59 protein-coding genes (1 of these 59 cut by a window edge) are annotated in these 57013 nt (G+C 44.6%); 26 read left to right on the top strand and 33 right to left on the bottom strand.

Annotation, left to right across the window (positions count from 1 at the left end; translation table 11 throughout):
* The 5 genes from ACED45_RS11185 to rlmJ form a co-directional block, all read left to right on the top strand.
* Positions 1-543, top strand: the end of a protein-coding gene (locus tag ACED45_RS11185; protein WP_371714049.1) for a M16 family metallopeptidase. Its footprint begins 2238 nt before the window's first position; 543 of the gene's 2781 nt are visible here — the last part of the coding sequence; the start codon falls outside the window, past its left edge; it ends in the stop codon at positions 541-543.
* A gap of 306 nt (positions 544-849) precedes the next feature.
* Positions 850-1314: a hypothetical protein gene (locus tag ACED45_RS11180; RefSeq protein WP_123305805.1), complete on the top strand. Its 465-nt coding sequence runs from the start codon at positions 850-852 to the stop codon at positions 1312-1314.
* A 335-nt stretch (positions 1315-1649) separates the two neighbouring features.
* The gene (gene secD, locus ACED45_RS11175; RefSeq protein ID WP_371714048.1) at positions 1650-3449 is read left to right on the top strand and encodes a protein translocase subunit SecD; all 1800 of its coding nucleotides are present in this window, start codon (positions 1650-1652) and stop codon (positions 3447-3449) included.
* Between the two features lie 2 nt (positions 3450-3451).
* A complete protein-coding gene (gene secF, locus ACED45_RS11170; RefSeq protein WP_004732672.1) occupies positions 3452-4390 on the top strand; it encodes a protein translocase subunit SecF in 939 nt (312 codons plus the stop codon).
* 201 nt (positions 4391-4591) lie between these two features.
* Positions 4592-5458, top strand: a complete 867-nt coding sequence (gene rlmJ / locus ACED45_RS11165) for a 23S rRNA (adenine(2030)-N(6))-methyltransferase RlmJ (protein ID WP_239718589.1) — start codon at positions 4592-4594, stop codon at positions 5456-5458.
* Between the two features lie 258 nt (positions 5459-5716).
* On the opposite strand, the gene ACED45_RS11160 is transcribed toward rlmJ, so the two are convergent.
* The 4 genes from ACED45_RS11160 to ACED45_RS11145 all read right to left on the bottom strand — a co-directional run bounded on the left by ACED45_RS11160 (position 5717) and on the right by ACED45_RS11145 (position 9851).
* Entirely contained in the window at positions 5717-6538 is an 822-nt protein-coding gene (locus ACED45_RS11160; protein WP_371714047.1) for an HNH endonuclease, read from the bottom strand.
* 200 nt (positions 6539-6738) lie between these two features.
* Positions 6739-7827 (bottom strand): alkene reductase, encoded by a 1089-nt coding sequence (locus ACED45_RS11155; RefSeq protein ID WP_371714046.1) that lies wholly within the window; start codon positions 7825-7827, stop codon positions 6739-6741.
* 48 nt (positions 7828-7875) lie between these two features.
* Entirely contained in the window at positions 7876-9084 is a 1209-nt protein-coding gene (locus tag ACED45_RS11150; RefSeq protein ID WP_371714045.1) for an MFS transporter, read from the bottom strand.
* Positions 9085-9167: 83 nt separating this feature from the next.
* The gene (locus ACED45_RS11145) at positions 9168-9851 is read right to left on the bottom strand and encodes an SDR family oxidoreductase (RefSeq protein WP_371714044.1); all 684 of its coding nucleotides are present in this window, start codon (positions 9849-9851) and stop codon (positions 9168-9170) included.
* A gap of 125 nt (positions 9852-9976) precedes the next feature.
* Between ACED45_RS11145 and ACED45_RS11140 the strand changes: the two genes are divergently transcribed.
* Complete coding sequence (locus ACED45_RS11140; protein ID WP_371714043.1) at positions 9977-10918, top strand: LysR family transcriptional regulator; 942 nt, start codon at positions 9977-9979, stop codon at positions 10916-10918.
* Between the two features lie 120 nt (positions 10919-11038).
* Here the strand turns inward: ACED45_RS11140 and ACED45_RS11135 are convergent, their stop codons facing one another.
* Entirely contained in the window at positions 11039-13072 is a 2034-nt protein-coding gene (locus ACED45_RS11135; protein WP_371714042.1) for an alkyl sulfatase dimerization domain-containing protein, read from the bottom strand.
* A 244-nt stretch (positions 13073-13316) separates the two neighbouring features.
* Entirely contained in the window at positions 13317-14150 is an 834-nt protein-coding gene (locus tag ACED45_RS11130; RefSeq protein WP_371714041.1) for a LysR family transcriptional regulator, read from the bottom strand.
* 199 nt (positions 14151-14349) lie between these two features.
* On the opposite strand from ACED45_RS11130, the gene ACED45_RS11125 reads away from it, so the two are divergent.
* The 4 genes from ACED45_RS11125 (at position 14350) to ACED45_RS11110 (ending at position 17156) form a co-directional block, all read left to right on the top strand.
* Complete coding sequence (locus tag ACED45_RS11125) at positions 14350-14742, top strand: GFA family protein (RefSeq protein WP_371714040.1); 393 nt, start codon at positions 14350-14352, stop codon at positions 14740-14742.
* Positions 14743-14771: 29 nt separating this feature from the next.
* Positions 14772-15239 carry an OsmC family protein gene (locus ACED45_RS11120; RefSeq protein WP_371714039.1) on the top strand — a complete coding sequence of 156 codons (468 nt, stop codon included), beginning with the start codon at positions 14772-14774 and terminating at the stop codon, positions 15237-15239.
* A 121-nt stretch (positions 15240-15360) separates the two neighbouring features.
* Complete coding sequence (locus ACED45_RS11115) at positions 15361-16593, top strand: MalY/PatB family protein (RefSeq protein ID WP_371714038.1); 1233 nt, start codon at positions 15361-15363, stop codon at positions 16591-16593.
* A gap of 218 nt (positions 16594-16811) precedes the next feature.
* Entirely contained in the window at positions 16812-17156 is a 345-nt protein-coding gene (locus ACED45_RS11110) for a ribosome recycling factor family protein (protein WP_371714037.1), read from the top strand.
* Between the two features lie 142 nt (positions 17157-17298).
* On the opposite strand, the gene ACED45_RS11105 is transcribed toward ACED45_RS11110, so the two are convergent.
* The 15 genes from ACED45_RS11105 to ACED45_RS11035 all read right to left on the bottom strand — a co-directional run bounded on the left by ACED45_RS11105 (position 17299) and on the right by ACED45_RS11035 (position 29008).
* Positions 17299-17538, bottom strand: a complete 240-nt coding sequence (locus tag ACED45_RS11105; protein ID WP_017057644.1) for an RNA recognition motif domain-containing protein — start codon at positions 17536-17538, stop codon at positions 17299-17301.
* Positions 17539-17669: 131 nt separating this feature from the next.
* Positions 17670-17933, bottom strand: a complete 264-nt coding sequence (locus ACED45_RS11100) for a hypothetical protein (protein ID WP_017061275.1) — start codon at positions 17931-17933, stop codon at positions 17670-17672.
* 247 nt (positions 17934-18180) lie between these two features.
* Complete coding sequence (locus tag ACED45_RS11095) at positions 18181-18723, bottom strand: DUF3833 domain-containing protein (RefSeq protein WP_371714036.1); 543 nt, start codon at positions 18721-18723, stop codon at positions 18181-18183.
* On the bottom strand, positions 18720-19295 hold the full coding sequence (locus tag ACED45_RS11090) for a chalcone isomerase family protein (RefSeq protein WP_371714035.1): 576 nt from the start codon (positions 19293-19295) through the stop codon (positions 18720-18722). The genes ACED45_RS11095 and ACED45_RS11090 overlap by 4 nt, the downstream gene beginning before the upstream one ends.
* Before the next feature lie 3 nt (positions 19296-19298).
* Positions 19299-19820 carry a DUF2878 domain-containing protein gene (locus tag ACED45_RS11085; protein ID WP_371714034.1) on the bottom strand — a complete coding sequence of 174 codons (522 nt, stop codon included), beginning with the start codon at positions 19818-19820 and terminating at the stop codon, positions 19299-19301.
* A complete protein-coding gene (locus ACED45_RS11080) occupies positions 19798-21078 on the bottom strand; it encodes a class I SAM-dependent methyltransferase (RefSeq protein ID WP_371714033.1) in 1281 nt (426 codons plus the stop codon). Before ACED45_RS11080 ends, ACED45_RS11085 begins: the two co-directional genes overlap by 23 nt.
* Positions 21079-21183: 105 nt before the next feature.
* Entirely contained in the window at positions 21184-21990 is an 807-nt protein-coding gene (locus tag ACED45_RS11075) for a DUF1365 domain-containing protein (protein WP_371714032.1), read from the bottom strand.
* Positions 21987-23258 (bottom strand): NAD(P)/FAD-dependent oxidoreductase, encoded by a 1272-nt coding sequence (locus ACED45_RS11070; protein ID WP_371714031.1) that lies wholly within the window; start codon positions 23256-23258, stop codon positions 21987-21989. The genes ACED45_RS11075 and ACED45_RS11070 overlap by 4 nt, the downstream gene beginning before the upstream one ends.
* A 2-nt stretch (positions 23259-23260) precedes the next feature.
* Positions 23261-23992: an SDR family NAD(P)-dependent oxidoreductase gene (locus tag ACED45_RS11065; protein WP_371714030.1), complete on the bottom strand. Its 732-nt coding sequence runs from the start codon at positions 23990-23992 to the stop codon at positions 23261-23263.
* Positions 23992-24423 (bottom strand): nuclear transport factor 2 family protein, encoded by a 432-nt coding sequence (locus ACED45_RS11060; RefSeq protein WP_048660595.1) that lies wholly within the window; start codon positions 24421-24423, stop codon positions 23992-23994. The genes ACED45_RS11065 and ACED45_RS11060 overlap by 1 nt, the downstream gene beginning before the upstream one ends.
* Positions 24424-24437: 14 nt before the next feature.
* Complete coding sequence (gene phrB, locus ACED45_RS11055; protein WP_371714029.1) at positions 24438-25868, bottom strand: deoxyribodipyrimidine photo-lyase; 1431 nt, start codon at positions 25866-25868, stop codon at positions 24438-24440.
* The gene (locus ACED45_RS11050) at positions 25865-26812 is read right to left on the bottom strand and encodes a YbgA family protein (protein WP_048663947.1); all 948 of its coding nucleotides are present in this window, start codon (positions 26810-26812) and stop codon (positions 25865-25867) included. Before ACED45_RS11050 ends, phrB begins: the two co-directional genes overlap by 4 nt.
* Before the next feature lie 144 nt (positions 26813-26956).
* Positions 26957-27637, bottom strand: coding sequence for a ChrR family anti-sigma-E factor (locus ACED45_RS11045; protein WP_371714028.1), 681 nt, complete (start codon positions 27635-27637; stop codon positions 26957-26959).
* Positions 27630-28277: a sigma-70 family RNA polymerase sigma factor gene (locus ACED45_RS11040; RefSeq protein ID WP_371714027.1), complete on the bottom strand. Its 648-nt coding sequence runs from the start codon at positions 28275-28277 to the stop codon at positions 27630-27632. Before ACED45_RS11040 ends, ACED45_RS11045 begins: the two co-directional genes overlap by 8 nt.
* Positions 28278-28387: 110 nt before the next feature.
* Positions 28388-29008, bottom strand: coding sequence for an LON peptidase substrate-binding domain-containing protein (locus tag ACED45_RS11035; protein ID WP_371714026.1), 621 nt, complete (start codon positions 29006-29008; stop codon positions 28388-28390).
* 252 nt (positions 29009-29260) lie between these two features.
* Between ACED45_RS11035 and ACED45_RS11030 the strand changes: the two genes are divergently transcribed.
* A complete protein-coding gene (locus tag ACED45_RS11030) occupies positions 29261-29647 on the top strand; it encodes a tautomerase family protein (protein WP_017070218.1) in 387 nt (128 codons plus the stop codon).
* 125 nt (positions 29648-29772) lie between these two features.
* Here ACED45_RS11030 and ACED45_RS11025 read toward each other — a convergent pair whose 3' ends face one another.
* Entirely contained in the window at positions 29773-30570 is a 798-nt protein-coding gene (locus ACED45_RS11025; protein ID WP_371714025.1) for a DUF4344 domain-containing metallopeptidase, read from the bottom strand.
* 326 nt (positions 30571-30896) lie between these two features.
* Between ACED45_RS11025 and ACED45_RS11020 the strand changes: the two genes are divergently transcribed.
* Complete coding sequence (locus ACED45_RS11020; protein WP_060980886.1) at positions 30897-31253, top strand: YibL family ribosome-associated protein; 357 nt, start codon at positions 30897-30899, stop codon at positions 31251-31253.
* A 316-nt stretch (positions 31254-31569) separates the two neighbouring features.
* Positions 31570-32796, top strand: a complete 1227-nt coding sequence (gene gltS / locus ACED45_RS11015) for a sodium/glutamate symporter (protein WP_146492613.1) — start codon at positions 31570-31572, stop codon at positions 32794-32796.
* Between the two features lie 201 nt (positions 32797-32997).
* Here gltS and norW read toward each other — a convergent pair whose 3' ends face one another.
* From norW to ACED45_RS10995, 4 genes are all read right to left on the bottom strand, one after another.
* On the bottom strand, positions 32998-34167 hold the full coding sequence (norW, locus tag ACED45_RS11010) for an NADH:flavorubredoxin reductase NorW (protein WP_371714024.1): 1170 nt from the start codon (positions 34165-34167) through the stop codon (positions 32998-33000).
* Between the two features lies 1 nt (position 34168).
* A complete protein-coding gene (gene norV / locus ACED45_RS11005; protein WP_371714023.1) occupies positions 34169-35674 on the bottom strand; it encodes an anaerobic nitric oxide reductase flavorubredoxin in 1506 nt (501 codons plus the stop codon).
* A gap of 264 nt (positions 35675-35938) precedes the next feature.
* Positions 35939-36595: an NAD(P)H-dependent oxidoreductase gene (locus tag ACED45_RS11000; protein WP_123285028.1), complete on the bottom strand. Its 657-nt coding sequence runs from the start codon at positions 36593-36595 to the stop codon at positions 35939-35941.
* 323 nt (positions 36596-36918) lie between these two features.
* Positions 36919-37785, bottom strand: a complete 867-nt coding sequence (locus ACED45_RS10995; protein ID WP_371714022.1) for a glycerol kinase — start codon at positions 37783-37785, stop codon at positions 36919-36921.
* Between the two features lie 575 nt (positions 37786-38360).
* Between ACED45_RS10995 and ACED45_RS10990 the strand changes: the two genes are divergently transcribed.
* The 3 genes from ACED45_RS10990 to ACED45_RS10980 all read left to right on the top strand — a co-directional run bounded on the left by ACED45_RS10990 (position 38361) and on the right by ACED45_RS10980 (position 42172).
* The gene (locus ACED45_RS10990) at positions 38361-40253 is read left to right on the top strand and encodes a PTS mannitol transporter subunit IICBA (RefSeq protein WP_371714021.1); all 1893 of its coding nucleotides are present in this window, start codon (positions 38361-38363) and stop codon (positions 40251-40253) included.
* Between the two features lie 183 nt (positions 40254-40436).
* On the top strand, positions 40437-41585 hold the full coding sequence (locus tag ACED45_RS10985) for a mannitol-1-phosphate 5-dehydrogenase (protein WP_371714020.1): 1149 nt from the start codon (positions 40437-40439) through the stop codon (positions 41583-41585).
* 50 nt (positions 41586-41635) lie between these two features.
* Positions 41636-42172: an MltR family transcriptional regulator gene (locus ACED45_RS10980; RefSeq protein ID WP_222433371.1), complete on the top strand. Its 537-nt coding sequence runs from the start codon at positions 41636-41638 to the stop codon at positions 42170-42172.
* A 296-nt stretch (positions 42173-42468) separates the two neighbouring features.
* Here ACED45_RS10980 and nagB read toward each other — a convergent pair whose 3' ends face one another.
* Both nagB and ACED45_RS10970 read right to left on the bottom strand, forming a co-directional pair.
* Positions 42469-43269, bottom strand: coding sequence for a glucosamine-6-phosphate deaminase (gene nagB, locus ACED45_RS10975; RefSeq protein ID WP_008216780.1), 801 nt, complete (start codon positions 43267-43269; stop codon positions 42469-42471).
* A gap of 564 nt (positions 43270-43833) precedes the next feature.
* Positions 43834-44187 (bottom strand): DUF413 domain-containing protein, encoded by a 354-nt coding sequence (locus tag ACED45_RS10970; protein ID WP_019819999.1) that lies wholly within the window; start codon positions 44185-44187, stop codon positions 43834-43836.
* A gap of 154 nt (positions 44188-44341) precedes the next feature.
* On the opposite strand from ACED45_RS10970, the gene ACED45_RS10965 reads away from it, so the two are divergent.
* On the top strand, positions 44342-45232 hold the full coding sequence (locus ACED45_RS10965; RefSeq protein WP_285954845.1) for a LysR family transcriptional regulator: 891 nt from the start codon (positions 44342-44344) through the stop codon (positions 45230-45232).
* A 196-nt stretch (positions 45233-45428) separates the two neighbouring features.
* Here the strand turns inward: ACED45_RS10965 and ACED45_RS10960 are convergent, their stop codons facing one another.
* Entirely contained in the window at positions 45429-45632 is a 204-nt protein-coding gene (locus ACED45_RS10960; RefSeq protein WP_146492599.1) for a hypothetical protein, read from the bottom strand.
* Between the two features lie 236 nt (positions 45633-45868).
* Here ACED45_RS10960 and ACED45_RS10955 point away from each other — a divergent pair, with 236 nt between their 5' ends.
* From ACED45_RS10955 to ACED45_RS10945, 3 genes are all read left to right on the top strand, one after another.
* Positions 45869-47245, top strand: a complete 1377-nt coding sequence (locus ACED45_RS10955; protein WP_371714018.1) for an AlkA N-terminal domain-containing protein — start codon at positions 45869-45871, stop codon at positions 47243-47245.
* Between the two features lie 65 nt (positions 47246-47310).
* Positions 47311-47793: a methylated-DNA--[protein]-cysteine S-methyltransferase gene (locus ACED45_RS10950; RefSeq protein WP_146492596.1), complete on the top strand. Its 483-nt coding sequence runs from the start codon at positions 47311-47313 to the stop codon at positions 47791-47793.
* Positions 47794-47964: 171 nt separating this feature from the next.
* The gene (locus ACED45_RS10945; RefSeq protein ID WP_086714579.1) at positions 47965-48351 is read left to right on the top strand and encodes a hypothetical protein; all 387 of its coding nucleotides are present in this window, start codon (positions 47965-47967) and stop codon (positions 48349-48351) included.
* Here the strand turns inward: ACED45_RS10945 and nhaD are convergent.
* Positions 48348-49787, bottom strand: a complete 1440-nt coding sequence (gene nhaD, locus ACED45_RS10940) for a sodium:proton antiporter NhaD (RefSeq protein WP_146492594.1) — start codon at positions 49785-49787, stop codon at positions 48348-48350. The two genes, ACED45_RS10945 and nhaD, sit on opposite strands and share 4 nt — an antisense overlap.
* 235 nt (positions 49788-50022) lie before the next feature.
* Entirely contained in the window at positions 50023-50193 is a 171-nt protein-coding gene (locus ACED45_RS10935; RefSeq protein ID WP_167373185.1) for a hypothetical protein, read from the bottom strand.
* A gap of 531 nt (positions 50194-50724) precedes the next feature.
* Between ACED45_RS10935 and ACED45_RS10930 the strand changes: the two genes are divergently transcribed.
* The 4 genes from ACED45_RS10930 (at position 50725) to ACED45_RS10915 (ending at position 53468) form a co-directional block, all read left to right on the top strand.
* The gene (locus tag ACED45_RS10930; RefSeq protein WP_048610036.1) at positions 50725-51462 is read left to right on the top strand and encodes a nucleoside recognition domain-containing protein; all 738 of its coding nucleotides are present in this window, start codon (positions 50725-50727) and stop codon (positions 51460-51462) included.
* Complete coding sequence (locus tag ACED45_RS10925; protein WP_004737023.1) at positions 51462-51929, top strand: YjiG family protein; 468 nt, start codon at positions 51462-51464, stop codon at positions 51927-51929. The genes ACED45_RS10930 and ACED45_RS10925 overlap by 1 nt, the downstream gene beginning before the upstream one ends.
* Before the next feature lie 619 nt (positions 51930-52548).
* Positions 52549-52935, top strand: a complete 387-nt coding sequence (locus ACED45_RS10920) for an MAPEG family protein (RefSeq protein WP_048660615.1) — start codon at positions 52549-52551, stop codon at positions 52933-52935.
* Positions 52936-52943: 8 nt separating this feature from the next.
* On the top strand, positions 52944-53468 hold the full coding sequence (locus ACED45_RS10915) for a DNA mismatch repair protein (protein ID WP_171732636.1): 525 nt from the start codon (positions 52944-52946) through the stop codon (positions 53466-53468).
* Between the two features lie 42 nt (positions 53469-53510).
* Here the strand turns inward: ACED45_RS10915 and ACED45_RS10910 are convergent, their stop codons facing one another.
* On the bottom strand, positions 53511-54146 hold the full coding sequence (locus ACED45_RS10910) for an START domain-containing protein (RefSeq protein WP_048663921.1): 636 nt from the start codon (positions 54144-54146) through the stop codon (positions 53511-53513).
* A 174-nt stretch (positions 54147-54320) separates the two neighbouring features.
* Positions 54321-54797 (bottom strand): YHS domain-containing (seleno)protein, encoded by a 477-nt coding sequence (locus tag ACED45_RS10905; RefSeq protein ID WP_048610296.1) that lies wholly within the window; start codon positions 54795-54797, stop codon positions 54321-54323.
* 110 nt (positions 54798-54907) lie between these two features.
* Here ACED45_RS10905 and ACED45_RS10900 point away from each other — a divergent pair, with 110 nt between their 5' ends.
* Both ACED45_RS10900 and ACED45_RS10895 read left to right on the top strand, forming a co-directional pair.
* Positions 54908-55732, top strand: a complete 825-nt coding sequence (locus ACED45_RS10900) for an AraC family transcriptional regulator (RefSeq protein ID WP_371714017.1) — start codon at positions 54908-54910, stop codon at positions 55730-55732.
* A gap of 230 nt (positions 55733-55962) precedes the next feature.
* On the top strand, positions 55963-56841 hold the full coding sequence (locus ACED45_RS10895; RefSeq protein WP_371714016.1) for a 6-pyruvoyl trahydropterin synthase family protein: 879 nt from the start codon (positions 55963-55965) through the stop codon (positions 56839-56841).
* Positions 56842-57013: the final 172 nt, after the last annotated feature.

Raw genomic sequence — 57013 nt, 5'->3', positions numbered from 1 at the left:
AGCACTGAGTACATGTTAAGAGTCATTGCGGAGCCTTCCGAGTACACTGGAATAGTAAGAGGGCAAACGGCGAAAGATATCTTTATGGAAGACATGCTACAACGCGTTCTCGCTACTCGTTTAGATGCGTACATACGTGAAGATTTAAGTCTAGATTATTCACCGTATGCTTACTATGCATCGCAAGATGGTGATACAAGCCATGACTGGTTTATTGGTGCGATGATCGACCCTAAAAATGCCGATAAGATAGAAATCGCGATTGATAACGTGATCGAAGACCTTCTGAAGGGCGTCTCAAATGATGAGATTAGAGCGGCAGGCAAGCAATTAGAAGCGGACTTTACGCCTTTAGATACTAGCGTTGTGGACCAAGCATGGTTCGTGTCTCGTTATCTTTTACACGACTATGGTGTAGAAGCCTTGTTTAACGTGAGAGCGACGGTTAACTCGATTTCTCGTGAAGACATGAATCAACTTGTCCAACGCATCTTTGGTGAAAATAGTCGTAAGGTTAAGAACATCATGCGTCCTAAAGCCTAAAGCCTAAAGCCTAAAGCCTAAAGCCTAAAGCTTGAAACCAACAGAAAGAGACAACTCAAAGCCAAGCGAGTATCGCTTGGCTTTCTTGTTTTTTCACCATTCATAACGTCTATGTATCATCTGTTGTTAAGCCGTTTTAGATCTATGTAAATCTAAATTTCGAGAACGCTTAATCGGTTGCATCGTATCATTTTCTAAAAAAATGTTTTAAATCAAGACAGCGTTTCATTTGTATTGTAGATTGACGATCTACGAGAATGTTGTTTGGATATTAGATTGCTTAAACTGGGTACCCGATTAGTCTTAATGTTGTTTTTACTGAGCTTTGGCTTAGTGAATTCTAACGGCTATTCGTTTCCTTCTAAGCCGTTTCAAATATACTCGACGCAAGAGCAATCTTCACAGAATGATCTTTGTAAACAAGCCGCTACGGATAATCCGTCGAGCTACTTAGAGTGCGATAAGGCTCAGTTTGGCAGCGTGCCTTCTGGTGATAGTTCCAACTATCACGACACCGAGTCGAGCCTCCAAGCAGCAAACTTCAGACGTATGCTCAGTAACGAGCAAGAAAGCGTGGCCGATCTTGAGCCTGCTTATCATCTACTGATCGACTTTTCTCCCCCTTCAATACTGGCTTCTCTGCTTTTCAACACACCGTTGTTGGATTCTAAGCAGCATTGGACCAGTATTGTGAGTTCTCCGTCTTCCCGGCTTTCTGGGTGGAAAGAGGGCAACATTCAATACTCGCATTTCCGAGAACTTCTTAGCTAATCGTTTGACCCTAAATTGGTCGTATCGATGGTCGCCTCGTGCCCGTTGAACTCGCCAATTAACCAACACAAACATAGCGACATCAGCTTTAGCATCACTACCTTTCAATCAGCTTGTTCTGGTTGTGATTAGCCATCGCTCGAGTTCGCAAAACATTAGACATACCAATCGTAGTAAATAACTGAACACCCTAGCTGGTTAAAATGCTCGATAACTGCGTTAGAATTTTTGATTGTAGAATAGCTACTTATCGAAAAATCCTGCCTTGTTCTCAAGCCTTTTTCCTTCGCTAGTGTCGATCATTTATTCACCGTGATTGGTAAAAAGAAGAGATCTTGACTGTGAAAAAACGCATTCCAAGAAAACAAATAAACCACTACTCAAAGTGGAAATACGTGGTGCTTATTGCCACCATCATCATCATGATTCTAAGCGCTCTACCTTCTTGGTTTGGCGAAGATGCCTCGGTTCAAATCAGTAACCGTTCTGAGCAGTCGATCGACGCTACTCAAGTGACGCAATATCTTGCTAGCGAAGGCATTCAAGCCAAATCTGCATTTCAAAAAGACAACCGTTTGGTCGTGATCTTGGAAGATGCAGAACAACAGGCGAAAGCCAAAGAGGTGCTGAATGAGCGCCTATTGGATAACGCGACTGTTGCGCTAGCGATGGAGCCAGCAGCACCAAAATGGCTGACTGACATGGGCTTCGCGCCGATTCAGTTAGGCCTTGATTTACGTGGTGGTGTGCAGTTCCTGTTAGAAGTGGACATGGAACCGGTTTACCACGCACAAGCGCAATCTGTGGTCGACGAGATCACCAGCCAAGTGCGTTATGCACGCGGTAAAGTGGTGAACAATCAAGTTGAATTTAACTTCCGTACTGATGCAGATTTCGAGAAAGCACAAAAACTGATTCGTGAAGAGTTCCCACAATGGCAGCGTGACCGTTCAGATAAATCGCTAACGTTAACTCAGTCTGAAGAAGAACAAAGAACGCTACGCAACCTAACGGTTCAACAAAACCTGCAGATCATGCGCAGCCGTATTGAAGAGCTAGGCATCACTGAGGCATCGATTCAACGCCAAGGTGAAAGCCGTATTCGTATCGAATTACCTGGTGTACAAGACCCTGCAGCTGCGAAAGACGTGATTGGTGCTACGGCTTCGCTTGCGTTCTACTCTGTGTACGACAACGCAACGCGCAATACTCAAACTCTGAAAGATTCAGATGGTAATCGTGTAGTGGTTGCTCGCAAAGCGGTATTAAGCGGCGAACATATTATCGATGCGCGCAGTGGCATTGGTGAGATGGGCAGTGCAGAAGTAAACATCACGTTGGATTCTTCTGGTGGTAAGAAAATGTCTGAGTTTTCTCGCCATAATATCGGTAAGCCAATGGCGACCGTTTACAGCGAATACAGCCGTGACAGAGCGGGTAACAGCGAAAAAACCAGTGAAGTGATCAGTGTGGCGAACATCCAGTCTCAACTGGGCAGCCGTTTCAGAATTACGGGTGCTGGCAGCTTGGCTGAAGCACAAGAGCTTGCGTTACTACTGCGTGCGGGTTCATTGACTGCGCCAGTGACCATCATTGAAGAACGTACTATTGGTCCGTCTTTGGGGGCTGAAAACGTAACTAACGGCTTTGCTGCTTTGGCGCTTGGCCTCGGTCTGACTCTAACGTTTATGGCGCTATGGTATCGCCGCCTTGGTTGGGTCGCGAACGGCGCGTTAATCGTCAACATGACCACATTGTTTGGTTTGATTGCCTTGCTACCGGGTGCCGTTTTAACTCTGCCAGGTATTGCAGGCTTGGTACTGACCGTCGGTATGGCGGTGGATACTAACGTGCTTATCTTCGAACGTATTCGAGACAAGATGAAAGAAGGTCGCAGCTTTGCTAGCTCCATCGACCGTGGTTTTGACAGTGCGTTCTCTTCTATTTTCGATGCTAACGTCACCACCATGATCGTTGCTGTGGCTCTATATACCATTGGTAATGGACCGATTCAGGGCTTCGCTCTGACACTGGGCTTAGGTCTTCTAACCAGTATGTTCACTGGCATCTTTGCTTCACGAGCGATCATCAACTTGGTTTGGGGGCGTGACCAGCGCCACGATGTAAGGATTTAAGCATGAGTACTTCAAAAATGACTATTTCAGACCGCTATTTTTCAAATAGTAATATGACTCGCCTTCGTAAGGTGATGTCTGTGATTTCTATTGTGCTGTTCATGAGCTCTGTGATGCTGGTGGCAGTGAAAGGTTTTAACTGGGGCTTGGACTTTACTGGCGGTGTGGTTGCCGAGGTTCAACTCTCTGATCAAGTAACCAAAGATGCGTTAAAAACCAAACTTGATACGGCTTTCCAACAAGACGTTCAAGTGGTTGGTATGGCAGAACAGGATCGCTGGACAATTCGTTACAGCCAACTGACAGACGCGCCACAGCCAAACTTAGTGGATGCTTTGTCTTCTGTAAGTGATCAAGTAAAAGTGCTCAACAGCAGCGTGGTTGGCCCTCAGGTAGGTCAAGACATGGTTGACCAAGGTGGCTTGGCGGTATTGGTGTGCTTCCTAATGATCATGCTGTACCTAAGTGTACGTTTTGAATGGCGCTTGGCACTCGGCGCACTTGCCGCGATCATCTATGACGTGACGCTTATCTTGGGCCTGTTCGCTTTTACTCAGTTTGAGTTCAACCTGACTGTATTGGCTGCCGTGTTGGCGATTTTGGGTTATTCATTGAATGACTCGATCATCATTGCCGACCGTGTACGTGAAATGCTGCGTGGTAATCCAAACGGTGATACAGATAACCTGCTTAACGAATCAGTTAAAGCGACGTTCTCACGCACCATGGTGACTTCAGGTACAACGCTAATCACTGTATCAGCGCTTTGGCTACTTGGTGGCGCGGCACTGCAAGGGTTCGCTATTGCATTGGTGGTTGGTATTGTCAGCGGTACGTGGTCTTCAGTTTCTGTCGGCATCACACTGCCTAAGTTACTTGGCCTACAGCCTTGTCACTACCAAGTGAAAGCACCAGTAGAAGTTGAGGGTGAGTACCCTTAAGGTGTTTCTTAGCTAACAGCACGAGTTCGTGAGTAACGTCAGTAAAGCCCTTCGTTTTTAATAAGACGAAGGGCTTTATTTTTTATAAGAGTCAGACAGTTAGTCAAAAGAGAGGCTATTTCAAAAAACGATGGATTGAATAGGCAGCAGCGTGTGATATGAAGTATGTTTATATGACGTTAGTAGAAATGAGGCAAGGGAATGGAATATCGACATCAATGTCATGTAGGCGATCATGGGGATGCACTTAAGCATCCAGTATTGAGTGCACTTGTTAAATCATTAATGCAGCAACACTCACGCCTCAATGTTATCGACACACACTCAGGCACAGGGTGTTACGACCTAACCACTGCACCAAGTAATCACGCGGGCGAGTTTGCAGAAGGGGTTGGGTACTTATGGCGAAATAAGGCTTACTTGCCAGAGTCATTTTCTTCTTTTATGTCGGTGCTGGAATACTACAACCCTAATCAACTTATCACGCTGTATCCCGGCTCGGCAGCCATTACCTATCAACAAGGCCGCAGCCAAGATAGCTTCTATTTTTCAGATATTCAGCAAGATGAAGCCGATTTATTGCAAGCCAATATCGAGAAGTTGCAACGCGATCTTGATGTCTCAAGTAAGCTCACCATTACTGCGGGCGACGGGCTTAAAGCGCTACCTGATGACGTGGCAAAGCACGATAATCATCACTTGATCGTTATCGACCCACCCTATGAAACTGATGCTGAATATCTCGCAGTGATTGATGCCTTGGTGAAGGCTTATCAGCAATCTGAGAAAGTGTCTGCGCTGATTTGGTATCCACTTTATACGGATGACAAGAGCTCACTGATTCTGAACCACTGTGTGACAGCGGTAAAAGATGGCTTGCTACCAAGTCCGATCAAATCGGAATTACGACTGCGCGATCCTAAGGGCGATGATCGACTCATCGGCAGTGGGTTGTTGCTGTTTAATCCGCCTCAAGGCATTACTGGAAAGGTGGCTGACACGCTCGATTATTTACACAATCAGCTCGCAACCAATGGTGAGGGTTATTGGCAAATGAGAAGTCTATAAATCTGATTTATATGAGATTTAAGATTAATTTCTAGACGCTGTTCACTAAATCACTGTTATTTATGTGGTTTAAATTGACCAAACGCTAACTTTTATCGATTGATTAATTGCAGTGAATCATTTAAAAATAGAATATCAATGCGCACAAGTGCATAATGGCTCATAAGTTAAATAATTAAACTAGATTGTGGTTTACCCCCTAAACTGCATTAGGCTCGCACTAGTCATGCGAGCCTTTCTTTTGCCTGAAGGAAATGTTTACAACAGTTGCTCTTCAATCTTTAGTGCTTTCTCGATGAGTTTCGCATTGAAATCTGCAGCTTCCACTGAGTAGTGCGCTTTACGATGGCAAGTCGGACAGAGTGCAATTACATTTTCAGGGCAATCAGCGCCACCATCAGCTAACCGTGTCAGGTGATGTACTTCTAGGTAAGGACCTGACTTGGTCTCAAAAGGTGAGGGCACGGCACAACCTTCACAAATACCATTTGCCCTCTTTTTTGCGTAAAGCTTAATGGCTTCACTGCGATATTTCACATGTGTGAGTTGTTCTTTGGGGTCAGCTTTAAGTGGCGTTGAAGCTAACGCAATGTCTCGTAATTGCCTCAATGATTTACTTTTAGTTGGCTTCGTTAGGTATGAAGCTTTTGGTGTTTGAATGGTATTTCCGACACTTTGTGGGACAATATCTAGATGGAAAACTATTGCATCACGAAGTTGGTCGTTCTTGTCGGGGCGTTGCTCGATGTGATGACAGATGTAGTTGCAAACACCGACGAATCTTACGAAACCAGTTGAGACAGATTCAAATAAGAGAATCTCTTTGAGGTTATTTTGGTGTTCAAAGATGGCCAAGTTTCCTTTAACCATTTTCATATCACCTTCTTGCCCTTCTCCTGTATATCGGAAAGTGCCATCTGCACTAAAACCATCAGAGTAGCCAAACTCTTCGCCTGCATCGCTAGTGAAGATAAACACATATGGGTGAGCAGCCGGCGTAGCGATACCGCCATATTGCTGACCTTTGTAATGACCGTGTATATCTGCACGTCGATTGTAAACCTGTCCTACATTGAACAATGGAGAGTCCTCGTTTCAATTCTAATTAGTATTGATATTTTTATAATTTAAATTTGATGTAAAGTTCAAATATAACAGTGGTTTAGGTCAAAATATGCAAGTGAATTTTTGAGTGTGAAAAGGTATCGAATCGGTCACGTTTCTAAAGAGGCAAGCCTGCAGGACTCATGCAGGCTTGGTGTTTATTTAATGTTTTACCACTACAACGTTGGGTAATCGATATAGCCTTTTTCGTTGCCGCCAAACAGAGTAGCACCGTCGAGATCGGATAGTTCGCTGCCGTTTTGTAGGCGTGATACGAGGTCTGGGTTCGCTACGAATGGGCGACCAAATGCGACAAGGTCGGCGTAGCCTTTGCTTAACACTTCTTCGGCGCGTTCTGGTGTGTAGCTGCCAGCAACGATGATGGTGTTAGAGAATAACTCTCTTAGCTCAATTCGGAAGCTTTCAGGAATAACTGGAGCATCATCCCAGTCGGCTTCTGATAGGTGCAGATAAGCAACGTCTCTATCTTGAAGTGCCTTTGAAGCTTCTAAAATCGTTGGCACTATATCTGGGCAGTTCATGTCTTTGAAGGTGATGAATGGAGCCAAACGCACACCCACCTTATCCGCACCAATTGCATCAATGACTGCATCTACCACTTCAATCAGAAAGCGAAGCCGGTTCTCGCGGCTGCCTCCATAGTTGTCGGTGCGCTTATTTGAATTGGTTCTTAGAAATTGATCGATAAGGTAGCCATTACCACCGTGGATTTCCACTCCGTTGAACCCTGCCTCGACGGCTTTCTTCGCTGAGTTAGCAAAATCTTGAACCACACGATCGATATCGGTTTGGGTCATTTCTCTTGGTTGAATGCAATCCACCATGTTGCCATTACCATTCTCATCAGAGATCCAAACCTGAGTTTCTATTGGCGCCAAAGCTGACGGTGCAATTGGCAACTCGCCTTTTTGAAAGGTAGGGTGAGACACACGGCCGACATGCCATAACTGGCAGAATATCGCTGCGCCTTGTTCTTTTGCGGCTGTGGTTACTGATTTCCAACCTTCGATTTGTGCATCGGTATAAATGCCGGGTGTGAATGAGTACCCTTGAGAGTCATCTGAGATTTGTGTCGCTTCGGTGATGATTAGCCCTGCACTTGCACGTTGTTGGTAGTAAGTCGCCATCATTTCATTTGGCACGTTTCCGGGTTGGCTTGTACGAGCGCGTGTCATAGGAGCCATCACGACACGGTTTTGCAGTTCTAGGCCTTTTAGTTCTGATGTTTCGAATAATTTGTTCATGGTATCTACCTTTATGAATTGGCACTTTGAAGTTACGGAATTCTTAAATTATTTAGCTTCTGTTGGTGCAAATATTGAGTTGCTTTGTGGTTTCTCGTTTCGGTTAGCTTTAGCAATTAAGAACAAGCCGACGATAGGAACCACAACGGCTGCGAATGGAATCATTCCTGCGCCCAGTTGGCTGTCGAGCACCATGCCACCAAGGAATCCACCAAAGGTATTGGCCAAGTTAAACGCTGAAATATTGGCTGTTGCTGCTAGCTCTTGGCCTTCGCCACCGTGGTTCATCACTCGAAGCTGCATGGCAGGAACGTTCGCAAATGATGCAATACCAAAGATAAATGCAGCGGTAACGAATAGGATTTTGTTGTCTACCACAAGGCCAACCACCACCAATGACACGATCATCGCGACAGCCCAAAACATTGAAGCTTTACCGAGGTTTTTATCTGAAGAGCGCCCGCCCAAGGTGTTACCGATGATTAAGCCGATACCGACTATCACTAAGATCCAAGTTACCGATTCTTGGCCGTAACCCGTGATGTGCATAGCGATTGGCGCAAGGTAGCCGTAAAGCGTCATGAAGCCAGACCAAGCAAAAGCAGTGATTGCCAAGCTGATAAGCAGCATTGGATTCTTGAACGCCATGAGCTGAGTTTTGATGTCTTTCGCTTCGCTGTGACCCGTTGATTTGATAGATGTCAGGATTGAAATCATCGCAACTGTGCCAAGTGCTGCCACGGTAAAGAAGGTGGTGTGCCAACCGAATTGCAAGCTCACCCAAGTACCTGCGGGAACGCCAAGAACGTTGGCGAGCGTTAAGCCTGCAAACATTTGACCAACGGCGCGACCTGCCATTTTTTCCGACACTAAGTTGGTTGCGACAACCGCACCTATGCCATAGAAAGGTCCTTGGACTAAGCCGGCGATAACACGACTCGCGAGCAGCAATGGGTAGCTTGGCGCTAAGGCCGACAACACGTTACCGATGATGAACAGTGCCATTAAGCCAATCAGCACCATCTTCTTGTTAAAGCGTGCAAGGTAGATGGTTAAGATTGGTCCGCCGATAACGATAGCTAACGCATAGGCACTGATTAGATAGCCTGCTTGACCTTCGGTGATCGAAAGGGAGGTCGCAATTTGCGGAAGGATGCCTGCGATAACAAATTCAGCGGTGCCAATGGCAAAAGCTGCGAGTGTCAGTATCCAAACTTGGAATGGAATCTTTTCTTGGTGGACGTTTTCTTGTTTCATAGTGAAGTACCTGTGTTAATTCTGTTTGTTAGGGCGTTTCGATATACGCCCTAACGATTGTTCTTTGTGTCTCTGCGGGGGTTCTAACCGAGTAGTGCACCGCCATCGATGTCGATGATTGAGCCGGTCACATATGGGTTATTAATTGCGAATAGGTAACCCATAGCCACCTCTGAAGGCTCGCCAACCTTGCCTGCGGGTAGATTGTTTTTGGCGTTGTCGTACATGCTTGCACGAGCAGAATCGTTCATGTTTTTGTAGGCTTCCGTCATGGTTAAGCCCGGGCTAATGGCATTGACGCGAATCGGTGATAGTTCTTTCGCCAGTATTTTAGTCACGCTTTCTAGCGCGGCGTTGATGGCGGTTTTGACGTAAGTGCCTGCAACGATTTTGCGTGACAACATACCCGTGGTGAGCGTGATAGAACCGTTTGGTGTCATGTAACGTGCGGCATGTTTGGCGGCGTTTAGGCTGCCCCAAAACTTGGTATCAAATGCCGACTTTGCGTCGTCGATAGCAACGTCTGTCACTTTTCCCGCTGGAGCGTATGAGCCTGCAGTCATGATTAAATGATCAAAAGCACCAATCGATTCGAAGTAATCACAGAGCGACTTCTCGTTAGTGATATCGACACCGGTATGTCGGCTAGCAATGTGTACCGTGTTGCTCTCGTTTCTTAGTTGCATCGCCAATGCCTTACCGATACCAGACGTGCCACCAATGATGACGAAAGTGTTCTTTTCTTGGTTTGTTAGTTCGTTGTTCATGTGCTGAATTCCTGCGTGTTCTGCTGATGGTTGTCATTATATTTATTCGAATAAATTTGATAATTGGCTAAAATATAAATTCATTATTCGGTTTAAATGAACAATAGAGCGAGAGCACGAATAGTATGGATAAGTTTTCAGACATGGCGATGTTCGTCAGTATTGTTAAGCATCACGGTTTAGCGGCGGCTGGGCGAGAGCTGGGTTTATCTCCTGCGACCATGACAGCAAGGCTGCAGGCGCTTGAAGAACGATACGGTGTGAAGTTGTTGAATCGAAGCACGCGTCATGTGTCTTTGACCGATTCCGGAGAGCTGTATCACAAGGCATGTTTGGAGATATTGGATAATGTCAGTGAGGCTGAAAACCTGATTCAAAATGGCGTCAAAGAGGTCAAAGGCCCATTAAAAATCGCCGCGCCGAAGGACATTGGAAAGCAATACATTCTGCCAATCTTGTCGGAGTTTTGTCAGAAATACCCTGACGTTATCCCTTACTTGTATTTGAACGATAACCTCTCGAATATTGCTGAATCCGGCATGGATATCGTGGTCCGTTATGGCGAATTGGTCGACAGCAATTTGATATCAAGACGCTTATCACCAAGCCGCCGCGTACTGTGCGCCTCACCTGAATACCTCGCCAAACACGGGACGCCGTTGACGCCACAAGATTTGGTTGAACACGACTGCTTGGCGATGCTGCGCAGCAATGAGGAACTCAAGACTTGGCACTTCCAAGATCACGACATGAAGAAGTCGATTACCGTTGTACCAAAGCGATTCTCAGACGATGGTGAAGTGATTCGTTACTGGGCATTAAAAGGAGAGGGCATTGCTCTTAAGTCGGTACTGGATGTACAAGACGACATCAATAACCAACGCCTTGTGACTTTGCTTAATGGCTACATGAAGAACTTTAACACCTCGACTTCTGTATCAAGCGCCGACTTGAATGTGGTGTACATCAGCAAGAAATATCAGCCGAAGCGTATTCGACTTTTTTTGGATTATCTTCTTGACCGGTTTGGAGATAGTGTTTATCCAAGTGGTGTGTTGCCAAGCTAAGAACATATCAGGAAAACAACGATTGCGACGGCCAGCGCTCTAGGGATGAATGTCTTTTTATCTATCATGGAAACCTCTCATGTGCCTCAGGTAACTGAGGCACATGATTAGTGACTAGTTCTAGCGAAGGTGCAAGTAGAAGGGAGAGAAGGTATCAATAACATCAACGAGTCGTTGAAGTTGGTTGATGTCTCCCTTGGTCGCTGTGGCGGTTGATTCTGCCACATTGATGTCTTTCACTAAGAACAAGTGAACAAGATCTTTCTTCGTCATTTCAATCGTAAGCTCGGCATCATCCGAACTGAACCCATTGTCGACTGCCATGGTTCGGTTTGAGATGTTAACCAAATACGGGCTGCCATCGACGACTAGGTTGATCATGTGGCTTTCATTTGTTGTAAGCTGTTCAGCCATCAAACGTGTCGGAATCAGTGACATCACATCATTGGTTGGAGCATCGACAAACTTGCTGGCATCGCCAAAGAAGTTCATCGTATCAAGCACGCCGTCTAGTTCACCGCGCAGTTCAGCTGCACCAGTTAATGCCCAGTGACGCCAACCCGGAGTTGATTGTTCCCAGCCCCAACGTTCAAGTGCGACCGCTTTTTGTCCGCGAGCATACATATCGCCATGATCGACGCGAATAACGTGAGTCAAAATTTGCATTGCTTCACCATAATGCTGTTGTTCAATTAAACGGTCTGCGGCTTTTTTGATTGCGTCAGAGCCTCCCATCATGTCGACATAAAGTTGCGCCATATCTTTGTGGGCAGGTTTAGCAAACTCACTTGCATCACCGTTAAACCATCCTACGTTCCCTGCATAAATATTAGCGACGTTTTGATACTCAGAACCGCGCAATGGACGCAAGTAATCGTGATCTTTGAGCTCTTCAGGCAAACGGATGTTGTCTGAAAGTTCGTGCATCGTATAGCCTTTGTTGATGTAACGAACCGTTTGATCTTGCATGTAACGTAATGAGTCTGCGTAAGCCTTCATCACGTCTTCAACACGCTCGGTATTCACAGCTGAACGGCCGTGATGCAATGATAGAGATTTCGGCTGATAGCGACGCATGCGGTCTATTGAGTCAGCCCACTCAAGGCCGTCACGGTATTCTGCACCTCGAATGGTGTAGAGGTTCGGAATGGTTTCGCCTTGAATTGTATCGCCACCGACCATGTCACCTGTTTCATGAATGTAGAGTGCGACGCCATCTGGGGCTTCTCCCGGGGTATGGAAAAACTCTAATGTTAAGCCGTCGACTTTCATGATCATCAGGTCGTCGACCAAGATGTTAGGTGCAAAGAAGGATTTGTTTTTTGATTGCATAACGATGTCTGACGGGTAGCCGACACCTTGGTTTACCCCTTTATCATAGTCATTGTTGTGAGGGATAAACGCGCCAAAGGCATACGCAGTTCTAATTGATTGCTGATTCAGATAAATACCAGACTCTTCGTTCATTTTCTTTTGGAAATCAGCATGTGCGATCACGTTAATTTTACCGGTTTCAAAATCTTCACGTGTTGCTAGGCCTTCTGTCCCCGCCCATTGATCTGGATGGTGGTGGGTATAGAAAATAGTATGGACTTCACGCGTGTCACCCGTAGCTTCACGATAAGCGGCAAGCATCGCTGCTGCGGTTTCTGCCGTTGAGCCTGCATCAGCAATGATTAGCCCTTTGTCGCCTTGAATAAAGGTGATAGAAGCACCTTCAAAACCAAAGGCGTTGTACATGCGATCGGATAATTTGAAGATCACAGGGTTTGTCATTGCTTCTTCCATTGCCGCAAGCTCTGGGTGGCTCTTGCCTTCTTGAAGTGCTTTTTCCATGCTCTCCTTGTCGTACTCAGGTGTGAACAAGGGCTCTCCTCTCCAGATTATTTCTGGAAATGAACCAGCCAACTCTGTTGACGCTTTGTCTCCAAGAGGAAAGTAGCTTTGTTGTTCCGCAGATTGATTTGGGTTAAGAAACTCAATGCCATTGACCTTTGGATCATAATTACTTGAGAGAACAACATCATATTGACTCATGTCGAAGGAGTGGTCGTGGTCACCATGTGTTAAGCGTTCAGAAGCATCATGAGAGTGTGAATGAGCCATCGCACTGAAAGAAGCGACGATAGATAAAGCAATGATGGTTTTTTTCATAGTTGTACCCAGGTTCTGTAATTTCGTTTGAATCAGATTCAGAATCTATCCTGTTTCGTAATTCTTCAAAAAGTTGAAGGAAAACGAGGCATATATAATGCGCCGTTGATGACGATATCTTAGGCAGATCTTGAAAATTGAACCATTGGGTAAGAGCTATGAATTGCATAGATTTTAACTATGCAAAGCAAGGTTTTGATGAGGTTTATAACTTATATACTCATTTGTATAGTTATAATTTATTTCAATAATTGGGGGAGAGGTACTTTTTTATGTGCTCACGAGCCAGAGCATGTTGTTGGTCATGTAGGCTTCGTTTGTGATAAATCATTCGCATTTCATAGTCGCGCAGTGCAAACGGCGGTTTTAATACTTTTAACCCTAACTCTTCAGCCAAACCAAACATCGACTCACTCACGATGCAAACCGCATCGGAGTTGCGAGCGTTCAGTAGGAGGTTCGATTGCCCCGAGACTTCGCGAACTACATTACGATTAAATGTCTCTTCTGTTCGAGTTTCAAGCGCACTCACATTTTTATTTTTTAGGCGCAACATGATGTGTTCGGCATTTTTGAATTGCTCAAGTGTAATGTTACTATCGATGGTGGGATGATCTTTTCGGCATGCCAAGGCGAGTTTTTGAGAACCAATAGACTCGACGATAAATGAGTGGTCTGTAACGGAGATATCGTCGACGATAATATCCACTTCACCTGTTCGTAACTGGTCTAAAATACTGTACTCAACGGCGGGTGTTTCAATGAAACAGGCCCCATTAAGGTCAGGAATCGACTGCATAACCACTTCTGGACAGCATATTTTGAGCTTTCTTTCTTCTTGAAATACTGAATCGAGTCGACCCAATATTTCTCGACACTGTTCTGCAAGGTAATGCGCTTCTTCAGTCGGTTGGATGGAACGACTTGTTCGATGAAACATGACTTTACCACTTTGCTCTTCAAAGTTTTTTATGGCCGCAGTCATCGATGGCTGAGTCATATTCATATGTTCTGCCGCTTTAGAAATACTCTTAAAGTCATAGGCTGCCAGAAAGTGTTTTATCAGGTTTAAATTCATAACGATTAGGCCCTGTGGTAAAGAGATTAAGTGGCTTGAATATGGTTCTATGGTTGAAGCGAGTGAGTCACCGTATCAAGTTTTAGCTTAAATTATGTGTTGAAAACATGCGCTATATATTTGTAATAAAACACACTTTTTTACCAAAAGATGAAACAGAGATATGATGACTGAAAATTGAGCAATTCAAGGAGTGTTCATGAAACAAGTAGGAAGCACTATTATCCAACCTTTTCACAAAGCCACCTGCCACTGTGGTGCAATCGAACTAGAACTCAGCCTACCTAACGGAATAGAAAAGCCACGCCGTTGTGATTGCTCTATCTGCCGTCGCAGGGGAGCGATTGTGGGCTCTGTGGCGCTAGATGGCATCAAGATCCTCAAAGGTGCGGAGCATCTTAAGCTTTATCAATTCAATACCAAAACCGCGAAGCATTACTTCTGCTCAAACTGCGGTATCTATACCCATCATCAACGTCGCTCCAGTCCAAATGAATATGGATTCAACATTGGTTGTTTAGAAGGGGTGAACCCTTTTGATATTGGTGATGTGGTGACCAATGATGGTGTTAATCATCCTGCTGATCGTTAATTTATTGAGCATGAAAAAGGGAAGGGATTATGTCTGAATATGGTGCGGTTGTTCGTTGGCAAAAAGCGGAAGATGAGGTCTTTAGCGACAATCAATATAGCCGAGGCCATACATGGGAATTCGATGGTGGTGTTTCTGTACCTGCTTCGTCCTCTCCACACGTTGTGCCACTACCGTTGTCAGTTGAAGCGAATGTTGACCCAGAAGAAGCCTTTATTGCGGCACTTTCTAGCTGTCATATGCTGACCTTTTTGGGTATCGCGGCTAAACAGAAGTACGTGATCGACTCTTATGTGGATGATGCGATCGGAGTCCTTGAAGAAGATGAGTCAGGTCGTTCGTCCGTTACTACAGTGACACTGCGCCCGAAGATTGTGTTTATTGGTAGCAAGGTTCCAACCAGTGCTCAACTCGACAAGTTGCATCACTTAGCGCACAAGAATTGTTTTATCGCGAATTCGGTTAAGACCGAGATAAAGGTCGAGATGCGAGACTAATTTTTATTTTCAGATTTTTTTCTAAAAGCTTCGTCTTTTTGATTTCGCCATCGTCTTAAGGGCATTCATGCAATCCCAATGATTGTAAAAAAGACTGAAAGAATTATTTGAGGAAACCTTCATGACAGCGTTTGAGAGTACATCGAACTATGGTGAAAATGCGTTTATCAAAAGCAAACCAGAGATGCTAGAGAGCATTTACAACACCACCGGTGTATTCCCATATTGGGTTGCCGACATGGATTTTCAGGTAGCGGAACCGATCACTCAAGAGCTTAATCGCTTGGTTGAACGCGGTGTGTACTCTTATGAATTTCATGAGCAAGCGGTGTTTGAAGTGCTGTCGCAATGGTATTCAAAGCGTCATGGTTTAAACCTTTCTGTGGACAAGTTTGTGCAAGTGCCGGGTGTGCTTTCCGGTATCGCGTTGCTACTGCACCAGTTCACCAACGAAGGTGATGGAGTGCTTATCCATACGCCAGCGTATCACCAGTTTTCTAACTTGGTGAACAAGGCTAATCGTCAGGTAGTGAAGAGCCCACTCATCAATGATGAGCAAGGTTACCGCATTGATTTCGATGGTATGGAACAGCAGATCATCGAACACAAAGTTAAAACGATGATTTTCTGTAATCCACATAACCCAACAGGTCGCGTGTGGACGCCGCAAGAAGTGACACAGGTTATCGAGATTGCTAAGCGTCATGATGTGTTGATCATCAGTGATGAAATCCACTCAGACATTATCTTTGAAGGTCACGCTTTCACGAGCTTGACCAGCTTTGATTACGACAAGGTCATCACCTTGATTGGCTCTCCGGCCAAAACCTTCGGTATGCACAGCATCTCAAACGGCTATGTGTACACGAACAACAATGAGCTATTTGAAGCGTTCAAAGCTAACGTAGCGGCGATGTATCTTGACCATGGTAATGCCTTGACCACGTTTGCGACCATTGCCGCCTTTGAAAAGGGTGAAGAGTGGCTAGACGGCATGTTGGTGTATCTGCAAGACACGGTTAAGTGGATCTCTGAGTTTGCTGCGCAGCGCATCCCTCAATTGAAAGTGTTCCAACCGCAAGGCACTTATCAAGTGTGGTTTGATTTCTCTGAGTTAGGTTTCTCGGAAGAAGAGTTAAAGAACGTGGTGTTTGAGCAAGCTAAAATGGGGTTAACGCCGGGCGGCTGGTTTGGCGCTGAGAGTTATCATTTTATGCGAATGAACATCGCCACTTCGCGTGACAATATTGAGCAATCATTTACTGCGTTGGCTGATGCGATTGATTGCTTTGAGCGAGGCTCTGTGGTGAACTCAAATTGTTGCGATAAAGGCAATTCTAAAAGCTGCTGCTAAACCTTAAGGATAAACGGCAAGCGTTGAAATCAGAACGCATAACGGCACAGCTTTAAAATCCGATTAGAATAAAATAACCGCGAGTCTGCATAGCGCATGACTGGCGGTTTTTTTGTGTCTGTGTAATCCTACTCATGGTTTTATTGAGTTGTGATTGAAGTGCTGAGTTGCGAGTACTGGCGCTTTAATGATTGATAGAGATTGGTTGGCAGAGAGTTATGTTTAGCGTCCCACTGAATAGTTTTGTACATCGTGTGAGTGATAAAAGCCAAGTGATGGCGAATGCGACTGAGTGTGGATGCCAGTTGAAGCGAGTTCGTCGTTCACGCAATTGGTTATTAGTGGCTCAAGAGCAGCAACTCATTGAATTTAAAACCCTACTCACCCACGAAAAAGACGGTTGGATCGCCATTGCGATAGACAAAGTACTACCTAAACCTGTGGTGTGTTTGGCTTCGCTATTAGAAGCAACACCTACGATGACGGTCGCTCAGTTGGTGATGGAATCTGGATGTTCAATGGCAGAAGCAAGGCGTGCTATTGATGAACATGAAGGGTTATAAACGCGAGCATTAAGTATGCCGGTCGTGTTGTAAAAAGAGAATCGCGAGCAGCAAAAAGCCCGTAACGATATTACGTTTTTCAGCGGAATATCGTTACGGGCTTTATCATCTGTGTTGCATTAAGCTAAGCCACGTGGCTCGGTTAAGAGTTCGCTACTTTTACACGAATCGTGTTTTTGCCAAGCTTAGTCATGTTCAGCTTGTTTAGTGCTGCTTTAGCTTCTTCGTGCTCTGGCATTTCAACAAAAGCAAAGCCTTTTGAGTCGCCAGTTTCTTGGTCTAAAACTAGGCTGCACTCTTTTACTGAACCGAACTCAGAAAATAGCACACGGATGTCTTGCTCAGAAGTAGAGCGCGATAGGTTACGAACTAGAAGTTTCATAATAAACCTTGAATATGAATTTACGCCGAGTATTGTCGCACATTTTTGTGCCCACCCTGACATAATAATTTGAGATCACGCTTGCTTGGTTTTATTACGCAGAGCCAGCGCTTTTGAGTAGTCAAACGTGATTATTCGTCGTCGAACTGTTTGATGGTGAACGCATCTTCGATTCGGTTAAGCTCTTCTTGTTCTTTTACTCGCTTCTCTTCTTGAAGAGTCGCTCTCGTTTCGTTGAAACGTTTTTTCTCTGACTTAGTCAGGAATTTTACAGCTTTTTTGTTGGTCAGTGCGTAAGCAACTACGTCTTCACCTTTTTCTCTGCGGTCGTTTACGCGTTGTGAGAAACGTTCATTATCGCGAGCTTTACGCTCCGCTGAGGTCAACTTGCTCATGCTTTAAAGCCTTTTCAATTATTCATGGTAGGGAATCTACGCTAAGCGAAACAAACAGGAACTACTGAGTATGAGTCTAGCCCATTTGTATGCTGGTGGCGCATCTTAGCACAGAGGCTTGAGCATACAGGTATGCTATTCGAGGGATTAAACAAAACAGCCCACAATTTTCGTTATGGGCTGTTACGTACTGTAGTTGTAGTTGTAGTTATTGCTTTGAAGCTGACAGTCAGAAACGGCAGTTAAATCAAATCTTCTCGATGTATAAGATGACCTCTCCCACTTTAAAGCCAAACTTGGACATCTCAGTTTTGTTGAACAAGCGTTTGTCGTCCATTAAGAACATCCAATCATCGAGCACCACCTCATAAGTGCTGCCGTCTACTTGGATTTCTAGGTCATATTTCCAATACAGAGCCGAACCTTGGGTCTCGCCATAGGCAGTACCCACTACATCATTGGCAGTGCCTGAATAGGTGTTTTCACCGGTTTTTATCAGATTCCAAACGCGAGTTGAGCGCTCGCCATCAGCAAAAGAGAACCACTCTTTTATCTCTCCGTTGTCACCGTCCCAAGTCGCGATAAGTTTGGCATCAAAGCGGCGCAGTAGGTTACCAGAGCGGTCGAGTACCATGCCGTAGGCCATTAGCTCGCCATTAAAAAAGGTTTCAAGTTTGAGCTCTGGCGTAGTGTCTACGTGATCTTTTAAACTTGCAGAGCCACATCCAGCTAGCCAAGTGAGAGAAAGCAGTGTCAGAGCGAATTTTATCATTGTTGTTTTTGGATTCATTTATTTAAACCTAATAGTTGTTTGCGAAGACCGGGCTCGGATGTGTTTTCAGATAACCAGATCGCTAAGAAGGCCTCACCAAATTGTTTGTCTTGGATTACCCCAATTGGTTGCTCATCAAAGTAAAAGCGGCTGACATTATCTTCAGCTACGCGAATCGTGAGAGTGCTTCCTGCTTCTACGTTTGGCCACATCGCGTACAACGGCTTCAACCAACGTTGAATGTTGATGTTAGAGTAGCCAAGCTTGTTCCATTGATCTTCGGTTGCATCGACTAAGTCTTTGCTATCGATAGCGCGGTAATATTCAAGCTTGAGTGCGCGCTCGGAATTGGTTGGTGTGGCATAGAATTCAGCAGAGTAGAGTGTCCAAAATAGGTAACTCATTTCGCCTTGGCCGCGTTTATTTAAGTCATCGACGGCTGAGGCTTTTGCGCTTCCGGTAAATAGAAGCGCTGCAAGGATTAGCGATAAAGTGATGAAGGCGAAGAGTTTGTTTTTTAGTTGTTGATGAGCGCGAACAATAACGCTCTCAGGTTTGAACGTTTGTCTCGGGTTGCGTGGATAAGCCATAAGTCACCTCGATAATGCCATTTTAGGTTGTACTAAGTTGGAGTAGGCGGCCACCAGTAAGGGCAACAAAATCCCCCAGCTTATTGCAAGGGCAGCAACTACCGATGCATCTGGCCAAGTAGTCAGAAGGGCACCTGCTTTGATGCCTCCCCAATAACTACTAGTACCTGCTACGAACCCTATGACAAACAGGATCACTTTCGAGCATTTTAAAAGCCAATTTAGGCTGTGATTGAAGCTGATTAAAAACATGACCCACAGGCATACAAGCCACACTGGGAATATGGTTTGATTGGCGATATCAGGATCAACAGCGAACACGCCAAAATGAAGCATCAAGCTATCGAGCAGTAGCCCCAAAGGTAACAAACAGAGCATTTTGAGATCGCTATTGCGAGTCGGAGAAAGAAGGAAATGGACAATCACGATCAGTGGTGTGACGAACGGGGCTTGCGCTGTAAAGAAGGCGCTGCAAACCCAGGTCGCTTGAAACAGTACGAGATTAATAATCCAAAACCGTTTCATCTTTTGCTCCAAAGTAACGAGGTTTTCTTGCGACTAAATGGTGAGTACTGATCACTCGCTCTTTGAATGCACCTTCACAGTAACAGAAGTAGAAGATCCATAAGCGCTTAAACTCTTCTGAATAGCCGAGAGACTCTAGTTCTTCCCAACTATTTTCAAAGGCGATGTTCCAGTCGTTAAGCGTTCGAGCATAGTGCAGACCAATGTCGTCAATTTCTTGAACCACAAGATCTGTACTAGTCGCAAGGTGTTGGGTCATCACTGAAACCGAAGGTAAACAACCGCCGGGGAAGATGTACTTCTGAATAAAGTCAACGCCCTTACGGTATTTATCGTAACGGCTGTCAGCAATCGTAATTGCTTGAATCAGCATCTTGCCTGAGGGCTTGAGTAGCGACGAACATTTTTCAAAGAAGGTTTGTAGATATTCATGGCCGACCGCTTCTATCATCTCGATAGAGACCAACTTGTCATACTCTCCTGTAAGGTTGCGATAATCCTCTTTAAGCAGGGTGATTTTGTCGGTTAAACCAAGTGCTTTGACTCTCTGTTCTGCAAGTGCGTGTTGGGCATCTGATATTGTGGTTGTGGTGACATGACAACCGTAGTGCTGCGCCATAAAGATGGCTAAGCCGCCCCAACCTGTGCCTATCTCGACCACGCTATCTTTCTCAGACAGTTCTAGTCGCTCACAGATGGTTTTCATTTTGTTTTGTTGAGCCTTCGACAAGGTTTCTGCGTCTTCGCTGTAGATAGCGGAAGAGTACTGCATCGAGCTATCTAAGAAGCGCTCATACAGCTCGTTGCCAATATCGTAGTGGGCGAGAATGTTGCGCTTGGAGCCTTGTTCGGTGTTGGCATTCTTACGACGCAGCAAGAGGTTTTTGATGCGAGAAATCCACTGTGTCTTGTCATCAAGTTCATCCAATTGGGCTTGGTTACGAGCCATGATTTGAATCACACGCGTCAGATTTGGACTGGTCCATTTGCCATCGATATAGGCTTCAGATGCCCCAATGCTGCCGTCAATCACGACATCTCTAAAAAAGGTCGCATCATGAATCACGATTCGACCTTTCAGTTCGGCTTCTCGATCACCAAATACTGAATGCTGGTCGCGCTCAATGATCTCAAGCGTCGCGAATTGTAGGCTTTCTAATACCTTGAAAATTAAAGCTCGATATTTACAGTTGCTTGAAACAGCAACGGCTTTAGCTTGTTGTTCAATATTGTTGTTTTGTTTGGCAAGCTGTTCCATGTAAACCTCGCTGATAACTCATTCTAATATTTTGTGCCAACTAAGCTGAGTTTTGCTCCTTGGTTGGAGCGAACCCAAGCTAGAATTGATTTCTGTTTTAAGCGCTTAAGATGTTGAGTCTGGATGCGCCACAAACGGTACTTTTTTCAGGAATAATTTGAGAGCCTGATAATAAATTCCCATCACGACTTTTATCGTCATCGCCGGAATCTTGAACACCGTCCGTCTAATGTTTATCTTGGTTACTGACTGTTTGGTCAGGGCCAGTGTCGCATCGAAAAGCTTGTTGTCTCGGCGGCTTTCGATGTGAACTAACGTGCGTTTCGCTGGTGGCTTAATCTTCCAAAAATAAGTCATGTTCAAATCCATGAACGGCGAAACGTGAAACTCTTTTTTTACCTTCAACTCTTGGTGCATGTCGATCAGATAGTAGTGTCTTTCTCGCCAAGGCGTGTTACTCACTTCTGCCAGCATGTATTTACAATCTCCAGTTTCGTCATAGCAGAAGAAACAGTTGATTGGGCTGAAATAGATGCCTAAGCAGCGGCACTGAGCCAGCATCGTCACACGGTTTGAATCAGACCAAACCCCACCAAGTTGTTGCACTTTGGAAGCTATACGTTGCTTAAGTGATTTTGGTTCATTTGTAGTGACATTTTGTTTTTTTTCAGTGAGATAATCCGATTCTACAAAGCGAATCGGGTTATACCATCGAGTGCCGAACAGCGCACTGCGCGCTGTGGTTTGGGGCAGCTCATCAAGATCTAACCCCATCATATACAGCTGATAACTGAACTCATGTGTGATGTTGCCAAAGCGACGATGTCTGACGTTACCCCAATAGATACCGCTAAGTTCTTCACTCTTTTCGGATGCGATCCCCATCTCGGGTGTCAGGGTTTGGCTGCTCATTGCGCTGAACTCGTACTCAAATCCAAACCGAAGCGTTTGGTCACATCGAGTGCACTGTGGACACCGTCTTCATGGAACCCGTTATACCAATAAGCACCAGCAAAGTGAGTCTGGTTTCTACCACAAATCTGCTCACGCTTGTGCTGAGCTTCGACCGTGTTCGAGTTAAGTACCGGGTGATGATAAACAAAGCTGCGAATGATTTTCTCTGGGTTGATGCTTTCGCTTTGATTCAAGGTGACACAGAAGGTGTCTTGGCTTTCGATGCCTTGCAGGATGTTCATGTTGTAAGTCACACAGGCTGGTCGTTTACTGTCGCCATCTAACATGTAGTTCCAACTTGCCCAAGCCAGCTTTCTGTCTGGTAATAAGCGTGTATCGGTGTGCAGAACCACTTCATTGCGGCTGTAAGGGATCTCGCCCAGTACCTGTTGCTCTTGTTCTGTCGCATCACCAAGCAGACGTAAGGCTTGGTCTGAGTGACAGGCAAAGATTACTTCGTCGAAGTTTTGCGTGCTGCCATCTTCAAATTCAACCGTGCCCCCCGTTTCTTGGCGAGTGACTTGTTTAATCGATGTATTCAGTGCAACAGGCTTACTCAAGCGTGAAAGGATAATTTCAACGTAAGAGCGTGAACCTTTTGGAATCACATACCACTGAGGGCGGTTCGCGATATCGAGCAATCCGTGGTTGTAGAAAAACTGAATAAAGAATTTCAGCTCAAACTCTTCCATTTCCTCTAAGCTTGTCGACCAAATAGCCGCGCCCATCGGCAGAATGTAGTGCTGACTGAAAAAATCTGAAAATTGATTATCGCGTAGGAAACTGCCAAGGGTAACGTCTGGTGTGAATTCATTACTTTCAAACTGAGCCTTACACAGTTTGTTGAACTTGAGAATGTCAGACACTAAAGACCAGAACTGAGGTTTGAAGATGTTACTCCTTTGTGCGAATAACGAATTAATGCTATGGCCGTTGTACTCAAACCTAGTAGTGGTGTTGTGGACGCTGAAGCTCATCTCTGTAGGTTGCCTTTCGACACCGAGTTGTTCCAGGAGCTGATTGAAATTCGGGTAGGTTCGATCGTTGAATACGATGAAACCTGTATCTATCGAAAACGCCGAGCCTTGATGTTCAATATCAACGGTCGCGGTGTGGCCCCCAACATAATCATTCTTTTCGAATACCGTTACGTCGTGGTGCTTATCTAATATGTGTGCGCAAGTGAGTCCAGAGATACCTGACCCGATAATGGCGATTTTCTTCATTGTTATACCATCCTTGAAGCGAGTTTTTGCCAAACTGGAGTTGGAAGTATTCTTAGTAGCTTCATCAACATGATGAATCGTCTTGGGAAATCGATTTCACTCTTTCCTTGAGCAATACCATTTACGATTCTTTGAGTTGCGGCCTCACTACTAATAATCATAGGCATAGCGAACGTATTTCGCTCGGTTAATGGCGTTTCAACAAAGCCAGGGTGCACAATGGATACATGAATGTTGTGCGTTGCCAGATCAACCGAAAGTGTTCTGCCTAAGTAGGTGAGGGCTGCCTTTGAAGCGCCATAAGCCTCGGCTCTAGGTAAAGGTAAAAAGCTGGCGCTGGAGCTGACTATAACCAAACGGCCGCCGGGCTTGATGTTTTTTAACCAGGCTTTAAGGGCGTAGCCAATTGAAATTAGGTTTATGTTGATGACGCGCTCGAAAAGTTCGGCATCAAAATTCAATGGGTCGTCGATGTATTCACAATCACCCGCATTTAGAATCAGCAGATCGAGCGGCTTGTCTTGGTCGAGTTCTGGGAAGTTGTGGTAATCGGTCAGATCGAAACAGAGCGGTGAAATGGATGAATGTGCGATGTCTGTATCGTGAGAATCAACTAAGGCCTGCAGTTTGTCTGGGTTGCGGCCACAAGCAATCACCTGATGCCCTTGCTGAGCGTAATCTTTAGCGAGGGATTGGCCGATACCTGAGGTCGCGCCTGTAATCATAATACGCATTATCGGCTCGCTCTCTTTTTGATGGATTTAATCGCGCAGCCCAGTACTGGAATGTGTTCATACAACATAGAACCGACGTCGAGGTAGTCTCTGTGGTAAATCACCTGACCGTCGAACATCTTGAGGTGGCTGTGTCCTTGTACTTCGATCGGCTTTTGCCCATTTAGTTGCTTGTGAGCAAATTGCATCGTCCAGTAAACCGAAGCTTCATCGTTCACTTCGAAAGTGTGTTCAATGTGGAAGTAACAGCTCGTCACTTGGGTGTAGAGGTTCTCGAAGTAGTGAGTAAGCGCAGAAATACCGCTGACATGGTGCAGCGGATCTTGGAATTCAATATCAGGGTGATAAACCGTCTTCAGCACGTCGAAATTGTCTGTTCCGAGTTCTCGATACATGTTGAGAAAGTTATCAAGCCATAGAGAGTTATCCATAATATTCACTCTAATTATTTGAAGAAGGCTAAGGCTCTCAATCGTGCTTGTTTGTGCTCAACGATGGGTTGCCAGTATTCGCTGTCTATCCCGTTTTTAGCGATAAAGTCATGTGGAAAATGTACATGCTTATCAGGGATGTTTTGCAGCTCTGGTATGTACTTACGAATAAAAATTCCTTTTGGATCAAACTTTTCACTCTGGGTGATTGGATTGAAAATTCGAAAGTAAGGTTGAGCATCGCAGCCAGTACTTGAAGCCCACTGCCAGCCACCGTTGTTGGCGCTAAAGTCACCGTCGATAAGGTGCGACATAAAGAAACGCTCGCCCCAGCGCCAGTCAATAAGCAGGTGCTTGGTTAGGAAGCTTGCCACCACCATTCTTAGCCTGTTGTGCATCCAGCCCGTTTCAACCAGTTGACGCATGGCTGCATCAACCAATGGATATCCGGTTTTTCCTTCGCACCATGCTTTGAAGCTAGGGTGATCTTGATACCAGTCTAATCCATTGTATTTTTGCTGAAAGTTCGCTCCTTTAACCAGTTTAGGATGGTGGAACATCAAATGCTTATAAAAATCACGCCAAATCAATTCATTAAGCCAAGAAAAGGCCGGCAGCTGAGTATCAAACAACAAATCGGGTTGTTGCTGAATCAGCTGAATCGCTAGCCAACGTGGGCTCACAGCGCCAATCGCCAAATAAGGTGATAGACCAGACGTGCCTTTTACCGAGGGAATATCTCTCAGGCGCGTGTAGTCGTTGACTTTATTGGTTAAGAAATTCGGGATCACATTGCCCAATACATCTTGGCTTAATGGCCAGCGGCTTGAATCAACACGCGGAAAGTCAAAATCATAGTCAGCGGAGATTCTTGAAGCTTTTAAGTCGTCAGGAAGTTGTGATTGTGGACGCTGAGTTTGTTGAAGCTTAGCGGGCACGATAGGAGCCGGGCTACAGATGATACCTTTCACCTGAACTTCTTTTAACCAAGCGTTCTTAAATGGCGTAAAGACTTTGAACATCTCGCCTTGTTTGTTAAGAACGCTACCTAATGGCAGCATAACGTCACAAGAGCTGATCTGAAGGTTTACCCCATTTGATATCAGTTGCTGGTCACGGGTTTGTTCATCTACCTCAGGTTCTGAATTTGCGTATAAGCACTTAGCATCAAGTTGTTCGTATAATTCGATGAGCTGTCGGGCTTGGTCATCAAAATCGCTGGCTTTGAGATGCAGCAATGAAATCCCAAACTCAGCGAGTTGGGATTCGAGCTGTTTTAGGTGACGATAAATGAAATCGGCTTTGATGGGGGCAAGTTGGTGTTGCTGCCATTGCTGTGGTGTTGAAATAAAAACGGCGATAGACACGCCGTTTTCAACTGCCGCGACGAGCGCTGGGTTATCGTGAATCCGCAGGTCTCGTCGTATCCATAGAATGTTGCTCAATATCCGTATCTCAGTTTAAGTTCTTGTGGGTGAGGATTTAGGTAAACCTGTGACTCCAAGTACTCGTTTGGGTACTCCATTAGGTAGTGGTTGATCAGTGTCAACGGCACTAGTAACGGAATTACGCCCTCTCTGAATGATGTAATTTGGCTTGAGAGTTCTTGCTTGTGAGCACTGCTCAGCTGCTTCTTGAAATAGCCTTGCAGGTGTTGCAGAGTATTGGCGTGAGTACCACGGTTGGCATGATGTGATAACGCCGTCATCAGGCCTTTAATATATTGGTCTGCAAGCTCATTAATGTCGAGTTTATTGCTCGCTAGCAGATTGCCCAAACTTTTGTAACTCTCTACGTGGTGACACATCACTAGATACTTGTGCGCACTGTGGAACTGGATAAGCTTGTGTTTTGTTACACCCTCATCCACAAGGTCGAGCCACTTTTGATAGGTGAAGACACGAGTCATGAAGTTCTCGCGCAAAATAGGGTCGTTAAGTCGCCCGTTTTCTTCAACAGGAAGTAACGGGTTAGCGTCCATGATCTGCTTAGTAAACATGCCAATACCAGTCGACTCAGAACCACGACCATGGTGGTGGTACACTTTCACTCGCTCCATACCGCAAGTTGGGCTCTTTTGGCAAACAATGAATCCAGCAATGTGCTGATTGTTCTTCGAGTAGTTTTGACCGAACTCGATTAACTCATTGGTCACATCACCAGAACCGTCTGGACGGGAGACGTGAATGATATCGTCTAACATCCGAGTCTGGCGAATAGTTGGGCGAGGCGTTGGCAGACCAACGCCCATCTCTGGACAAACTGGTTCCAACTCAACGTAATCTGCTAAGTCGTCTGTGCAGAAGCGAGAACGTTTATGGCCAGTATCGAACCGAACTTTATGACCGGCGACACATGCACTAATGCCTATTTTTATTTTCTTATCCATTGGTCAAACCCTCACGTTCATTGCTCTTTGTTATTCTTATTTTGTGCGTATTGTTGCTTATTGTGTGTTATTTTAGATCGGTTTATTTCTTTTTCTCTAGCCAACTTCTTAAGTCTTGTGATGAAGTCGGTAAATGTTTTTAAGCTAATAAATGTATTTACCAAGTGGGTTGAACAACTGGCTCACCCCTTTCGTGAAGTACAAGGCATCACTGGAAACGGTCAAGCACACACAACCTTCTTTGGTCGCAGGTTGATGAGTGTGATTGCCATCTAGCCAGATGAAGTCGCCCTTGGTGTAGACCCCCATCTCGTCTTCAAAGCTACCCTCTAAAAGAAGTGTAATTTCGAAACCTTTGTGAGTGTGGCAAGGCACTTGTCCGTTTTTATCGATATGCAGCAAACTTGTGTGATGTGCTTCGTCATCGAAATCGAGTCTTGCGCGTGAAATTTTGCCTAGGTTCATCCAATCTTTTCTCGCCACCGAGTTCAGAGCGCGAGGAATAGTGAATGTGGTATCTGCAACGGTAACTTGCTCTACCTTTGGCTCAACTTCCACTGACTGAGATAAATCAGCAGTAATCTGCTCAATTGCATCAAAGTCGAAATCCATGTCGTCCATTGAAAAGCCGCCTGACTCTTCGTTCGTGAACGCAGGTTCTTTATCAAAGGCATTGTTCGCCGCCTCAGCGGTAAGCTGCTTAACCTGCTGTTGGCAATGTTCACACAGTTCTACGTGACTAGAAACAATCAATGAAACAGAGTCTGCAAGCGTGCCATCGACAAAATCTTTCAGAATTTCAGCATTTGGGTGATGTTTAATCATGGCTTTGTTCCCCCATGTGAACCTTAAGTTTGGCTAAAGCGAGTCTTAGACGTGATTTCACGGTTCCAAGTGGGACGCCAAGTTGCTGTGCAAGCTGTTCTTGAGAGAGCTCTTGAAAGTAGACACCTTTGACAATGGTTTTCTGAGCCAGAGGCAACTTCTCTATTTGTGTCATTACGTGTCGGCTCATCAAATGATCGCCAAACGGTAATTCATCACTTTGAGATTCCGCAACCATCGCGTCAATAGGCCAGATGTCGTCTGCGATTGTCTGTTCCGCTTTGGCTTTTACTTTGCGTAACATATCAAACGCAGCATTTCGCATGACGGTGTAGACCCAAGTCGTCGCAGCGCCCTTATCTTCGTTGTAAAGGTGGGCTTTCTTCCAAACGTTAGTCATGGTGTCTTGAACCAGCTCGTTCGCAGTAGCTTCACCGCCTAACTTGCTGATTCCGAAACGCTTTATCTTGGGAGCAAAGAACTTGAACAAACAGGTAAATGCCTGCTTGTCTCTGTCTGTACCAACTAAGATCAACCAGCTTGAAAGCTCTGTTGGAACCTTGGATTCGGTCGTTGTTTTTTTGTCTGGGATAATGACATGCTCCTTGCCTTTCCCTGAACTTCTACTTTCGACTTGCATAGTAAATAACCATCATGCGAATTTGAGTGGCACTACGTGAAAGTTGAAGGCCGGGATCACTTTAATTTAAATTATTTTCCACTATACAAAATTATAGTGAAGAAAAGTGCTTATTGCCCCGTAATGATTTGATTCAAAAAAGGAACTAAAGAAGGAAAGCTAGCGGGCTCGGTGAACTCTGTTTTCTTTTCCAAAGGGATAGGCATCATTTCGAGTAGTCGCGCGCAAATCCATTGCGGGCTTTCGAAATCAGGAGTGGGGTAAAGGGTTCTTATCGAATCGTGGTCGCGAAACAACTGAACCAAAAATGCGGTAAACACGTTTGGCACTTGATATTCATGGGCTGGCCAGTGGGGCAACGAGCTGAACTTGCTTTTAATTAAGTCATCATTGTCTCGAAACGAGTCATGAAGTTGCACCAACTTTTCGCCTTCGACATCAATTTCCAATATCTGGTCATCCGACATATTGAAGTCGACGATGTTCACCTTTGTTCCCCAAGAACTGAGATGATCAGGGTTCGAGTTGTCTTGAGTGGAGATAATGAAACCATCGCTCTGCGCTGCGTGAGCAACCATCGCGAGATACTTTGGCTCAAAAATGCGCAGTCTTTGTCTACCTCCTGGGAGAAGGAAGATAGGGAGAGGAAACACAGCGAGCTCTAGAGAAGACTCTATGGGTGTTTCTGGTTCGGCGTCTGTTCGTGTGGCCTTACTAGGTGAATTCGGCACATAGTACTCTTTAATTCAAATGTGATTTTAGAAGATATACGCCGGGATAGCGGTGTTCGATCAATTCGCTTCGACTTATGTTTGCAAAGGGATAAGTATTTTGTTGCACCTGTTCATAAATTCATTGTTTTTACCTTTTCTCACACGTGTCATTAGGTAGTATATGTACAAATAGTAAGCGAATGGGTGGTCGCTAGACGATGCTTCTATCTAACGTTCCTCTATACCTAACATCGCATCAAAGGAATGGTCATGATTGTTATTTATGGTATCAAAGAGTGCTTAAATCCAATTAAGTTGCAACTATCAAACGTGTTGCAGCAGTGTTTAAACAGTGAAATGGGTTTACCTGATGACAAGCGCGCACATCGGTTTGTGCCATTGGAACGGGATGACTTCTTTTACCCGGAAGGAAGAACAGAAGCCTATACCGTCATTGAAATCAATATGATGGAAGGTCGAGCGGTGAACACCAAGAAACGCCTAATCAAGAAGATATTTTCTGAAATAGAAAAGCAGTTGGCTATCTCTCCGATTGATATTGAAATCACCATCAAAGAACAGCCATCGCACTGCTGGGGATTTCGAGGTATGACAGGCGATGAAGCTCAAGATCTTAAATATAAAGTGAAGGTCTAGGGCTTAAACTCTTAACTCTTAACTCTTAACTCTTAACTCTTAACACATAAGACTTAAGCCAACCTATCGAGTGGCGGCTTTGGAGTTTGATGCCAAAGCCGTTTTATCTCGTTCTTGACACACCTTTAAGTATCGTCACTCTCTTTTAAATACTGATGCCAATTTTCATTGATCACATCAAAATGCTCCACACAGAACTCTTTCCGATCTTTCAAATAGTCATTTTCCACTTCATCGAGCAAGTTCTTATAGGCATCAGGGTCGCTGCCATACACCAAGCATAAAGTAGAGAAGTAACGCTGCAGGTCGAAACTGTGCTCGTCGATGTATTCCCCTAAGTCGTAATATTCTGGGCGGTCTTCTGATTCGAAAGCGAACATGTCTGCTGCGCTGATCGCGGCATCGGCGCCATGTTCCACATAGTTAAGTAATAGGATGGTCGCTAGGTTGTCGACCGCATCTTCCTCTTTGCCCAAGATGGCAATCTTTTGGTCTTCAATATAAGCATGTCCTGCTTCGTGCAGCAGAGTGTGTAGTAAGGTATCGATAGCGCCAGTTTGCGCAGATTTTCCATACTCTTTTTCGTATTGGTTCTTCTCAAAGTAGTTAAGTGATTCAGCGTAAAAGCGGTAAGGGATCAGCACTTGATGGGTTTGTGGATCGTAGAGGGGCCCGTCCTCTCCGCCATATTGAATGGTTAATGGCTTCTCAAACATGAAGAGTTGGTTTGATAGATCGACCACGGTGTCATTAATGCCACTGATTTGAATCTCGCGTTTGAGCTGCTCTTCTTCGGAATTTGTCGGTGCAGAGTACTCGACGATTAGGTTATTTTGGGGTGTTTGTTCACTAGATGCATAAGTTGCGGCAAACATTGAACTCAGGGCTAGACTGTAGGTCAATATTCTTTTCAATAATGTCATCGGTTATCCTTGTGATTACGTTGCGAATCAGAGTCGTTGCAGGGGAGGATACCCCAAGCTGTGTACCCTGAGTTAGTTACTGCGTTAGAGTATAAGTCTAGACGGAATTTTGATGTATCGAGGGCTGCAATTTTTGAGGTAGACGCTATCCTATCAATGAATAATCCGCTTAGAGGCTCGCCACAAAGAATAGGTAACCTGAATGAACGGTATCGATGTGATTTGTTTCTGTTGGTAATTAACAGATAAATTTCGGTTCAAGTGAACCCTTGTGCTATACTCCGCGCCCCAATCCGAATTGGCTTGTTAAATCTTAGGAAATTATTATGAGTGTTAAAAACGAACTTCAACAAATTAACAACCGTCTAGACAAGTGTCGCCACAAGTTAGATGCTGCTAAAACTCGTAATGATCGTCCTGTTGTTCGTCAGTTCGAGGAAGAGATTAAGAAGCTAACTAAGAAAATTGCCCAGCTTAAACACAAAGAAAGCTACGATGTGAATCAAGAGCGTAAATCTCTGATTGATATGCCATTTAGCCGCGAGATTACTAAGGCTGAGCAAGCGGATATGGGCAAACTTAAGAAGTCTGTAAAAGGGCTTGTAATTGTTCACCCAATGACAAAGATCGGTAAAGAGCTTCGCATTGAGGTTATGACTGGTTACGCACCGAAAAAATTCTAATTACCAGCGATGGTGATGAAAGAGGAGCTAGCAATAGCTCCTTTTTGCTTTTTTAGGTATTGAAAAAGCAGAATCAACGGCAAAAATACTCACGCCGTTTTTAACTTTTTGGAGGTGATTGTTGTCACAAATCCTTTTATCTCCTATAAAAGTTAACGTGCTACTAACATGGCACTAAGCGACCGCAGTAATGTGTTCGTTTTCTAATCCACAATTTCTCTCCAGTTTGCAATAAGTATAGGTAGAGCAGCACAAATAATTACAGATAAAACTAGACTCATTAAGGAAGATGAGAACGTAAAAAAATAGAGGTTATATGAATCAATTAATTTCAATTGGACCACTAGAATCCTTCCTAATCGCGATTAGTGTTTTGTTTCTAGGTCATTTCGTCAATGCAAAGCTTCCGGTTCTCAAAAAGTACAACATCCCAGAGCCCATTGTCGGCGGCTTGATTGTCGCTTTTGCTATTACAGCCCTGCACTTTAATGGCCTTGATCTTGAGTTTTCTTTGCCCTTGCAGAACACCTTCATGTTGATGTTCTTTGCAACGGTCGGCCTTGCGGCTAACTACACGCAGCTGATGAAAGGTGGTGCCAAAGTCTTCCTATTTTTAGGGGTGGCGTCGGTCTACATCATTATCCAAAACGGTGTAGGCGTAACCTTAGCAACGGCACTAGGCCTTGAACCCTTGATGGGTTTGATTGCTGGCTCTATCACGCTTTCGGGTGGCCATGGCACAGGCGCGGCTTGGTCTCAAACTTTTGCAGACACGTTTGGCATTGCAAATACGTTAGAAATCGCAATGGCTTCAGCGACCTTTGGCTTGATCATCGGTGGTATTATCGGTAGCCCAGTGGCGCAAAAGCTGATTGACAAAAACCAGCTTGAATCTGAGTACGGCACTGGCACGCAAACGCACGAACGCTTCCCTGAACTTGTTACTTACAACGAGTATGAAGAAGACAAAGTGACGGCGAAGAAGGTGATTGAAGTGTTGTTCATCCTTCTTATCTGTATCACGGGTGCGAGGTACCTAGAGCAGTGGGTGGCGACTTTTGAAATTTCTTGGTTGATGATTCCTGACTTCGTTTACGCGTTGTTTATCGGTGTGTTCATCACTAACGTGTTTGAAGTGACTAAGCTGCATAAGACTGACAGCGAAACGGTCGATATTCTTGGTACGGTGTCATTGTCACTATTCCTAGCAATGGCGCTAATGAGCCTTAAGCTTTGGAACATCTTTGACCTTGCGATTCCGTTCTTGGCTATCCTTGCGGTTCAGGCGGTTGTGTTAGGTATCTTCTCTTACTTTGTGACGTTCAAAGTAATGGGTTCTAACTACGACGCAGCGGTTATGGCGGGTGGTCACTGTGGTTTCGGCCTAGGTGCAACACCAACAGCGGTAATGAACATGGGTTCTTTGGTGAATCGATACGGACCATCGCCACAAGCCTTCATGGTGGTGCCAATTGTTGGCGCGTTCTTCATTGATATTGTTAACTTGATTATCCTGCAAGGGTACATCTCGTTTATCGGTTAATGTTCGCCTTTGCTTAAGTGCGATAAGCTCATCGCACTAAGATGAATAAAAGAAAGCCAGTCTGTTGACTGGCTTTTTTATTGCTTGCTTATACTCGAGTTGCTCTAGTATAAGCATCAAATTTTCCCGAATTTGATGTGCATTTTTGTGTTGAATATAGCCGATTTATGTAATGCGTCGACTGCTTTTACACCTTTGTACTTATGATGGTGAACTTATTTGCAACTCCTTTAGTAAAGGAAATGCAGCCTTGATGTGCTCTCCTGTGACAATGAATCCAACCAACTGGTTATCTTCATTGAAGCCTTTGGCGACAATGCCTTTAGGATCGAATCGAGTTTCCCAGCTCTGAGCTGTGTGAATATTGCGCCCTGCCAGCTGAATAGGATAACTCGGTGTTTTCACCTTGGTGATGATATGAGGCAAGCTGAGATTTGCTTCACCCACTTTGAGTTCTCCTTTACCTATAGTCAGCTGCTTAGCCAACACGTTTGCAGACAAAATAGCGGGCTGCAGATAAGCCATCACACGACCTTCGGTTTCGGCGCAGTCACCGATCGCATACACATTCTCGGCACTGGTTCTCATGGTTTCATCAACCACTATCCCTTTGTTTACCACTATTCCCGCTTGTGTTGCTAAAGCTATGTTTGGTCTTAGCCCTGCTGCTGCAATCACGATATCAGTTCGTATCAAGCGAGAAGAGGTGGTTTGCAGCCTGACGCCATCAGGCAGATAAGTTGCTCTACACACTGCAGAATCGGTTTCAACGGTGACTCCTGCTTTTGTCAGCTCTCTTTCCAGTTCGAGAGAAACGAAAGGCGGCACAAGACTGTTTAGCAAGTAACTCGCGGGCTCGATGATCGTGACATCTTTCCCTGCTGTTTGGAGGTCAAAGGCAAGCTCGACTCCGATCAGGCCGCCACCAATCACAGTGACACGCTGTGCATCATCGATCTGCGCTTTGTGCTTCTCAAACTCCTCCAGGCTATTGAGCGTAATAGTCGAGCTGCGTTTTAGCCCTTTTGCTGGTGGAATAAATGGTGTGGCCCCCGTTGCTAACACTAACTTTGTGTAGTGGATTGGTTGGCCATCGACACGAATATACTGTTGCTCGATATCTATTTCGCTAACGAGCGCTTTAGTTTTAATAACCACGTTATACTGCTCAGCTAACTGCTGAGCATTATGTACGGTGAGTGTTTCGGGCGTTTGTTCCTGACTGAACGCATGCGAAAGGTTCGGCTTACTGTACTCAACCCCCGAGTCCGCCGTGATCATGGTGATCGCGATATCTTGGTCGAGTTTACGTACCATCTTGATAGTTTGTAGGGCAGCGAAACCACCACCCACAATCACAATGTTCGACATGTTACTTCTCCACAAATACTTCTTTGCCTAAATGACACTCAGGGCAAAGGAAGTCGTCAGGTACTTGTGCCCATGGTGTTCCTGGTTTAACACCTTGGTACGGTTCACCTAATTGTGGGTCGTATACCCATTCACACACTGTACAACGCCAGCACGTGCAGTCTGCCGTGTGTACTGAGTTATCTTGAGCTACTTCTGTTTCCTGCTCTGTCGTGTCTTTGAGTTCGGCAGTGTTTTCTGCAGGTGCAGGTGTGGTTTCAAGCGGTGTTACATTGCGTGATACTTGTTTCGGTGCGCTTACTTCGTCTGCTTCTACACGCCAAACCTCGGCCAGTGTCATGCCGTAATCAATGCATTGACGAAGGGCATCTGTGTCTGGTTTCCAGTGGATGTGTTGTGGTGCACTAACCTCGAAGTTCGCTTCACGTAGGCGAGCATCAATGCGTTTTACAGCGCCACCAGTCCAACCTGAAGACCCGAAGGCTGCTGCTCTTTTACCTGCAAAGCGTAATCCGTGTATCTCTTCAAGTAAGGCTGCGATCTGCGGCATCATCACATTGTTCATGGTCGATGAACCAACGAGCACGCCTTTTGAGCGGAAGACATTGGCAAGGATGTCATTTTTATCGTGCTTAGAAATATTGAACACTTTGATTGCCGTTTCTGGGCTGCCTTTGCGGATACCCTTTGCGATAGCATCAGCCATCATACGAGTGTTGTTCGACATGGTGTCGTAGACAATGGTAATACGATCTTCTTTGTAGGCCTTAGACCACTCGTAATATTGCTCAACGATTTGAGTCGCGTTGTCGCGCCAAATACAGCCGTGAGAAGTAGCAATGACATCGATCGGTACGCCTAAGCTCAGCACTTCTTCAATCTTTGCTTTAACCAGCGGCGCAAACGGCGTCAGGATATTCGAGAAGTAACGCAGGCACTGTTCATGCAGTTCAACTTGGTCTAGTTGGTCGTTGAATAGGTTCTCGTCACAGTAGTGCTGGCCGAAAGCGTCGTTACTAAACAGGATTTCATCACTGGTTAAGTAAGTCGCCATTGAGTCTGGCCAGTGCAGCATTTTCATCTCTACGAAGATAAGTTGTTTTCCGTTACCGACATCAAGAGTGTCACCAGTTTTTACGGTTCTGAAGTTCCAGTCTGGTTGGTGGTGGTGGCCAACAATGGAGTTCACTCCAGCTTCAGTACAATAAACCGGTGTATTCGGAATTTTAGCCAGTAGCGCAGAGAGTGCGCCTGAGTGGTCTTCTTCGGCATGCTGACAAATGATGTAGTCGATCTCGTTGATGTCGATTTCCATCTCAAGGTTTGCAAGGAATTGCTCTGTAAAGCGATGATCGACAGTATCGACAAGTACAGTCTTCTCTTCACGGATCAGGTACGAGTTATAGCTAGTACCTTTGTTCATGTGGTATTCCTTACCATGGAAGTGTTCGGTTTCCCAATCATGGACGCCGACCCAGTGAACATTTGATTTAACGTGAATAGTCATAATGATAATACCTTATTGAAATATCTAAGGTCATCATTGCACTAGTCGTGCCATGTTTTTAAAGTGTTGTTTTTGAATGGTTTCTTTAATTCTCGAGCTTGTTTTTGTGTCTTTATGACATCCTTAGCATTGTGATTGATATGATTCTAAAGTGTCCATTTGACTCGGGTGGTTTTCAATGCTGATTAATAGCCAAAAGACGCGCATAAAAAAGGCCAGACAAGAGTCTGGCCAAATAAAGCAGTGCAATTTATTTGTTAGTTTTTAAAGCGTAGTCACGACTTCATCAAGAGCTAAACGCGCTTTTGGTTTACCGTGGTTGTAGTCTTCGCCGTCTTTGTGGTAACCGATAGCTAGTGCTACATCAACAACGTGGCCTTCTAGCTCATCAGCAAACTCTTCGCTGATCATAGCCGCGTCTACACCTTCCATTGGAGTTGAAGCGATACCAAGGCGAGCAAGTGTGTGCAGTGTGTTACCCAGTGCAATGTACACTTGAGATTTAGTCCAGTTACCGTTGAAACCTGTTTCGTCAGTGTTCATTTCTGCGAATGCGTAAGCACCTAAAAACTGTTCATACATTTCAGCAGGTAGGTGACCAGAGCTTACTTCCGTATCTGCGCGTTTCGCGAATTTCTCTTTAGTGTACTTAGGATCGTGAGCGAACAGGATTGTGTGTGACGCTTCTTTCGCATGTGGTTGGTTAAACTGGAACATGTTCTCGAAAGTGTTGTGGAAACGTTGTTTTGCTTCGTCGCTCTCAATGATGATGAATTTCCAAGGCTGAGAGTTGATAGAAGAAGCTGACAAACGAAGTGCTTCTTTGATTACTTCCATGTCTTCCGCAGAGATGCGCTTTTCTGCATCGTATTTTTTAGCTGTGTAGCGAGTGTTTAGATCTGAAATGATTGGATGAGTCATGTTGAATCCTAATATCTATCAATATAAATGTTGTAGGGTTTTATGTTCGGTAACGTCAACAATAAACGGATAACGCATTTAGGCTAGATCTCTATAGAAGTCGTTTCTAGAACAGTCAGCCTCTAAAAGGCTGAACGCTTAAATGGCTATCGAACATGCCCCAAGAAATCGAGTATCTGCGGTAGCTCAAGTCGATGGGTGTAAGATAATAGAAGAGTTACTCGGGAAAAATAGCGAACATATCAAATCACTATGGTTAATAATGTCCATAATGATTCGATAAGTGTGATCTTAATAGGTTTGAATTGTCTAGATTCAGTCGTTTAGTACGCCTTGATGCCATATTGACGCAATAATGGTGGAAGTACGCTGTCTAGATTTGGGATATCTTCTGGCGTGATTTCGATTAAGCCAAAACCATGCTCTTCATAGATTTTTCTCGTAGTTTTACGTTTATCTTCGGCGATTGGCGCGGAATCGGTTCCCCAAAACTGGATGTACACTTTGCCACTTGGTAGATAAAAATCGCTGATCACTTCTTTTGATATCGGAAGCGGGCGCTCGTACGCATGAACCACTCCTGCCATATAAAGCCAGTTATCGATGATCAGCTCTCCCTTTGATCTAACATAATGCCCATCTAAGCTTCGGTGCTTCGCCTCGAATTTCTGACGAAAACTGGAGAATGACACATCGGTCGAGTGGCTTTCAGCATCATGCCCTAGGAATTCAACAACAGACTGCTTCAAACGTTTATTGCGAACCAATGAATCGTGCCACACCACGAATAAGTTTTGTGTAGTTTTATCTTCTCTCTGTTCACCACCGGCCTTTAAACCTGTCGAGGTAACGTGCCAACCGTCTTCTTCTCTTGTGATCCAACCAAGCTCATTGAGCAGTAAGTTGATTTTCTTTGCGCTGAGTTGAAAGGCATTGCCGAGCTGAGTTGCGGTTAGTGTTTGCCCTGAGAAGGTGTCCAAGTCGATGAGCAGTTTCTCTGGCCATACAATGAACACACCAAACTTTTTGTGTTTGACATATTCCCCACCAAAGCTTTCCCCTCGTTCGGTCAGCACCCAGCGGTCTTCTGAACGTACGATATAGCCGGCTGTTTTTAGGTCACTGAATAGAGTTTTAGCGTCTATATCTCTCTGTTTAGCGAGAGCCGATGTGGAGATCTTGTCTGACATAGTCTTCTCTTAAGTCGTTATTGGGCTACTGGATAACGTTGGGATAGGAATTACAAAGGAACTGATTACTAGAATAACACATCTATTTTACGCAATTTCGCTCCTTCATTGTTCATGTATTTTGAAGTTTGGGCGCTAGGAAAATCAGAATTTTGAAAAACAGGCATTAATCTGTTTTTGTAATTAAATTACAAAATAACAAGATAAATTCATCTGGGTGCATAGAAAACACACTTGGAATGGTGTTCTTTCATACATGGTTTATAGTTTTTAAGGTGTGCTTTTCATTGAGTGTGATCTGTGTCACTAATTATTTTTGATGGTTGAGTTCATAAGTGTGATCTGGATCTTGTGTAAATGAGATTTATTATCGTTAATTTTGCTTTGTAATTTTAATTCATGGCGTTTTTGTGATCTAAATCGTTCCCAATAACCCCTAAGTGTTTTTTGTGTGTGATTGCTATCACGAAAATTGGCTTGAGGTGCATTTTGGAAATGTTGTGATACATTTCAATCAACTTTTGAGCACACATTTTCGGTCATTTGACCAACCAATACACTACGGGGTTCTACCTATGTTATCACCAGAAGCGAAGATCAAGGTTCAAAATTTTGGTCGTTTCTTATCCAATATGGTAATGCCAAACATCGGCGCATTCATTGCGTGGGGTTTTATTACAGCACTATTCATCCCAACAGGTTGGTGGCCTAACGAAACGTTAGCATCAATGGTTGGCCCTATGATTACTTACTTGCTGCCACTATTGATTGGTTACACCGGTGGTAAAATGGTTGGTGGTGACCGCGGTGCGGTAGTGGGTGCCATCACAACAATGGGTGTTATCGTTGGTACTGACATCCCGATGTTCATGGGTGCAATGATTGTAGGTCCACTAGGTGGTATCACAATCAAGAAATTCGATGAAGCTGTTCACGGTAAAGTGAAGAGTGGTTTCGAAATGCTAGTGAACAACTTCTCTGCTGGTATCATCGGTATGATCTGCGCGATTATCGCGTTCATCGTGATTGGTCCTGCTGTGAAAGTTCTGTCTTCTGGTTTAGCAGCTGGCGTTAACGTGATGGTTGAAGCGGGTGCACTACCTCTTGCTTCTATCTTTGTAGAACCGGCGAAAATCCTATTCCTAAACAATGCAATCAACCATGGTATTTTCTCTCCACTAGGTATTCAGCAGTCTGAAGAAATCGGTCGTTCTATCTTCTTCCTAATTGAAGCGAACCCAGGTCCTGGTCTAGGTCTACTACTTGCTTACATGGTATTTGGTAAAGGCAGTGCGAAGCAATCTGCTGCGGGTGCATCTATCATCCACTTCCTAGGTGGTATCCACGAAATTTACTTCCCATACGTTCTAATGAACCCACGTCTAATCCTAGCGGTAATCGCAGGTGGTATGGCTGGTGTATTCATTAACGTAATGTTCAGCTCTGGCCTAATCTCTCCAGCGTCTCCTGGTTCTATCTTCGCGATTCTGTTGATGACACCAAAAGGCTCTTACATCGGCGTGATTCTATCGGTTATCGCAGCAACGGCAGTATCGTTTGTTGTAGCGTCAATCCTTCTTAAAACATCAGCGCAAGATGATGAGGAAGATTCACTAGAGAAAGCATCAGCGCAAATGAAAGACATGAAAGCGTCTTCTAAAGGTGCAGCAACGGGTGCAGACATCAACCTAGCTGACGTGAAAGCAGTATACGTAGCGTGTGATGCGGGTATGGGTTCAAGTGCAATGGGTGCTGGTCTACTGCGTAAGAAAGTAGATGCAGCGGGCCTAAATATCACGGTAACCAACTACGCAATCAACAACCTACCAGCTGATTCGCAAATTGTTATCACGCATAAAGACTTAACAGACCGTGCTCGTAACACCGTACCAGGTGCAATGCACATGTCTCTAAGCAACTTCCTAGATGGCGGTGTATACGACCAGCTAGTTACAGAGCTTACCGACGCTCAAAGTGGTGAAGCAAAAGTAGAAGCTCCGGCTCCTGCAGCGGCTCCAGCACAAGAAGGCAACAAGCTTGCACTGACTAATGACAGCATCTTCCTTGGCCTTAAAGCGACTCAAAAAGAAGACGCAATCAAGTTTGCTGGTGAGCAACTGGTCAAACTGGGCAACGTATCTCCAGAATACGTAGACGGCATGTTTGCTCGTGAAGAGCTTGTGTCTACCTATCTAGGTGAGTCTATCGCAGTACCACACGGCACAATCGAAGCAAAACAGTACGTACAAAAAACCGGCATCGTATTCTGTCAGTACCCTGAAGGTATTCAGTGGGGCGAAGATGAAGACGATATCGCGAAGATGGTTATCGGTATTGCCGCACAAGGCGATGAGCACAACATGGTGCTGATGGCTATTACCAATTCACTTGATGATGAAGACGCTGTGGAATGCCTACAGAACACAACAAACCCTGCTGATGTTCTACGTATTCTCAACGGAAACTAAAAAGCTCTAGTCAAGCTCCTAAGTGAAGGAGGCCGGTATCCCCCTACTGGCCTCATTTTCGGTCTAAATCTGTCTTAACAAGATTCAGTCTGAATAGCTTACTGCTTAATGTCTCTAGTTAATCATCAGGCATGTTGTTGAGCAGTTAGCTATCTAGATTCAAATATTTATAAGGTCAAAATTATGAAAGCGTTACATTTTGGTGCAGGTAATATCGGTCGTGGTTTCATTGGTAAACTTCTTTCTGACGCTGGTATGAAGGTTACTTTTGCTGACGTAAATGAAACGGTTGTTAACGCGTTAATTGAACGCCAAGAATACCCAGTGAAGATTGTTGGTGAAGAGTGCGTTGTTGAAACCGTTAAAAACGTGACAGCAGTAAACTCAGCAACAAGCGCTGTGGTAGATTGCATTGTTGAGTCTGACATTGTGACGACAGCAGTTGGCCCAACGGTTCTTAAAATCATTTCTAAGTCTATTGCTCAAGGTATCGAAAAGCGTGCAGCAGCAAACAACACGGCGCCAATGAACATCATCGCGGCAGAGAACATGGTTCGCGGTACTAGCCAACTAAAAGCAGCGGTTCTAGAGCACCTTTCTGATGAAATGAAAGCGTTCACTGAAGAGCACATTGGCTTTGTTGATTCTGCGGTTGACCGCATTGTTCCACCTGCAGAAGCGGGCGAAACAGACCCTCTTGCAGTAACGGTTGAAACGTTCAGCGAGTGGATCGTAGACCAAACACAATTCAAAGGTGATATTCCAAACATCCCTGGTATGGAATGCACTGATAACCTAATGGCGTTCGTTGAGCGTAAACTGTTCACGCTGAACACAGGTCACTTGGTAACGGCATACCTTGGTGTGCTTGCGGGTCACGAGACAATCAAAGATGCTATCGAAGATGACAAAATCCGCGCTGAAGTAACAGCAACGATGGAAGAAAGCGGTGCTGTTCTGATTAAGCGTTACGGCTTTGATCCTGAAGCGCACGCTGCATACATCCAGAAAATTCTTGGTCGTTTTGCTAACCCGTTCCTACGTGATGAAGTTGACCGTGTTGGCCGTCAGCCTATTCGTAAGCTGAGCCCACAAGATCGTCTAGTCAAGCCATTGAACGGTACGCTAGAATACGGTCTTCCTAATGCGCACCTTGTAAAAGCGATCGCAGCTGCGTTCCACTATAAGAATGAAGATGACCCTCAAGCGGTTGAACTTCAGGCAATGTTCGCAGAAAAAGGTTTTGCTGAGACATTAGCGCATTATTCTGAGCTGAATATCGACTCAGAAGTTGTTAAACTAGCGGAACAAGCTTATCTAGCATTGAAATGATAAATCATCAAAGTGCCACCCCGGTGGCACTTTCTTATTGCCGAGCCGTTATGCCAATACAAACTAGCCATGAAACTGAATTACTTGAAGCCCTATCAGAAGCTGAGAGTGCTGGCGCCTGCCTAATGGCTGCTTACGATGCATTGGATGACACGGTAGATGCCGTATTAAAGAATATCTTCAAGAAAGACGATACTGCAATTAAGTTTGTTGTAGAACCTCTTCTTAACAGCGGTGGCCCGTTAGGCGAGATTATGATTCGCGCTAAGCTACTATTAGGGCTTGGTGTCATCAGTAAAGAGCTTTATGACGATTTAGAGGTTTTCGTTACCTTGAAAGAGTGGGCGAAAATACAGGGTGACGACACCAGTTTCACAGAAGTCGACATTATATTTGAGCTTAATAAGGTACACGCGATTCAGCGTATTATGCCAATTGAATATGATGCGGAGATGGTGGAGACCATGTCTGGTCCAATGCTTGAAATGTTTTTGGGGCGACATAATCAAAAAGTGAAGTCGACGATCGTTTTAGCTATCACTGACATTATCACTACCTTGTGCCGAGATAACGCGCTGAGTTCTTAGCTTTCTATTCTTCGTTCACTGTGTCGAGCCTTCACATACATATCTTGCATTTGCTCGTTTGTTTCATTCCAAACTTAAATTGATGGCGGTTTCTCTAGCTTGAGAAATCGCTTTTTTGTATTCACTCCAGCTCTACTATTTCTTTCGAGCTAAGCATGACACGAATTGACGATTCTTATGTCGATTACTATCTGCACCTTTTGTTTTAATCGCTGGGTAGTTTTGTACCTTGACCGCGAATTTCAGGTACAAAAAAAGCCACATTATGTGGCTTTTTGTTTCAACAAAACCTGAGATTATAGGTCTTGGATGTTCTCAGCTTCTAGCTCTTGGAAGTAACGTAGAGTCTTAACTTTTAGCTCTTGTTGAGCTGGCTCATCAGCAACGATGATCGCTTTACGGTGCATCTGTAGAGCTGTAACAGTCCACATGTGGTTTACAGAGCCTTCGATAGCCATTTGAAGCGCTTGAGCTTTGTTGTGGCCTAGAGAAAGGATCATTACTTCTTCTGAATCTAGAAGAGTAGCAACACCGATAGTTAGTGCGTATTTAGGAACTTGGTTGATGTCTCCATCGAAGAAACGAGAGTTCGCGATACGAGTGTCTTCAGTTAACGTTTTGATACGAGTGCGTGAAGATAGAGAAGAACCAGGTTCGTTGAATGCGATGTGACCGTCGATGCCTACGCCGCCCATGAACAGGTTGATTTTGCCGTATGAACGGATTTTCTCTTCGTATGCTGCACAGTGCGCATCGATGTCTTCAGCTTGACCGTCTAGCAGGTTGATGTTTTCTGCTTGGATATCAACGTGGTTGAAGAAGTTCTCGTGCATGAAAGTGCGGTAAGACTCTGGGTGGTTAGGGTCGATACCAACGTACTCATCCATGTTGAATGTTACAACGTGCTTGAAGCTAACTTCGCCAGCTTTGTAAAGTTCAATTAGCTCAGCGTAAGTAGTTAGAGGTGTGCTACCAGTAGGAAGACCTAGTACAAATGGACGCTCAGCAGTTGGCGCGAATTTGTTAATAGAATCTGCGATATGACGAGCAGCCCATTTACCTACTTTTGCTTTGTTGCTTAATGGAATAAGTCTCATTGATTTTGCCCCTAGAAATAAAATTTTATAGTGTTCTGAAACATTAATTCGCATTATAAAATAAGTTATCGAGTTCCGCTATTGTTTTAGGTCAAGTTTTTGCTTTTTTCGTCATATGTGTGACTGGAACTATCAAAATTGCACAATTATTGTATGGATATTTAGTTACGTTAAACAAGATTAATACGTTTGTCATATAGAGCAATATTGATCTAATTCAGCACCTGAAAGGGACGGTGTTTCTACGTATTAATAGGTATTGAGGTTTTGATATACTTCGGCGTATTAACAAGCTTTGAAAGTATAGTTGAGGCTAGAAAATAATGATGGCAATGAGGTGCTATCGTGATAAAAGACGGGAGCGGGATAAAGAACGATGAATATCATTGGGATGAATCCCTAGGATATTGAGAAAGAGCCGTGTTTTATTCACGCTATCGCTATGAATTATATATAAATATTGGTAAAAATGGACAGTTTGGCTAAACTTATCAATTACAATGAGATGTGTGTTCGAAGGCAAAAAAAGCCCAAAGTGATGAGGAATCACTTTGAGCGGTTTTACTAATCTTCTAACACTAACTCACTTTCGTATTCTTCCCTAGGCACTTCGCCGCGTTTGCAGCCGTTTAGGGTATGAAAGCGACGGCGTCCACGAGCCAGTTGAATGTACTTCAACCAAACACGCTCTAACTTGGACTTTGCCTTATGAGGGTGAGATAACACTTTAATGAAGTGTTTTTCTTCTGCATTGATTGGTGCTAGTTCACCAGTTTCAAGTGCAAGCATAGTGTCACCAAACAAGGTTAGGATTTCCTCTTCTGAAAGAGTAAAATCACCCGACTTAGCGAACCCTCGTGGGAATTTAATGGTGTCATAAAAACGTTTTTTTCCGTGTCGGAATTCGGTCTCAGACATATCAGCCTCAGTAATGTGGTTAGATAGAAATTAGTGTTTATTGCTCACGCGAAAATATTGTTAAAAGGCTAAAATAGGAAACAAAACGTTTTTGCCTTTACGATAAACAATCCTAGATCGGCTAGTTAGCAGATTTATTACAGAGATGTATTTGATGGATGTGAAAGTATTTAGAACCTTTCTTGAGGTTGCAAGGGTGCGCCATTTTGGGCGTGCAGCTGAAAACTTGTATTTAACACAAGCGGCGGTGAGTGCGCGGATCAAACAGCTTGAAGGCTATTTTGATACTCAACTCTTCATTCGTGATCGCAATAACATCAAACTCACATCTTCCGGTGAACGTTTGATTGGTTATGCCGAAGTGATGGTGTCCACCCTACAACAAGCCAAATTTGAGCTGTCGTTAGAGAGTGGTAAAGCCTTGCAGTTAACGCTGGGTGGCACGCCGAATATTTGGGATGCGTATCTACAAAACTGTTTAAGTGTGGTGACCGACTCTTTTGGTGGTTACGGCTTTATGGCAGAGGTGATGGGGCGCGAGCAACTGAACCGAAACTTGTTAGAACGAACTTTAGATATGGCGTTCGCGTTCGATCAGATCAAAGCGGAAGAGCTGAACTGTAAAAAAGTGGCTGATTTGGTTTTGGTGTTGGTATCAACACAGCAAGATGATCTGGAATCGGTATTCCAACATAAATATGTGTATGTTGATTGGGGAACGCGCTTCGGTTCAGAACACGCAGAACGTCACCCTAAAGTTCCGGCACCTTATCTTCGTACCTCTACAGCGCGTATTGCCCTAGATTTCATTTTAGAGAAAGGCGGTAGTGCGTATCTTCCGGTTTCTCTAGTCGAACCTTTTATCGATTCGGGTAAGCTGCACAAGGTGAAAGGGGTTGAAGACTGGTATCGCCCAATTTATCTGAGCTACCGTAAAAGCAGCACTTCGGTGGATGCGATCATGCAGGTTGAGAAATTGGTTAATGAGATTGACCCATCGACCGCTTACACGCTGCAACAAGCCGCTGAACAGACGCCAGAGTAATAGCACGCGCAGCCAGCAATATGCTTTGTTGACGAGATAAAAAATGGCTCCTAACTAGTTGTATAGTTGGGAGCCATTTTTGTTTTAAACCAGAGATGTACTTCTTTTTTGAATTAGAGATCGTTTCTAATTCAAATAACATCGTTTAAGCCTGGTATACCTAGCCCTATTTAAAGGCTCTATAGTGTTAACACACTTATAGGTTCATTAGATTCTCAATAGACTCTTCGAGAGAGTGTGACATGTACGAATGGATTGTGTGGCCATCCGTTGCGTCAATCTCAATCATAGAAATCCCGTTGTCCGCTTTGTCTTCAAGAAAGCTCAGAGATTGCTCGACTGATTGACTGGTGAGAACCTGTTGGTTTGATAAAACAATACGACATGTGTGTAGAACCATAGCCTTTTCCTTTTTATATTCGATAGGTCTCTGCATCTTGGTGTGCTAAGTACCTATCGTTGACGTTGTGAGAAGAATTTCTTCTCAAGATTAAATTTAGTCGAATTGAATAAAATTAAAACCCTTTTTTGTGATTTATCTAACCTTCGCTTCCGAAAGTGGCTAGCGATGATGCTGGTTCACGGTAAACTTTTAGTTATAGGAGCAAAAGCTATGGCAAATGGGAAGAGCACAGAATGTCGAAAAATATTCATCACAACAGTACCTTAACGAGTGAGCAGTGCCATTTGGCTCGATATGCGCGAGATGCTCGCTTTGATGGTATGTTTTTTACAGCAGTGAAAACGACAGGGATTTTTTGTCGTCCGATTTGCCCAGCAAGCCCGCCCAAAGAAGAAAACGTCGAATACTTTTCTCATCAAGCTCAAGCATTGAAAGCGGGGTATCGTCCTTGTTTGCGTTGCCGACCAGACAGTGCGCCTTTCTCTCCGGCATGGAAGGGCGTTGAAACCACTTTTTTACGTGCGATGCAGTTGATTGATAACGGCGCGCTGAATTCAGGATCGATTGTCGACCTTGCAACGCGGTTAGGTATTTCCGATCGTTACTTACGGACCTTATTCAACAATTACATCGGTGTGTCACCCAAGCAGTACAGCCTTTATAGCCAATTGATGTTCGCCAAACAGTTGCTACATACCAGCAGTATGAGCATTACTGATGTCGGCTTTGCGAGTGGCTTTAATAGCACACGTCGCTTTAACGATGCTTTCCAAAAAGAGTTGCAGCTTTCGCCGAGCCAAATTCGACGAACGAAGCCAAGTGACACACTGAGTAATCATATTCAGCTTGGTTTTAATGGGCCTTTAGACTGGAAGCACTTGTTGGGTTTTTATCGACGAAGAATGATTGAAGGCTTAGAAGAGGTTGGCGAAGATTGTTATAAGCGCACGGTGAATGTGAACAGGGCGAAGGGGTGGTTCAAGGCGACTTTAGCCAAAGAGAATCGCTTAGATATTGAGTTTGAGTTGGATGATATAAGCCAATTAAGAAGCTTGATTACGAATATCCGACGTATGTTCGATCTTGATGTCGATATTGTAAAGGTCGAGACTTTCTTTGCGACGATCGATCCTAACTTGGTCGCTAAGAGTGGTATCCGTATTCCTGGCGTGTGGAGTGCTTGGGAAGCCGGAGTGAGAGCGATTTTGGGGCAGCAAGTCTCGGTAACCGCTGCGATTGGTCAGCTCAATTTATTGGTCAAAGAGCTTTCTGAAGCACATGAGGAGGTTAGCTTTCCCATGCCGCAACAGATAGCGGAGGCTGATTTGAGCTTCTTGAGAATGCCGGGAAGCCGCAAAGAGACCTTAAAGCGTTTTGCTGAATACATGGTCGACAATGAAGCTGAGCATCCTTCTAAATGGATTGCGCTAAAAGGTATTGGGCCTTGGACGATTCAATATGCACTGCTTCGTGGTTTAAGTGAGCCTAACCATCTGTTGGTTGGCGATTTAGTGGTGAAGAAGTTTATTGAGCATCGCCCCACCATCAATATAGAGAGTGTTTCGCCTTGGGGTAGTTACGCGACGTTCCACTGTTGGAATCAGTCTTAATAGAAATAGCTATCCACGAACATCAGCAATCCACAAACATCTGCAATACCAAGCTAGGAGATATTATGGCTAACCGATTTACTTATTATGAGAGTCCATTGGGAACCGTGACTTTACAGGCGAACGATCAAGGGTTGCTAGGCCTGTGGTTTGAAACACACACCACTAAGCCGGAACAGTTAGGTGTTCAAGATGATAGCTTTCCGATCTTTGTAGTGGCAATCGAGCAGCTTAATCGCTATTTCTCAGGTGAAACTATCCAATTTTCTGTGCCTATCGCAGCCAAGGGCACGCCATTTCAGCAGTCGGTTTGGCAGGCGCTGACGACCATTCCTTATGGAGAGACTTGGAGCTATGCACAACTGGCTGATGCGATAGGTAATCCGAAAGCCGTTCGTGCTGTTGGCTTAGCGAATGGCAAAAATCCGGTTTCTGTGATTGTGCCGTGTCACCGTGTGATTGGCAAAAATGGCAAGCTGACGGGTTATGCGGGTGGTGTAGAACGCAAACAGCGCTTATTGGTGATAGAGGGCAGAGATCAAGACTAGTAAGCGATTTGGCAACGAGCCTGTCGCGATGCTGGTTGAGGATCACGTACTACTCAATGGTGAAGGCTAGTGGTTCTTAAAATGTGACTTTGCATTAAAATCAACGCTTTCTGGAAAATGTCGATTTGGTTGCATATTCTTTGACTATGTTCTCTAGGCAAGGATGCCCAAATGAATAGCCATCACTCTCTGATAATTGGCTGCAGTAGCGCGCTATTGCTAGCCGGTTGTTTAACCGATACCAGTCGTCCCTTCGAAGTACCACAGCTTGTTCTGTTCAAAGGTATGTATGAGAACGCAGATAATGACAGTTTTCTAGTTTTTGAATCTGGGCAAGTGACCTATCAAACAACGGATAATTCCGTGACTCGAACCTATAGTGTCGAAGGTGATTTGCTCAACATTAAGTTGAATTCAGCGAATAGCCGATCAGATTCTGGACTGGTAATGCGAATACAACACGAAGGCGAGGTGCTAACCTGCAATCGGTGTCCAGCAATGCAGTTAAGCAACGTCTGGACACGTGTTGAACAACCTTTGAAAGGAGCATCGAATTAGAAAAGCCCACCATTTAGCCATAAGTGGGCGGCGATACTGACGGCATATCCAATCATGATTACTGGCATCCATTTCAAGTGGCCAAAAAAGGTGTATTTACCATGTGCCGCTCCCATTAATGCGACACCTGCTGCACTACCAATAGATAACAAGCTGCCGCCAACGCCTGCAGTTAAGGTGATCAGTAGCCAGTTGCCCATCGACATTTGCGGCTCCATGGATAATACGGCAAACATCACCGGAATGTTGTCGACAATCGCAGATAAGATCCCCACCATGATATTGGCCCAAATAGGATCCCATTGGCTATACATCACGCCAGAGGCAAGCTCCAAGTATCCAAGCAGACTCAAACCACCGACACACATCACCACACCGTAGAAGAACAACAGCGTGTCCCATTCGGCATGCGATACTCTTCGAAATACATCAAAGGGCACAACAGAACCGAGTCTCTTTAATGCCCCCTCATCATTATTGGCAATCGCCACCGCTTTTTTCTTGGCCAGTGAATTAGGTAAGGTCTTACGCAAGAAATACCCAAAGAACTGTAGATACGCCAGCCCCATCATCATCCCCATGACCGGAGGGAAGTGGAGTACGGCATGGAAAGCAACCGCAGTGGCTATCGTCATGATGAACAAGAACACGATACGTCTTGCACCACGTTTTAATTCAACGTGTTGATGCACCGTATCGGGTTGGGTTGTTGGAACAAAGTAAGACATGATCAGTGCAGGGACGAGGTAATTCATCACTGAAGGAATAAATAAGGGAATGAACTCACTGAAGCTCACATAACCAGCTTGCCACACCATCAGTGTTGTGATGTCGCCGAATGGGCTGAATGCGCCGCCAGCGTTAGCGGCTATTACGATATTTACACAGGCTAAATTAACGAATTTAGGGTTGGATCCTGCGACTTTCAGAACCACGGCACACATCAATAGAGCTGTCGTGAGGTTGTCTGCGATAGGTGAGATAAAGAAGGCCAGAATACCGGTTAGCCAGAACAGAGATCGGAAGTTAAAGCCTTTGCCGACCATCCACGCTTGCAACGCATCAAACAGTCTTCTCTCTTCCATGGCGCTGATGTAAGTCATAGCGACGAGTAGGAAAAGTAATAGCTCGGCGTATTCAAGTAAGTTGTGTTCGAGCGCTTGTTTAGCGACTTCAACGAGGTTGTGTTCTTGGTAGGTAAAACCAATGATTATCCAAATCAGGCCAGCCGCAAGTAGCACAGGCTTGGATTTTCGGAGCTTTAGGTACTCTTCCATCATCACCACAATGTAGGCGATAACGAAAATGGTCAGTGATAGGTAGCCGACAAATGAGTTAGTTAGCTTGAGAGGCTCTCCTAACTGAGAGGTAGCCGCACTTGTTACTGAAGAAAAGAAGAATAAAAAGAGAACAGCAGGAAGCTGGATACCTAACATGAATTACGCTCCAAAGTTAATAAGTTATTAACACGCGTAAAAGCGTAGACCTAAATAACCATGTGGAGTGTGATAGATATCTTAATAATTCAATAGATTATAGTGAAAGCAATAGACTGTGATGTGAACGAAATATGGTCTTACATGCTCAAAATTACTGTCTTGAGAACTCAAAGCCTAAAGAAAAAGCCCTACCGGATTCACTACCGATAGAGCTTATTCGAAATTGCCAATATTATGCAGCATTGAGATCAAACGTCAGTGTTTGTTCTGCAGCACATACTTCAACAGGCCAGCCGTAGGATTGGTATTCCAGCGCCAGCTTGTCCGCTACTGCGCGAGATACCGTTGCAGTGATCCACATGCCCTTGCCCATTACTTGATATTTAAGCGTTCTCATTTCCATTGTAATCACCGTTTTCCTTCAATATTGGCTGCGCGAAGTCTATAGCACCTCTGAGGGCTGAAATTTCGAATCAAGCTCAAATTCTTTATAAACGGGCTCACCGTTTTCGCTAGGCTCAAAACTCAATCAACTAAGGGCAAACGGTTGCACTTTGGAAGCGAACTCACTCTTTAAGTCTCTGTATTATAATTGAATAAAAATTAAACAAAACACCATGTAAGAGATCACTTACATCATTATCAGAGATCTGATTAGGTAAAAAACTCTCACTAGAAGCCAGAGTTGTGTGTTGATTGTGTGCGTTTTTGGTTGCGGTGTTGAAGCAAGGCTTGTTTAGTTTTGTATGTGAAATATTCTAATTTATTTAGCGTATGGTCCTGCTTTTAAATCCAAGTCACAGTTTTATATGTTGTTGTGCTTCTTTTATTCAAACCGATACGCTATTTGATTTTGGTCATTAACCTTTTGCTCATTAGTTTGCACTATCTATACGTGTTCTGTTCCACATAAACGAGATGTATAGAGGTCCTTATGACGAATCCAACCAAAACCGATCGTAAAGTCACGATCGGTAGCTATATCGCACTCGCATTCGCGATTGTGTTCTTTTCAGGCTTAATGCAGTCCAATGAATGGTATGGAGTGTTCGATTTTACAACGCTCAACGGTTCATTCGGTAAGGTCGCTTACGATGTGAGTGAAACGGCTGATGGTATTCAAGCGGCAACGACGTCATTGCGTGGTAAAGGTGGTAGTGGTGCTCGCGACGGTTTCATTTTTGCTTTGACACTTATTCCGACCGTGATGTTTGCACTGGGTATGATCAACGTACTTGAGCACTATGGTGCGCTGGATGCGGCTCGCAAACTGCTGACACCTCTACTTCGCCCTCTGATGGGTATTCCGGGTAACTCTGGCTTGGCATTGATTGCTTCTCTGCAAAGTACTGATGCGGGTGCAGCGATGACGCGTCAGCTAAAAGACGAAGGGCATTTAACTAAGCGTGAAACCGATGTCTTTACGATGTTCCAGTTCACCGCGGGTGCCGCGATCGTTAACTTCTTCTCGTCGGGTGCGGTGTTGTTCACTCTAACCGCGATGGATGGCTCTTTAGCGGTGACATCGTCAATTGGTTTGGCTGTAGCTGTGATGTTTATCTTTAAGTTTGTCGGTGCGAACCTGTTTCGTATCTACCTGAATATTACTGAAGGCAAAGAAGACAAACCAAAATCAGACAAAGAACAAAAACTGGAAGAGGAAGTAGCATAATGAGCGAAGTTAAAGCAAAGAAACCAATGGTTACTGATATTTTCGTTGAAGGTGCTAAGAAAGGCTGGGTTATTGCGACTACTTCTACAGTACCGAATGTTCTGATGGCGTTTGTGATCATCAAGGCATTGCAGATTACGGGCGCGTTGGATCTGATGGGCAGCGTATTTGCTCCAATCATGGCGGTATTTGGTTTACCTGGCGAAGCGGCAGCGGTATTGATCGGTGCGTGGATGTCGATGGGTGGCGCAGTGGGCGTGGTTATTACGCTGTTTGACCAAGGCATTTTGAACGGCAATCATATCGCTATTTTGGCGCCAGCTATCTACTTGATGGGTTCTCAAGTGCAATACATGGGTCGTATCATGGGACCAATTGGTACTGAAGGTCGCTACATCCCGGTGATGATCGCGATTTCGGTATTGAATGCCTTTGGTGCAATGTTCCTGATGAACATTATTTTGTAACGTAACTTTTAACGGCTAGCTACTAATCGCTTTTAGGCGTTATAAAAAAGGAAACCCCGTTTGGCTTTCACCAAACGGGGTCTATTCTTTTCGTAGCCATCCTGCTACTGCGCGTTACTTATCTTTCAATAGGTAACTAGTGCTCCCTGCATCGTTCCTTGACGTGGCTAAATCCTTTAACCTATCCAATTCATCGCCTTCCTAGCGGTGTCCTTGCAAACTCATCATCCTGATAAGCGACTCTATCCTAGAGCATAACTTCCTTGCTGATAACTCATCCTAAGCCATCAAATCTTCATCCTGAAGATACCTAATCCGTTAGGCTTTTTCCTGTTCCTGCCAACTCCCTGTCGACATGTGTATTAAACACTGCAGAGGCTTTACTCACAATCCACCTCAAGCAGATAATCTGCAGGTTTATCCAAAGAAAACTGTGCGGACTCATACAAAACAAGGGCTTGGGTTTGTAATCTAGGATTTTTCTGCGAAGCTTGATTGTAATCTCTTACGTTTTTTGTGAGAGATCTCTTACACGTGCGCGGGCGTGAATGCTCATTATTTTATGAATACAGATACTATGAGGTAGCCCGCCGAATAAACTAACCAGTAGGAAATGATAATGGTTACAGCGTTATATGCTGCGTTGCTCACTTTGGTTATGCTATGGCTTTCCATTGAAGTGATTAAGCAAAGAAGAAAGAATCAAGTGGCACACGCAGATGGTGGTATTGAATCGTTACAAGTGGCTCGTTCCGCTCAAAGTAATGCTATGGATTATATTCCGATTACAGTGATATTGATGGCGTTGCTAGAGTTCAACGGTGCTAATGTGTGGCTGATCCATGTTATTGGTATTGCTTTTGTTATTGGGCGTATTGTTCATGGAAAAAGTATTCTTGCTCGCAGTCTAAAGGGAAGAAAGCAAGGCATGTATTTGACCTTTGCCAGCATGGTATCTTTAGTTGTCCTAAACTTAGCTTACCTACCTTTTGATAAAATGTTCTAGGAAGCATTATGGCGTTGCGCCTTCCACCTGCTTGGGCGATTGTCCTCGCAGGCTTGATACTCAACATCATGGCGATTGTCATGTCGAGCTTGGTGCTCGATAAAATTGAAGCTGAGAAAGCGGAATATAACGATCGAAAATTCGGCAATGTGTACTCAATACAGCTTGCTTGGAATACGATCGAAACCCTAGAGCGCAAGCGCGAAGCGATTCTGATTCACCTTGATAAACCAGAAACGGTGCAGCCTACCACTGTTCTTGATGAAGCACTGCGCGGGCAACTTAGGCGTTGGGTGAGTAGCGAAGTGCCAAATATCTCTTTGGCTAACTTGCCGAAACTGATGATGCTGATAAACAGTGCTCAAGAATCGCAACGAACTCGAATCGATGACTACTATTTGGATAACCTGACCTTAGTTGAATTAATCCAAAGGCTTGATGAGAAAATGGCTTTCTATCAGAATATTGCCCTGTTTCTTCAGGTGTTTGGTTTGGCGCTTATCTTAGCTCGTGACCTCGCTAGAAGACCTTAGTCTTTACCTTTATTTCCTCTATTTACTTGTCTAATTTTACCGTTAGCGAGACTCACTTGGCAGGTTAGGATGCTGTTGGCCTTGGTACTTTGGTAACTGTTCTTTCAGTCCCTTAAACGTGCTCAGTGCACTGCCTATCGATAACTTGTTCATCAACCAATTCGGTAGGATGCCACCTGCGTTCGCATAAGCGGTGTAGGTGATGTAGGTATTGCCATTAGTCAGCGGTTGCAGTGTCCAAAGTGCGTCCACATCATAGATTCGAATGTACCCCGACTCTTTCGCCAAATAGTTCGACGCATCCTTTATCGACAAGACAAATTGCCCATCCTCGATACTGTATTTTGAGTAAGTCACCATGTCTCTATCTCTGGCAGGCCAAGGTGCTTTGAATTGGGTATAGACGATGTTTTCATCTTCAGATATCTGCATCAACACACGGCTTTGCGACACATTATCTATCCAGTTTGGCACGTTCTCGCTGTCTTCAAGCAACAACAAAAAACCGGAGTAAGTGGTGGGCGTTTGCATTTGCGCTCGTATTTCGACCAAGCCTTCACGGTGTGGCCTTTTATCAATCATGATGCCATCTTCACTTTTGACGAACTGCCATGGGTTGGCATAACTCAGTGTCGATAGGGCGCAGAGGCCGAGTACCAAAATCCTAGGTAATGTCATTATTCTTCCATAAAAAGAAAAGCTTATCTGCTAGGAGTATAGAATAAAATGGGCTTGGTAGGTGTTACCTATCGCTTTGGGTTCACCTCTTTTGGAAAAATCACAATGAAAACGGAAGCGTTCGGTCGCTTCCGTTTTATTCATGGGCAATGGATAAGTGCTGTAGGCGAGAGCTTAGAGCTTATAGGCTTCTACGGTTTTGATGGTTGTCCAGTTGCTGTTAGCGTCTTGGATGAACTCTTGTGTGTTCTCCAGCCAGCGTTTTTGAACCGATTTGTCTAAGTTCAGATACAACTTCCCATCTTCCACCTTCCAAGCGAGAGGGTCGGTTTCAAACTTCTTACCCATCGCTACCCCAAACGCGCAGTAACCGCCATATTGAGGGGCATAGGCTTCTGGATTGGCTCGAAATTCATCTCTGTTTTCACTGCTCGCAAAGTTATAGATCGCATTCTTGTAGGTCGCTGTGAACTCTGATGTGCCTTTTACTGGGCCTTCATTGGCAAAGTAAGCGACAGGGTCATAACCTTTAATCGCGAGATCATTGCTGTCGACACTCATATCAAGGTCTGCTGCCATTAACGAAAAGCTGGTGCCTAGTAACGCGGCCAATAGAGTGATTTTTTGACTGGTCGATTTCATGTGTGACATATCAAGTTCCTTGTCAGTGTTGGTTATCTTGTTTGAAATAATTTAGCCCACTCGCCCGGTCTATAGAGGGACAAAAGAACTAAAAACTAAGCGAATCGTTCGGAGGATGCATGGATCTGCTTTCACAATTAATGGAACACTTCTCGATACGCACTGGCGTTTTCTATTCAGGAAACCTGTGTGGAGTATCGTCATTTAACGCGCAACAAGGTAAAGAGGGGCATCTTCATGTGTTGAGCGCGGGGGAGTTGAGCTTGTCTAGCGCTCACACGGAACACCGGCATTTGTCGCAGCCTTGCATTGTTTATCTGCCGAATAGCACACCACATGCAATTGAAGGCGTGGGAGACGGCGCGAAAGTCGTGTGTGCTAACGTGGAGTATCGTTCAGGGCAGATGAATCCTTTATTGTCGGCTCTGCCTGACGTGATAGTGATTCCGTTTGAGGAAGCACCTAACTTAATGCCAGTGATAGAGGTGTTATCTAATGAATCGAGCCAAGAATTGTCGGGGCAGCAGTACTTAATGGACAAGTTGAGTGATGCCTTGATGGCTTTGATTTTCCGTCATCTCATTGAACAACAGAAAATTGATAGCGGCGTTTTCTCGGCTCTTGCTCACCCGCGATTGGCTTCGGCGGTCACGGCTATTCATCGATTACCTGCTCGTCATTATTCGATCGCCGAAATGGCGTCACTGGCCGCGATGTCTCGCACTCAGTTTATTGAAGCGTTCAAGCGAGAAGTGGGTGAAACGCCGGGAGACTATGTGCAAAAGTGGCGAGTCTCTGTAGCTCAATCTCTGCTATTGCAAAATAAGCCGATCAATTGGGTTGCTGATGAAGTGGGTTACAATAGCTACTCAGGATTCTCACGTGCTTTTCAACATGTTGCCGGAGTGTCGCCGCGTCTTTGGCTGAAGCAAAATGTGTCGTGAAACGCCGGGCAACCCTACGCGTTTTATGGCTATTCGCATGAGATTGGCCTATGTTTTAGCGGAAATTGAGCGTGGTTTGTTCATTTCTCGAATGACGGTGTAAAAAGGTGGACTTTATAAGCGCGTTGTAACATCCTGCCCGTCCTATTTTATCAGACATCAATGAGACGAAGTGCCTGCTGAACATTATTCAGCCTCCCGTATCTCATTAAAGCACTAAGGAGTTCCACTTGAACCTATTTGTAAGAGACCTTACCGTTATCGATTCTTCATACATCTGTGAACACAGAGGGGTCGTAGGAGATAGTTGGATTTTAGATGTCACCATGTCTGGTGAACTTAATGAAATGAGCATGGTGCTGGATTTTAGCAAGGTCAAAAAGCAGATCAAACAGCTTGTCGATGAGCACGTTGATCACCGTTTGCTGCTGCCAATGCAAAGCGCTGCAATTGTTCTTCAAGCGAGCAAAGCGGGCTACTCTATGGTTGATGTGTTGCGTGGTGACAAGAGCCTCCACCTACATTGCCCTGACGAAGCATATTGCTTGATTGATGCAGAAGCGATCACTATCGAGAGTGTGACCGCACACGTTTATGATATTCTTCGCGATAACCTGCCAAGTAACGTCACAGGGTTAGAGATCACCCTTCGTCATGAGAACATTAATGGCGCGTTTTACCACTATACCCATGGTTTAAAAAAGCACGATGGTAATTGTCAGCGTATTGCGCATGGCCACCGTTCTCCAGTCGAAATTGTGGTCGATGGTCAGCGTGACGAGCAACGTGAACAAGCATTTGCTCAGCGTTGGGAAGACATTTATTTAGGTTCTAAAGAAGACCAAGTTTCAGTTTCATCACTTAACCTGAGTGAACACGCAAAAAGTGTTGATGACGAAAGTCACTATGGCTTCCGCTACACAGCGCCACAAGGTGAATTTGAGTTAGCGATTGCTAAGAGTGAAACAGAGATCTTGCCAACGGATACCACGGTGGAATTACTGGCAGGCTATATTGCAGATCAAGTTGCTCCAAGTTTGGTAGAAAACCAATCACTACAAATTGTGGCTTATGAAGGCGTAGGTAAAGGCGCGATGGCGTTCCGATAACACCTCACGAGAGAGAGTCTCAGTTCTAATATGATGAAAGAAAGGCAAGATATTCAGTTATCTTGCCTTTTTTTGTTGCTCTTTAAAACTGATTTAGCGGATAGTTTTAGGCATAACACTAGGGCGTGTTGATCTTTCGAGCTGATTTTTGCAGCGAGTTGCTGGGTATTTA

Source organism: Vibrio crassostreae, from assembly GCF_041439375.1.
Taxonomy (GTDB): Bacteria; Pseudomonadota; Gammaproteobacteria; order Enterobacterales; family Vibrionaceae; genus Vibrio; species Vibrio crassostreae_D.
This window is presented reverse-complemented; position numbering and strand designations above follow the sequence as displayed.

Excerpts from the sequence above, each read along its gene's own strand:
- norV (WP_371714023.1), bottom strand. The coding sequence starts at position 35,674 with ATGACTATTCACGTTAAATCAAATGTTCACTGGGTCGGCGTCCATGAT.
- ACED45_RS11030 (WP_017070218.1), top strand. The coding sequence starts at position 29,261 with ATGATTGTTATTTATGGTATCAAAGAGTGCTTAAATCCAATTAAGTTG.
- ACED45_RS11120 (WP_371714039.1), top strand. The coding sequence starts at position 14,772 with ATGTCTGAATATGGTGCGGTTGTTCGTTGGCAAAAAGCGGAAGATGAG.
- ACED45_RS10945 (WP_086714579.1), top strand. The coding sequence starts at position 47,965 with ATGAATAGCCATCACTCTCTGATAATTGGCTGCAGTAGCGCGCTATTG.
- ACED45_RS11145 (WP_371714044.1), bottom strand. The coding sequence starts at position 9,851 with ATGAACAACGAACTAACAAACCAAGAAAAGAACACTTTCGTCATCATT.
- ACED45_RS11135 (WP_371714042.1), bottom strand. The coding sequence starts at position 13,072 with ATGAAAAAAACCATCATTGCTTTATCTATCGTCGCTTCTTTCAGTGCG.
- ACED45_RS11085 (WP_371714034.1), bottom strand. The coding sequence starts at position 19,820 with ATGAAACGGTTTTGGATTATTAATCTCGTACTGTTTCAAGCGACCTGG.
- ACED45_RS11140 (WP_371714043.1), top strand. The coding sequence starts at position 9,977 with ATGGATAAGTTTTCAGACATGGCGATGTTCGTCAGTATTGTTAAGCAT.
- ACED45_RS10915 (WP_171732636.1), top strand. The coding sequence starts at position 52,944 with ATGGCGTTGCGCCTTCCACCTGCTTGGGCGATTGTCCTCGCAGGCTTG.
- ACED45_RS11155 (WP_371714046.1), bottom strand. The coding sequence starts at position 7,827 with ATGAACAAATTATTCGAAACATCAGAACTAAAAGGCCTAGAACTGCAA.
- ACED45_RS10950 (WP_146492596.1), top strand. The coding sequence starts at position 47,311 with ATGGCTAACCGATTTACTTATTATGAGAGTCCATTGGGAACCGTGACT.
- ACED45_RS10970 (WP_019819999.1), bottom strand. The coding sequence starts at position 44,187 with ATGTCTGAGACCGAATTCCGACACGGAAAAAAACGTTTTTATGACACC.
- ACED45_RS11100 (WP_017061275.1), bottom strand. The coding sequence starts at position 17,933 with ATGAGCAAGTTGACCTCAGCGGAGCGTAAAGCTCGCGATAATGAACGT.
- ACED45_RS10920 (WP_048660615.1), top strand. The coding sequence starts at position 52,549 with ATGGTTACAGCGTTATATGCTGCGTTGCTCACTTTGGTTATGCTATGG.
- ACED45_RS11040 (WP_371714027.1), bottom strand. The coding sequence starts at position 28,277 with ATGCAAGTCGAAAGTAGAAGTTCAGGGAAAGGCAAGGAGCATGTCATT.
- nagB (WP_008216780.1), bottom strand. The coding sequence starts at position 43,269 with ATGAGACTTATTCCATTAAGCAACAAAGCAAAAGTAGGTAAATGGGCT.
- ACED45_RS11090 (WP_371714035.1), bottom strand. The coding sequence starts at position 19,295 with ATGGCTTATCCACGCAACCCGAGACAAACGTTCAAACCTGAGAGCGTT.
- ACED45_RS10900 (WP_371714017.1), top strand. The coding sequence starts at position 54,908 with ATGGATCTGCTTTCACAATTAATGGAACACTTCTCGATACGCACTGGC.
- ACED45_RS10960 (WP_146492599.1), bottom strand. The coding sequence starts at position 45,632 with ATGGTTCTACACACATGTCGTATTGTTTTATCAAACCAACAGGTTCTC.
- ACED45_RS11075 (WP_371714032.1), bottom strand. The coding sequence starts at position 21,990 with ATGAGCAGCCAAACCCTGACACCCGAGATGGGGATCGCATCCGAAAAG.
- ACED45_RS10985 (WP_371714020.1), top strand. The coding sequence starts at position 40,437 with ATGAAAGCGTTACATTTTGGTGCAGGTAATATCGGTCGTGGTTTCATT.
- ACED45_RS11000 (WP_123285028.1), bottom strand. The coding sequence starts at position 36,595 with ATGACTCATCCAATCATTTCAGATCTAAACACTCGCTACACAGCTAAA.
- ACED45_RS10990 (WP_371714021.1), top strand. The coding sequence starts at position 38,361 with ATGTTATCACCAGAAGCGAAGATCAAGGTTCAAAATTTTGGTCGTTTC.
- rlmJ (WP_239718589.1), top strand. The coding sequence starts at position 4,592 with ATGGAATATCGACATCAATGTCATGTAGGCGATCATGGGGATGCACTT.
- ACED45_RS11105 (WP_017057644.1), bottom strand. The coding sequence starts at position 17,538 with ATGAAACTTCTAGTTCGTAACCTATCGCGCTCTACTTCTGAGCAAGAC.
- gltS (WP_146492613.1), top strand. The coding sequence starts at position 31,570 with ATGAATCAATTAATTTCAATTGGACCACTAGAATCCTTCCTAATCGCG.
- norW (WP_371714024.1), bottom strand. The coding sequence starts at position 34,167 with ATGTCGAACATTGTGATTGTGGGTGGTGGTTTCGCTGCCCTACAAACT.
- ACED45_RS10905 (WP_048610296.1), bottom strand. The coding sequence starts at position 54,797 with ATGTCACACATGAAATCGACCAGTCAAAAAATCACTCTATTGGCCGCG.
- ACED45_RS11065 (WP_371714030.1), bottom strand. The coding sequence starts at position 23,992 with ATGCGTATTATGATTACAGGCGCGACCTCAGGTATCGGCCAATCCCTC.
- ACED45_RS11125 (WP_371714040.1), top strand. The coding sequence starts at position 14,350 with ATGAAACAAGTAGGAAGCACTATTATCCAACCTTTTCACAAAGCCACC.
- ACED45_RS10955 (WP_371714018.1), top strand. The coding sequence starts at position 45,869 with ATGTCGAAAAATATTCATCACAACAGTACCTTAACGAGTGAGCAGTGC.
- ACED45_RS11025 (WP_371714025.1), bottom strand. The coding sequence starts at position 30,570 with ATGACATTATTGAAAAGAATATTGACCTACAGTCTAGCCCTGAGTTCA.
- ACED45_RS11095 (WP_371714036.1), bottom strand. The coding sequence starts at position 18,723 with ATGAATCCAAAAACAACAATGATAAAATTCGCTCTGACACTGCTTTCT.
- ACED45_RS11070 (WP_371714031.1), bottom strand. The coding sequence starts at position 23,258 with ATGAAGAAAATCGCCATTATCGGGTCAGGTATCTCTGGACTCACTTGC.
- ACED45_RS11080 (WP_371714033.1), bottom strand. The coding sequence starts at position 21,078 with ATGGAACAGCTTGCCAAACAAAACAACAATATTGAACAACAAGCTAAA.
- ACED45_RS11180 (WP_123305805.1), top strand. The coding sequence starts at position 850 with ATGTTGTTTTTACTGAGCTTTGGCTTAGTGAATTCTAACGGCTATTCG.
- ACED45_RS11060 (WP_048660595.1), bottom strand. The coding sequence starts at position 24,423 with ATGGATAACTCTCTATGGCTTGATAACTTTCTCAACATGTATCGAGAA.
- ACED45_RS10935 (WP_167373185.1), bottom strand. The coding sequence starts at position 50,193 with ATGGAAATGAGAACGCTTAAATATCAAGTAATGGGCAAGGGCATGTGG.
- ACED45_RS10965 (WP_285954845.1), top strand. The coding sequence starts at position 44,342 with ATGGATGTGAAAGTATTTAGAACCTTTCTTGAGGTTGCAAGGGTGCGC.
- ACED45_RS11115 (WP_371714038.1), top strand. The coding sequence starts at position 15,361 with ATGACAGCGTTTGAGAGTACATCGAACTATGGTGAAAATGCGTTTATC.
- nhaD (WP_146492594.1), bottom strand. The coding sequence starts at position 49,787 with ATGTTAGGTATCCAGCTTCCTGCTGTTCTCTTTTTATTCTTCTTTTCT.
- ACED45_RS10980 (WP_222433371.1), top strand. The coding sequence starts at position 41,636 with ATGCCAATACAAACTAGCCATGAAACTGAATTACTTGAAGCCCTATCA.
- ACED45_RS11150 (WP_371714045.1), bottom strand. The coding sequence starts at position 9,084 with ATGAAACAAGAAAACGTCCACCAAGAAAAGATTCCATTCCAAGTTTGG.
- ACED45_RS11130 (WP_371714041.1), bottom strand. The coding sequence starts at position 14,150 with ATGAATTTAAACCTGATAAAACACTTTCTGGCAGCCTATGACTTTAAG.
- ACED45_RS11045 (WP_371714028.1), bottom strand. The coding sequence starts at position 27,637 with ATGATTAAACATCACCCAAATGCTGAAATTCTGAAAGATTTTGTCGAT.
- ACED45_RS10995 (WP_371714022.1), bottom strand. The coding sequence starts at position 37,785 with ATGTCAGACAAGATCTCCACATCGGCTCTCGCTAAACAGAGAGATATA.
- ACED45_RS11050 (WP_048663947.1), bottom strand. The coding sequence starts at position 26,812 with ATGGATAAGAAAATAAAAATAGGCATTAGTGCATGTGTCGCCGGTCAT.
- ACED45_RS10910 (WP_048663921.1), bottom strand. The coding sequence starts at position 54,146 with ATGACATTACCTAGGATTTTGGTACTCGGCCTCTGCGCCCTATCGACA.
- ACED45_RS11020 (WP_060980886.1), top strand. The coding sequence starts at position 30,897 with ATGAGTGTTAAAAACGAACTTCAACAAATTAACAACCGTCTAGACAAG.
- ACED45_RS10925 (WP_004737023.1), top strand. The coding sequence starts at position 51,462 with ATGAGCGAAGTTAAAGCAAAGAAACCAATGGTTACTGATATTTTCGTT.
- secF (WP_004732672.1), top strand. The coding sequence starts at position 3,452 with ATGAGTACTTCAAAAATGACTATTTCAGACCGCTATTTTTCAAATAGT.
- ACED45_RS10930 (WP_048610036.1), top strand. The coding sequence starts at position 50,725 with ATGACGAATCCAACCAAAACCGATCGTAAAGTCACGATCGGTAGCTAT.
- ACED45_RS11110 (WP_371714037.1), top strand. The coding sequence starts at position 16,812 with ATGTTTAGCGTCCCACTGAATAGTTTTGTACATCGTGTGAGTGATAAA.